Raw genomic sequence first — 56,389 nt, 5'->3', positions numbered from 1 at the left:
TACAGACTTTCCAGAGCCAGTTGTGCCTGCTATTAATAAATGAGGCATAGATGCCAAATCACCAACAATAGGTATTCCAGAAATATTTTTTCCAAGCGCTATTGGTAGTCTTACGTCTTTTTTATTAAAGTCAGCATGTGAGAGAATTTCACTAAGAAAAACATTTTCTCTAGTAGAGTTGGGCAATTCTATACCAATAGTACTTCTTCCAGGTATAGTTGCTATTCTTGCAGATTCGGAGCTAGTATTTCTAGCGATATCATCTGAGAGGTTAATAATTTTTGAAACCTTAACACCTGCTGCTGGTTCAAATTCATTAAGAGTTACAACAGGCCCATGACTAACTTTTTTAATATTACCGCTAACTCCAAAGTCTAAAAGGATTTTTTCCAAGAATTCACTATCAATGTAATCTTCATCTTGGAGCTTAGCTTTTTCTTTTTCAGTTGGGATTTTTAATAAATCTACAGAAGGTAATTTAAATCTTACCTTTTTGGTGAAATCTTTATTTTCACTTTTAATAAATGGAAGATCATCTTGAATTAAGCTTTTTATCTCATCTTGTGGTATATACTCACTAATAATTTCATTTTCATTAGTGTAATTCTTTTCTTTTTTAGAAAACAGAAATTTGAATAATTTTTTTATAGTATTATAAAAAAAATTAATTCTAAATTGAATACTTATTAAAAAAATAGTCAAAATTAAAAAAATTAATAAATAATAAGATATTTGTGAATTGATATTGATCATTGATGCCAGAAAAGTTGTTTCAAGGTACTTACCAATAAAACCTCCATTACCATTAATATAAAGATTAAATGCCGTAGGATAAAAAAAAGAAAAAAACAAAGATCCAATTAAAGAATAAATTAAAGTGTAGAAAATATTTTCTATTATTAATAAAATTTTCTTATTTAAAACAATATTAATTCCACAAATTATAAGACTGAAAGGAATTAATAAAGATATAAAACCAAAAGACTGAAAAAAAAGATCAGAAGTAAAGCTTCCTCGGAAACCAAGTAGATTTTGGATTACGGTGTTATCCGGAAAAATAAAATTTGGATCATCAGGTGAAAAACTAACCAATGAAATTAACAATAAAACACCTGCAATTATGATACCCAAACCCAAAATCTCAATTATTCTATTTATTCCAAAGTTAATTGTATTGTTTGCTAGTTTTTTAAATTCCATAAATTAATTAATCAGATTAATCACTTTGTATCATCTAATTTTTATTGTTAAAATTAAAAAATATTATGAATGTATGCATTATAGGAGAAGGATTAACCAGTCTAGCTTTAGCTAAAAATCTTATAAATAAAAAAATAAATGTTCATATTTATTATAAAACTAAAATTCAAAAAAAAATAACTAGTAGAACTATTGGTATATCAAAAAATAACTTAGAATTTTTTAAAAAAGAAATTTTTGAAATGACCAAAATAAATTATTGGAAAATAAAAAAAATAGAAATTTATTCACAAAAAATTAAAAATGAAAATATCTTTAATTTTAATAATGAAAAAGATGATTTATTTTATATGGTTAAAAATGAGCGACTTTATGAATTGTTAAAAAAAGAAGTTTTAAAAAGTAAGTTTATTAAAAGAATAGCAATCAATAAAAAATTAAACGAAAAAAATCTTAATAAAAAAAATTATGATTTGATAATAAATAGTGACCCAAATAATTTTATTGCAAAGAAATATTTTACAAAAAAGATAGAAAAAAATTATTTTAATGTAGCCTACACTGCAATTTTTAAACATAAAAAAATAGAAAATAATACTGCAGTTCAGGTATTTACGGAGTTTGGTCCTATTGCATTTTTACCTATTTCAAGTAATGAAACTTCAGTTGTATGTTCGTTGGATACAAAAAGTAAAAGATTCTCAAACTCTGAAATAATAGAATTGATTAATAAAAATAATCCCAAATATTTAATAAATAAAATTTTTGACATTAATAGTTTTAAATTAAGTTCATCAATTTTAAGAAATTATTATCAAAAAAATATTTTAGCTTTTGGAGATTTATTACACAGAATTCATCCCTTGGCTGGACAGGGTTTCAATATGACTATTAGAGATATAAAAATTTTATCTAAAATAATTCAAAATAAAATTGATTTAGGTTTACAACTAGATATTTCAATTTTAAGAGATTTTGAAAATCAAGCCAAAAATAAAAATTTTATGTTTTCAAATGGTATTGATTTTATTTATGAATTTTTTAGTTTAGAAAAAAAATTAAAGATTAAAAACTTAACTAAAATTCTTAAAGTAGTTGGTAAAAATAATAATTTTAATAATTTATTGATTAAAATTGCAGATAGGGGAATAAATCTGTAATTTATTGAATGGTTGAATTATCAAAGTTATCATAATTATAAGTATTTAAAATTTCAGCAATTTTATTTTTTCTAATTTCTAAATCTTGGCTTTCCAGCAATATTTGTTTTTCTTCTAATGAAAAAGGAGAGGCCATTGCAAGAGCATTAATTGTTTCATTTAAATCTTGTTTTTCAAGTGATTTCCAATTGATTATATATCCTTTTTTTTCAAATAATGTTTTTAAGTCTTTAAAAATTAATTCAAGATCAGAAAATCTTAATTCTTTTTTTGAAATTTGTAAATCATCAGAAAAATCATCAAAAGTGACTTCACATTGACGATAAGTCTTATCTGTTTTAATTTCTTTAATTATTTTAAATCGAGTTAGTCCATTTAGATCAATTAAATATCTGCCATCAACCTTTTCAAAATTGGAAATTTTTCCTAAACAACCAACCTCATATAAATCGAACTTATCAGTATTTTTTTTTTGTTTTGGTTGGATTAAACCAATTAATTTATTAGTTTCAATACTATCGTTGACCATATCTAAGTACCTTGGTTCAAATATATTTAAAGGAACAGACGTTTTCGGAAAAAGTATAAAGTTTGATAAGGGAAAAACAGGAATAATATTTGGTAGTTTAATCATTTTTTTATTTATGTTTAATAGTATTTAAATAAGGTGTTTGCAACAATGAATAATCAAGATGTTAAAATAAAAAAAGCTTTTGGACTGTTTAATAATAAAAAATTTGAAGAGTCTAAACTTATATTTTTAGATCTTATTAAAAATAAGCAATTCGATAAAAAAATATATTATATGCTTTATGAAATATATTTACAATTAAATGATAACAAAAATGCTAAAAAATACATAATAAGTTTTTTAGAATTTGATAATAAAAATTATGTTGCATTAAATCAATTAGCAAATTTATACTTAAAAGAGGGTGCCATTAAATTAGCAGAAGAAAATTATATAAAAGCTATAAATCTAAAAAAGGATTATTTAATAGCAATTACAAATCTAGCAGTTCTTTATCAAGGAATAGGAGATAAAGATAATGCAGAGAAGTATTATTTAGAAGGGATTAATCTATCACCTTACGATTTATCTATTTATTACAATTTAAGTAGAGTTAGCCCAAATTTAATAAATGATAAAAAAATTGAATTTATATCTAAAGTTCTTAAAAAAAAAAAATTAGAACCCTTTAATATGTCAGCTGGTTTTTTTTTATTAGCAGAACATAATAAAAGAAAAAAAAATATTGATGAAGAAATTAAAAACTTAAAGTTAGCACACAAATATGCTTTTGAGGACAAAATAAATATTAACCAACAATCAAAAAATTATTGGTTAAACATTATACCCAAAAATTATAAAAATATTAACTTTCAATTTGAGAAAGATATTAATGAAAATTTAAAAAATTTAGAACCTATTTTTATTGTCGGACTTCCAAGATCAGGGTCAACAGTTGTAGAGGCAATCCTATCTTCAGGAAAAAAAAAAATTTTAAATCTTGGTGAAACCAATTTGATTAATTGGTCAGTTATTACCACACCAAATAAAACAATGTCATTACTGAATGCTAAATTAATTTGTAATAAACTTGAAATGACATTGGATAATTTAGGAGTGTCTAATTTAAAAGATAATATTTTTATAGAAAAATCATTAGAAAATTTTTTTTATATTGAGTTAATTTTAAAAATTTTTCCTAAAGCAAAATTTATTAACACATATAGAAATGTATCAGATAATGTTTTTGCTATTTTTCAGCAGTTTTTATCAAAAATATCTTGGTCTCATTCTTTAGAAGATATTTTAGAGTATACAAACAATTATTTAACAGTAATCAATTTCTTTAAAAAAAAATATCCAAATAAAATACTTTCAGTAAAGCTTGAAGATTTGACTAGCAATAGAGAAGAATTAGCAAAAAATATTTATAAATTTTGTGAATTAGAATGGGATAAAAAAGCTCTAGACTTTTATAAAAGAAAAGATCTATTTACCTCTACTGCAAGCAATCTTCAAATTAGAAACGGACTACATGATTACGATAGGAATAAATACAAGTCATATCGGTACCTACTAAAAAGTTTTTTGGTTAAATATGACTGGCTAAATTAATAATTTAACTATTGCTTGAATTAAAAAAAACATCTAATTATAATCTTTTTTATGCGGGTCTAGCTCATTGGTAGAGCGAATCGTTGCCAACGATTAGGTAGAGGGTTCGATTCCCTTGACCCGCTCCATTAAATTATAAAGTTTTAAATTAAATGAGTGATCTTGTAAGTAAAAAATGTGTACCCTGTGAAGGAGGAGTATTACCATTTGATATAAGTGAAATTCACAAATATCAGAAAAAAGTTGATGGTTGGGAATTAAAAAAGAATGAGAAAGATGTATTTTTCTTAGAAAAAAATTTTATATTTAAGAATTTTATTAGCAGTCAAAATTTCGTTAATAAAATTGGAGAAATTTCTGAAAAAGAAAATCACCATCCAGACATTTCTTTTGGGTGGGGCTATGCAAAAATTATAATTACTACGCATGCAATAGAAGGTCTCTCTGAGAATGATTTTATTTTAGCAGCTAAAATTGATCAAGTTGCTAATGTCTAAAATGTCTAGTTTTAGAAAAAACTAATATCGTATTAGTTTGATTTGCGAATTTTATTATTTCCTTATCTCTAATAGAACCAGAAGGTTGTATAACAGCACAAACTCCAGCTTGAATTAATTTTTCTATTCCATCTACAAATGGAAAAAATGCATCTGAAGCTGCAACTACGTCTTCTCTAAAATTTTCAAATTTATGCATTTTATCAATTGCAATTTGGCAACTATCTAGTCTACTTGGTTGACCTGAACCAATACCTACTGTTGCTTCATTAGCAGCCAAAACTATTGCATTTGATTTGACATATCTACAAACATTAAAAGAAAAAATTAAATTTTTTAATTGTGATTTAGTAGGTTTTTTTTTTGAAACTATCTTAAAATCTTTAATGTTAAATTTATTTATATCTTCAGACTGAGTTAAAATTGCTTCATTAGCAGAATTAAATCTTACTAAATCTTTTATTTTAAAATTTGAAGAGTCTATTAGACGTAAATTTTTTTTATTTTTTAATATATTAAGGGCCTCTCTATCAAATCCATTAGCGATAATAACCTCTAAAAAAATATTTTTTAATTCTTTTGCTAAAGTTTTATTTATTTTATAGTTGCATGCAATTATTCCACCAAAAGCACTAATAGGGTCACAAGCCAGTGCTAATTTATAACTTTCTAGAGCATTTTTATGAATAGATACACCACAAGGGTTAGCGTGTTTTATAATAACCGTTCCAGTATTGGAGGGCAGTGATTTTGAAATAGTTAAAGCCGAAAATATATCATTATAATTGTTATAGCTTAATTGCTTTCCATGAATTTGATCCAAATTTAAACTATTAGTTTTTGAATAAACAGCAGCTTGCTGATGTGGATTTTCTCCATATCTTAAATTCTCTACTAAATTTCCATAAATAATTTTTTTTTTAGGAAATTTATTATCTTTAATGTTGTTAAAGTAATTTGAAATTACCGCATCGTAATAAGCCGTTTCAGAAAAAGCTTCTAAAGACATTTTTTCTCTAAATTCCAAAGATGTTGAACCTTTATTTAATTGCAGTTCATTAATAAGCTCAGAGTATTGATTTGAGGAGGTAATAACAGTTACATCCTTATAATTTTTTGCTGCAGCTCTAACCATTGTTGGTCCACCAACATCAATATTTTCTATTATTTTTAAATGATTATTTGTTTGTTCTAAAGTTTTCTCAAATGGATAGAAATTAACTATAACAAGGTCTATTTCATGAAAATTATTATTTTTTAAATCATTTTTATGTTTTTTATTTTGTCTTTTGCTTAATATCCCAGCATGTATTTTTGGATGCAGTGTTTTAACTCTTCCACCAAGTATTTCAGGAGATCCTGTGTATTCTGAGACCTCTAAGCATTTAAATTTTAGTTTCCTAATTTCTTTGTAAGTGCCACCTGAGCTTATGAATTCAACTTTATATTTAGTTAAAATTTTTAAAAGGTCTTTTAAATTACTTTTATCAGATACAGAAATTAATGCTTTTTTGATTTTATTCATTATAATTTAGTAATTTCCCATTTTATAGTTTGATTTTCATCATTAGTCATTCCTGAAATAAATATATTTTGATTATCAGAAAAAGAATTTTTCTTACCAAAATATAGTCCGTTATCAATATTGATAGTATTATTTTCTGAGTTAAATTTCCATCCTTCACCATCAAGATCAATGAGTATTGAGTTGTTATCCTGTGTTTTCATTACCTTAATATTTGGCTCTAAATGAAATCTAATTTCAAATTTTAGATTTTTAATACCATTTTTTGAAATCATTTTATCATGACCCACAAATTTTATTTGTTCTGGATAAAATTCAACTTCTCTTTCATGAATAATACCGTATCGCTTTAGGTAGCCATCATGTGAGGCATGAACTTTCCAATAATTTTTTTCAAGAATAATATTTCTTTTTAATATTTTTAAACCCTGTAAAAGTTTGGAACCCTTATTTTTAGTTTTAGTAAATTTACATGAAGATCTGTCATCTATAATTAATGTGCTATGGACTGCACTTGATTTAGATAAATCATTTAATTTATGTTTGTAGTTTTGAAAATATCCAGAGTTACAAATTAATTTTTTACCATTTGTTAATATCTCTAAAGATAAAGCACCTGCCTGATAATCAGATGAAAATTTCTTATCAGGACTATCTCCAATATCCATTATTAGAGAGTATTTCTTATTATTAAGAATTACATATCCTCCTATTTCTTTGTTTTGAGATTTAAAGTTATAATCAAACTTTTTCAGATAATGATCAAAACCACCGTTATTTGTTTCATGATTACCGTTGAATAATAAGTCCACACTATTATTTTTCCAAGTAAAGGCATATCCTTGTCCTAAATAATAAATATATTCATTGATATAATCTGGTATTTCATTTTGAGATTCTTTGATCCACTCTCGAATTAGAATAAAATATTTTAAGTAAAAATTTAATTGTCTTATGTTTCTAGATTTTGGAAAACCATCATTATCTAAAGAAAATTTAGCAAATTTTTTAAGTAAATTAAGCCCTTTATCTAAGTATTTATCTTCATCTTGGTAGCACAATCCGACTAAAATAATAGCAGCACAACCTATCATTTTATCATCAACTTTTTCAGACCGTTCAATTTGATCAATTAAATAGTTAATTTGTTTTTTAATAACACCGTTGAAATTATCTTTATAGGGAGTAGTGCCATCTTCATAAGTTAATCTAGCATTTGAAATCCAAGCTATTATTCTTTTTGCCAATATATCTATTTCCCAGCTTTTATGATTATAACGATAATTTTTGCTTATCCATTGTTGTATTATTTCTTGAATATCTTTTTTTGAGGATCTTAAATCTAAACTAAATAACCAAAAAAAACTGTTTAAATTTTTATAATCTTTATCTTTTAAATTTTTATCATTCCAGATGTTACCTAATGAGTAGTTTTCAATGTTAATTTTTTTTTTTTCAAATTTAATAAGAGAGTCTAAAAGATTAGGACTTGGTTGATATTCTAAAGAACTGATGATGGTAGGATTAATTTTTTTATTATAAATACTTGAATTTAAATAAAGTGAAAGAATTTTTTTTTTAAAAAAAATAAATGAGTTATTAAAAATCATTATTTAACTTGATTTTAGAAGCTCTATATTTTTTTTTATATTTCCATTGTTATTTTTAAATATAGTTGTGCCTGAGACCAAAATATTAGCACCAGCTTCAATAGCCAATTTATTATTATCAAAGTTAATTCCCCCATCAATTTCAATATCAAATTTCAAATTTTTTTGATCTTTTATTTTTTTTAACTCTTTAATTTTTTGTAATACTTCTGGCATAAATTTTTGACCACCAAATCCAGGATTGACACTCATGATTAAGATTAAATCTATCTCTTCTAGAAAATTTGTTACTAAATTAATTTCACTTTTAGGGTTTAGTGATACACCCACTTTTTTATCTAAACTTTTAATGTGTGCTATTGAACTTTTTAAATCTTCAGTTGCCTCAGGATGTATAGTTATAATATCTGCTCCAGCATCTGCATAATCTTGAATGTATTTATGTACTGGTGAAATCATTAAATGAACATCAAATGGCAGTTTTGTATATTTCCTTAAAGTCTTAATAATTGGAGGCCCCATAGTTAAATTTGGCACAAAATGACCATCCATCACATCTACATGGATCATATCAGCCCCACCTTCTTCTAGTCGTTTAATTTCATTTCCTAATTGACTAAAATCAGCTGATAAAATTGATGGTGATATTTGTATTTTTTTCATTGATTGCCAGCTTTACTAGTATCAATTTTTAAAATTTAATTGAATTAAATAATTGATAAATTTGTTTAGAAATTTCACTTTCTAGAGGAAATGATAACATTCCCATTACAGAATAACCTAAGACCCAGGGCATAAAGTAAAATCTTATCATAAAAAAGAACCATGCTACATATAATGGAACTAGAGGTCCTATGATGAAAGATGGGGTTATTGGTTTAAAAATTTTTATTAGTGGATTGGTAGATTTTACAAAAATCTTCATAAAAAAGAATTCAGAATCTTCTTTTTGAAAAATATTCATCGCAACTCGTCCTATTAAAGTCCACATAATCATACCAAATAAGTAATCTATAAAATAAACTAATGGATGGAAATTTGCTGACATTTAATGATTTATATTAGAAATGAGATTAAATTAAAAGGGGCGAAATTAATCGCCCCTTAGAATTAAAGTTTATTAGTTCTACTTACCAGTAACAGTTCTACCGCTTGGTATACGAACTTCATCAACCATTTTTTGAATCGCAGCCTCAGGTGCAGAAGTCATTAAACTTACTACCACCATTGCTACAAAACTAACAGCTGCTCCGAAGATACCAAATGTTAATTGAGTAAGTCCTAAGAACCCACTTCCACCACTTCGCACCCAAACTAGGTACCAAATAGCAGAACCAAGACCTAAAACCATACCAGCAATAGCACCTTCTCTGTTGGCTCTCTTCCACCATACACCAAGTACAAGTGGGAAGAACAATCCAGACATCGCAAAGTCGAAAGCCCAGATAACTGAACCTAAGATACCTTGGATTTCCATTGCCGCAATAGTTGCTCCAGCAAAACCAATTATTACAAGTAATACCCTTGCAACAAGAAGTCTTTTTGCAGTTTCTGCTTTTGGATCAATCATTTTGTAATAAACGTCATGAGAGATCGCGTTCGCAATTGCTAGGATCAAACCATCAGCTGTTGACATGGCAGCAGCCATACCTCCAGCAGCAACCAGTCCTGAGATTACATATGGTAATCCAGCTATTTCTGGTGTTGCTAACACAACTGCTTTACCGCCCATGAAAAACTCGTTTAACTCAAGAGTTCCATTGCCGTTAAAGTCACTGATGAACATCAAGTTTGCTTGATTCCAGTTTTGGAACCAATCTATTGACTGAACTTCAGCAAATGATTTACCAATAATACCAGTTGGTAATGTTGGATCGATCAACGATAGTTTAGATAGCGTTGCTAACATTGGCGCTGAAGAATACAGAAGGAAGATAAAGAATAATGACCAACCAACTGATTTTCTAGCTGCTTTTACACTTGGAGTAGTAAAGTATCTCATCATCACGTGTGGTAATGATGCTGTTCCCATCATCATCGCCAATGCTAATGAAATAAACGCCCAAGGTGTTGCATTTACTGCAGAGTGTGCTTTAGTTATTCCAGCTAACCCTTTAGGTACCGTTGCTAGATCAGCAGCAGAGTTTTTAACAAAACCAAACTGTTGTTCTAACTCACCAATTCTAGCTACTTCATCAGCTAACATAAAGTGAGGGAAGAAACCCGCACCCATTTTGTTACTGATCCAAAAAATTGGAAGTAAGTAAGCTATAATTAGCACGATATATTGTGCAACCTGTGTCCAAGTTACCGCTCTCATACCCCCTAACATTGAACAAAGTAAAATACTTATTAGTCCAATATATACAGCGTATTTAAAGTCGATATCTAGAGCAACAGATGCAATAGTACCAGTAGCGTTAATCTGAGCAGTCACATAAGTGAATGAAGCAACAGTTAAAACTATTACCGCACATAGTCTCGCTAAATTACCACCGTATCTTGTACCTACAAAATCTGGAACCGTGTAACAGCCAAATTTTCTTAAGTATGGTGCTAATAAAGTTGCAACTAATATGTAACCACCAGTCCAACCGACAAGTAGAGCCATATATCCATAGCCTTTGAAGTAAATACCACCTGCCATTGCAACGAATGAAGCACCAGACATCCAGTCTGCCGCCGTCGCCATTCCATTGAATACAGTTGGAACTTGCCTTCCAGCTACGTAATATGCGTCTGCTTGAGCTGTTCTTGATAGATAACCGATCAATGCATAGATGAATATTGTAAAGGCTACAAAAGCAACACCTATTGCTTTAGCAGTCATACCCATCTGCTCACCAATTGCCATTAAGATTATAAAACCTATAAAACCTCCTGTATAGATTCCGTAAACTTTTGGCAAATTGTCTATAAATTTACCTTTTATCATTATTGATCTCCTTTTTCGTTGAAGCCAAATTCTTCATCGATTTTCTCTTGCCTATTAGCAAACCAGAAACATAAAATTACAAAAATTCCAAGAGATCCTTGACATGTAAACCAGTATGTCCATGGATAACCGAAAGGTCCTGTAACCTCATTCATTTCAGCTGCAAAAAGGAAGATGCCGATAGAGAAAACAAACCAAATAGCCAATGTTACGAATAACAATGTCCTAGTTTTTTCCCAGTGTTTTGTTGCGTTTGACATTTATACCTCTCTGTTTTTAGTTATAACTAACCGAAAACATACCCATTCTGATGGTTTTTAAAAGGCTAAAATTTTTCAAATTAAGTCCTTATTTGCTTAATTTTTAGGCTATGATGGCGCACAATTTAACATTTATGCAAAAATATAAGCTTTCCTGGAGAGATATATCACTCAATGATTTTAAAGTTTACTTGTTTGCGATGTTTAAGGCTTTTATCCCAAAGAAAAAAATTAAGAATTTAAATGACCTTGAACACTTTATTCAAACAAAATCTGCCTGGGTAACGCAAGTTACTTTATATAATTATTTAAAAACTAGAATGGGCACAAGGTACGTTCTTCATTTTGACAATGACGTGTTCATGGCATCTCTTGATATTGCCAGATGGAATATTTATTCTGTTGCTTTACAGGATCTGACATTATTTACTTTCTCATATTTAAAAGTTAATTTTAATTATCAAAACATCAACCAGTCTAAAGAAATTTTTTTTAAAATTTTAGATAGTGAATCTTCTAATAAGATGCCAGTTGATATTATTGAGGGAGCAAAAAAAACTTTTAATGAGCGACATCAAAATATAAACTGGGAAACTTATTATAAAGATCTGCCATTTAATCCTAGCGCATTATCATTATATAAATGGGCCCCAATAGCTGAAGAATTAAAAACTTTAGATAGAAAAATTGTATTAAACTCTATGATTTTAAAATGGGATAATGTTGAAAAAGAGTTTAAAGAGTTAATAAATTTTTAAATATTTTTTCTATTATCAACTAAACTTTGTACAACACTTGGATCAGCTAAAGTTGTCGTATCTCCTAATTGGTCATGCTCATTAGCAGCAATTTTTCTTAAAATTCTTCTCATAATTTTTCCTGATCTCGTTTTAGGTAGCCCAGGTGAGAAATGAATGATGTCTGGTGTTGCAAGAGCACCTATCTGCTTACGAACCCAAAGTTTTAAATCTCTCTCTAGGTCAAGGTCAGCTACCTCATCAACATTTAAAGTAACATAGCAGTAAAGTCCGTTACCCTTGATATCATGAGGATAACCAACTACTGCAGCTTCAGCAACTTTTGGATGGGCAACAAATGCACTTTCTATTTCGGCAGTTCCAAGGTTATGACCAGAGACAATAATTACATCATCAACACGTCCTGTTATCCAATAGTAACCGTCTTCATCTCTTCTAGCACCATCCCCCGTAAAGTATTTACCATCAAACTGAGAAAAATAAGTATCAATAAATCTTTGATGATCACCATACACTGTCCTCATTTGTCCAGGCCAAGATTGGGAAATACACAACCTTCCTTCGCCAGCTCCCTTAATTTCATTTCCTTCTTTATCAACAATTGCTGGCTTAATACCATAAAATGGTTTTGTGGCCGAACCTGGTTTTAAATTTATAGCTCCTGTTTGAGGACTAATTAATATTCCACCTGTCTCAGTTTGCCACCAAGTATCAACTATAGGACAATTTGAATTTCCTACAGCTTTGTAATACCACATCCATGCCTCTGGATTTATTGGCTCACCTACCGTACCTAGTAATTTTAAAGATTTTCTTGAAGTTTTTTTCAAAGGACCATCACCTTCACGCATCAAAGCTCTAATGGCTGTTGGAGCAGTATAAAAAATATTTACTTTGTACTTGTCAATGATTTCCCACCATCTCGAACTGTCAGGATATGTTGGAATTCCTTCAAACATTATAGTTGTGGCACCATTAGCGAGTGGACCATAAATTATATAACTATGACCCGTAACCCACCCAATGTCAGCAGTACACCAATAGATATCTTTAGGTTTATAATTAAAAATATATTGATGAGTCATTGAGGCATAAACCATATATCCACCAGTTGTATGAAGAACTCCTTTAGGTTTGCCAGTTGAACCAGAGGTATAAAGAATGAACAATGGATCTTCAGCATTCATCTCTTCAGGTTCACAGTGATTGGGAACACCTTCAATTAAATCATGGTACCAAATATCTCTATCATTATTCCAGCTAATTTGACCTCCCGTTCTCTTGACTACAATACATTTTTTAACATTAGCACAGCTTCTTAAAGCTTCATCTGTAATTTGTTTTAATGGAATAGTTTTTCCACCTCTAACTCCTTCATCAGCTGTTATGATATATTCTGATTCACAATCATTAACTCTTCCAGAAATAGAGTCTGCTGAAAATCCTCCAAAAATAATAGAATGAACTGCACCAATTCTAGCACAAGCAAGCATTGTAATCGCAAGCTCTGGTATCATTGTTAAATAAATTGTAACTCGGTCACCTTTTTTAATTCCTAATCTTTTCAAACCATTTGCAGTTTTTGATACTTCTCTGTGTAATTGATTGTATGAAATTTTTTTTGTATCTTTTGGATTATCTCCAACCCAGATAATTGCAGTTTTATCTTTTTTATTTTTTAGATGACGATCTATACAATTAGCAGAAGCATTTAATGTTCCATCTTCATACCATTTAATTCTAACTTCTTTCTTACTATATTTAACATTTTTAATTTTTTTGTACGGCTTAATCCAAGTTATTCTTTTTCCCTCATTTTTCCAAAATTCATTATTATTTTTAATTGAGTCAGAATATTTTTTTTGATACTTGGTCTTATTAATTAAAGCACTTTTGACCCATTCTGGTCTAGTTTTAAAAACTAGCTCTTTTTCTTTTTGTATTTTTACTTTTTTTTTTGAAACTTTTTTTTTAATTTTGGATTTTACAGAACTCTTTTTTTTAGCTTTTGTTTTTTTTTTAAGCTTAGGCTTTTTAGAGCTTCTTTTTTTAGCTTTAGATTTTGTTTTTTTTCGTTTTGGCATGATTTAATTTTTTAAATACTACCCATCTTATATAAAATTTTCCAGCTTTTAGAGTCAATTGGCATAACGGAAAGTCTGCTTTGTCTAATAAGCGATAAATGGCCAAGTTCTTTGTTTTTTTTAATATCTTCAAGAGTTACACTTTTCTCTAATTTTTCGTTAAACTTAACTTGGACAGCTACAAATCGACCTTTTTTATCCGTTTTATCTAAGAAGGCTTCTTTGATAACCTCAACAATACCAACGATTTCTTTGCCAATATTTGAATGATAAAAAAAACATAAATCTCCTTTTTTCATTCCCTTTAAATTTTTTGCTGCTTGATAATTTCTAACTCCATCCCAAGGAGCCCCTTTTGCACCAGCTTTTTTTTGCTGATCAATTGACCAAACATCAGGTTCTGATTTCATTAACCAGTAATGCATTATAATCTCACTCCAGCACCTTTTAAAAAAATAGCATCTGCATCTAATGGCCATCTAGGTTTTGCAGGACTGTCCAAATCACTAAATTGTTTTAATTTAAATTTTTCTAATCCAACCATTGCAATCATTGCTGCATTATCACCACACAAGTCAATGGGTGGAAAAATTGCCTCAAAACCTTCTTCCACACAAAGGTTGGTTAGAATTTCTCTAATTTTTTTATTTGCTGCAACACCCCCTGCTACTACAAATTTATTTTTATTATCTGGGTTCATTTTTTTAAATTCTTCAAAAGCAATCATACTTTTTTTATATAGTATTTCTTCAATTGTTTTTTGAAAAGACGCTGCAAGATCATATTTTTCTTGGTCAGTTTTTATTTGTTTTGAAATTTTTAAAACAGCAGTTTTTAAGCCCGCAAATGATAAGTTACATCCTCCTTTATAAAAAATTGGTTTAGGTAACTCATATTTATTGGGATTACCTTTTTTGGCATACACTTCTATTTGGGGCCCACCTGGAAATTCTATACCTAATAATTTTGCTGTTTTATCAAAAGCTTCACCAACAGCATCATCAATAGTTGTTCCTAATCTTTTATAATCTCCTAATCCTTGCACGCTTAAAAATTGAGTATGGCCCCCAGAAATTAAAAGCAATAAGTATGGATAGTTTAATTCAGAATTTAATTTTGGACTTAATGCATGTCCTTCTAAATGATTAACGGCTATAAACGGTTTATTGAGTGATGAAGCTACAGCTTTGCCAAAACTTAAACCCACTGATAGGCAAACTATAAGACCAGGCCCTGCCGTTGCTGCTATTGCATCTAGGTGTTCCATTTTTAGTCCACTTTCATCTAGAGCTTTTTTTGTAATTAAGTCTATCTTTTCTATATGAGATCTTGCAGCAAGTTCAGGCACAACACCGCCAAATTCTTTATGAACATCTACCTGGCTTGAGACAATACTTGATAAAATTGTTGGCATACCTTGCTCATTTTCTGTTACAATAGAAGCAGCAGTTTCATCACAGCTCGATTCAATTCCTAAAATTATAGGTTTTTTAATCATTAAATTAGTTTTTATTAATAATACATTCTCAATATAAGTATGAAGTATAAAGCAAATAAATGAAAAATAGAAAAATTATTATAGGTTCAAGAGGAAGCAAATTAGCACTGATCTATGCTGAAAAAGCTAGAGAAAATATTCTTAAACATGCAAAAGATTTTGGAATTGAGGATGTGGATATTAAAGAAATTGTAACCAAAGGTGATCAAGTTCAAGATAAACGATTGTCAGAAGTAGGTGGTAAGGGTTTATTTTCAAAATCAATAGAAATAGAATTATTGAATAATAAAATTGATATAGCTGTACATGCTTTAAAAGACATGCCTTCAGAAGAAACTGAGGGGCTGTTAACTAATTGTTTTTTAAAAAGAAATGATCCACGTGAGATTTTGATTAGTAAAAATAATAAAAATTTAAAAGATCTAAAATTAAACTCTGTTATTGGAACTTCATCATTTAGAAGAGAATTCCAAATTAAAAAAATAAGAAGTGATTTTCAATGTAAATTAATTAGAGGAAACATAGACACTAGATTAAGAAAGCTCGATGAAAATTTATATGATGCAATTATCTTATCCTATGCTGGAATTGACTCACTAGGTTTAAATAAAAGCATAACTCAAACTTTTTCAACTTCAGAAATTATTCCTTGTGCAGGACAAGGAGTTATAGCTTTACAATGTCGAGACAACGATAATGAATTGATTAGATTATTAGAATTAGTAAATCATAAAAAAACATACGATTGTATAAAAGCAGAAAGAAGTGTTTTAAAGATTTTAGAAGGTGATTGTGAAACAGCCGTAGGTGCTTTTGCAAGCATTGAAGAAGGAAAAATCACTTTAGAAGTAGAGCTTTTTTCCTTAGATGGAAAAAATAGATTTTATTTAAAATCCTCTAAAGGAATAGAGGAGGCTGAGGAATTAGGTATAGAGATAGGTAGTGCTCTTAAAAAACAGTCAAACAATTCTTATAAAAAATAATATGCATATTTTATTTACAAGACCATTGGAAGATTGTCATGAAATGATGATAAGATTTAAATCATTAGGAAATGAAATATCTCATTTACCATTAATTAGTATTCAAGGTATTAATTACAAATCTGTTGATTATTCAGAATTTAAGGGAATTATTTTTACAAGCTCTAACGCTATCAAATTTTTGGACATAAAAAATATTAATAAAAAGTTAAAATGTTTTTGTGTAGGAAGTGCCACTGAAAAAAAAGCAAGAAATGCTGGTTTTCAAAATGTATTTGCTGCAGAAGGAAATGTAAATAATCTCAAAGAATTGATTTTGCAAAATTTTAATCCCACTGAAGGAAAATTGATTTATATTAGTGGAGAGGTTGTCTCTAGTAATTTAGATCAAGAATTAATTTTAGACGGCTATAGTGTAGATAGAATAGTTAACTATAGAGCTAATGAGATAAAGAAATATGACGAAAATTTTATCGAAAAATTAAAGCTAAATATGCCAGACATTACCTACATATACTCAAAAAATAGTGCGATTAATTTTTTAAAGGTAATTAAAAATTATCAGCTAGAAACGTTGTGGATGAATACTAATTTGATGTGTGTGGGTGAGAAAACCTCTGCGGTGCTTAATGAAATAAAATGGAAAAAAATTTTTCTTTTTAACCCTGGAGAAGAAGAATTTTTGCTATATAAAATTTGATTATGGACATATTTAATAATTTCAGTGAATTATTTTTTTCAGTTTGGTCAAGGGGAATTTATGGAATTGATATTTTTCAAATTTTAATTGGAATTGGAATTTTTTTTATATTTTTAGTTTTTAGAGGTTTAATTAGTAAACTTATTATAAAAAAATTAGAAATAATTTCTAAAAGAACTACAAATAAACTAGATGATACATTTGTTCATGCAATGGTGGGGCCTGCAAGATTTTTACCAATCGTTTTAGGTTTTTTTATTGCAAGTTATTACATGTCTTTTGGAGAAGAGGGCAAGTTAGCCATAGATACAATAAATAGAACACTGATTACTATTTTTATTTTTTGGTTGATCCATCAGGTTGTTGAACCCATTTCTTATATTTTAAGTGGTTTAGACAAGATGCTAACTAAAGAGTTGATTGGTTGGATTATTAAATCGTTAAAAATCTTAATTTTTATATTAGGTTTAGCTGCTGTCCTTGAACTTTGGGGAATAAAAATTGGACCAATTATTGCTGGACTTGGTTTATTTGGTGTTGCGGTTGCTTTGGGTGCTCAAGATTTATTTAAAAATTTAATATCTGGGATTTTAGTTTTAGTTGAAAAAAGATTTAAGATTGGCGATTGGATTTTAGTTGAAGGAACAATCGAAGGTATTGTTGAAAAAATTGGCTTTAGATCTACTGTGATTAGAAAGTTTGATAAATCTTTAGCAATAATTCCAAATTTTCAATTTGCAGAAAATTCAGTAGTTAATATTAGTGAGACTACTAACTGGAGAATAAGATGGTCGATTACTCTTCAGTACGACACAACTGTTGAACAATTAAAAAAAATTAGAGAAGAAATTGAAAACTATATAAATAAAAGTGAAGACTTTAATCAAAGTGTAGGTGTTGCTGTTAGAATTGAAAAATTTTCAGATAGCTCAATAGATCTACTTGTTAGATGTTTTACAGCCAGTAATAGTTGGACTGACTCACTTTTAGTTAAAGAGAGATTAGCAATTGCAATAAAGGAAATAGTAGAAGGTAATAAAGCTTCTTTTGCTTTCCCAAGTCAGTCAATTTATATCGAGAAAAAATGATAGCAATTTTTTATTTGGTTCTTCAAATATTAAAACTCTATTCTTATGTGGTAATTGCAAATGTAGTTACAAGCTGGCTTGTTGCATTTAATGTTTTAAATACTCAAAATAGATTTGTTTATTCTATTTTAGAGGTGACTTATCGATTAACAAGTCCTGCGCTTAATAAAATTAGAAGTTTTTTACCCAATTTAGGCTCAATAGATATTTCACCAGTTATATTACTTTTATTGATTTGGTTTATAGAAATGTGTATGAAGTTGTACATTGCGCCAATGATTTTTTGAGGAAATACATGATTTTAATTGATGGAAAAAAAATAGCAGCTGAACTTAGAGAAGAACTAAGAAAAGAAGTTGTAGAATTAAAAGCTAAACATAATAAAGTTCCAGGTCTTACAGTAATTTTAATTGGTGATATGGCTCCTAGTCAAATTTATGTTCGTAATAAAGAAAAATCAGCGAATGAAGTAGGGTTAAAATCAGAAGTAATTAGATACCCAGAGGCTGTTGAAGAAAAAACAGTATTAGATAAAATTAAAGAACTTAATAAAGATGAAAATATTTCAGGAATTTTAGTACAATTACCTTTACCAAAGCATATTGATAAGCAAAAAGTAATTGAAAGTATTTTACCAGGAAAAGATGTTGATGGGTTTCATCCAATGAATGTTGGAAATCTTTCTTCAGGCTATGAAAGTTCAGTTCCTTGCACTCCTTTAGGGTGTTATCTAATGATTAAAAAAATTGAACCAAACTTGAGTGGAAAAAAAGCAGTTATGATTGGCAGATCAAATCTAAATGGTAAGCCAATGGCACAGTTACTTTTAAAAGAAAATTGTACAGTAACAATTACTCATTCAAAAACTAAAGATTTAAAAGCAGAATGCTTGGAGGCAGATATTATTGTTGCGGCAGTCGGCATTCCTGAACTTGTAAAAGCGGACTGGGTTAAAAAAGATGCAATTGTAATAGATGTTGGGATCAATAAAACTGAAAATGGTATTGTTGGTGATGTTGCATTTGAAGAAGTCTCAAAAGTTGCAAAAGCTTTAACACCTGTTCCAGGTGGAGTAGGACCAATGACTATTGCCTGTTTATTAAAAAATACTATTGAGTGCTTTAAAAGATCCCAAAGATAAGTGTTAAAAAAGATTTTCAGAAAACTTCATATACTTCACAGTATTTACATTAAGCATAAATTTTTTATTAAAAAAAAATCTTATGCAATGAATAATGAAGATATTGTTATTTTAAACTACTTTAAAGACAGAAAAAATGGTTTTTATGTAGATGTTGGCTGCTATCACCCTATACATAGAAATAATACTCACCTATTACATATGCAGAATTGGAGTGGAGTTAACATAGATACAAGTAAATTTTCTATTGACCTTTTTAACTTTATGAGACCAAAAGATCTTAACTATAATTGTGCGATTTCAGATAAAAATGAAAATATAAAACTATTTTATCAAAAAGAACTTAGTCAGTTAAGCACAATAGAAAAGGGTCAGGCAGAAAGTGTGTTCCAAGGCGAGATTAAAGAAAAAGAAATAGAAGCTTTTACATTGGATGAAATACTGAGCAGAGATAAATATAAAGATTCTAAAATTGATCTTTTGGATATTGATGTAGAAGGGGCTGACCTAAAAGTTCTAAGGGGACTATCTTTTGATAAGTTTAAACCAGAATTAGTGTGTGTTGAAATTCATGCAAAAGAAATAGAAAAAAGTGATATCTATAATTTTTTAACTGATAAAAACTATGAATTATTATGGTCAGGAGTTTTTAGTCATATTTTTAAAAGATTATACAATTAAGAAAAGATAGATGAAAAAATTTTTAACTTTTATAATTATGATTTTTATTTATAACTCATCATCATTTGCTATGGATAAAAAACCTTACCATCATTTACCAGATGGAACTTTTAGAAACCCAGAAGGATCGCCCGTTAGAACTAGTAAAGCCAAGTTTTCTTACACACAATTTATTAAATTGAAAAAGAAAATAGACATGACCGTTCCTAAAGAACACGTTGTTGATAAAGAAAAAGTTTTATCTGATTTAGAAAAGTATAAAAATGAAGATTATATTGCTTGGATTGGTCATGCTACTTACTTAATTAAACTTGGAGACACAACGATTATAACAGATCCTGTATTCTCTAAAAATGCGGGACCTTTAATTTTTGGTCCAGATAGATTCACTGAGCCTGCCTTAAATTTAGACGAAATTCCAAAGACTGATTTATTATTATTAACACATAATCATTATGATCATCAAGATATGGGAACTATTAAGAAATACCCATTTAAAGATACAAAAGTTTTGGCACCACTAAATCTTGGAAAATACTTTACAAAAAATAAATTTAAAGATGTAAATGAAATGGATTGGTATGAAGAAATTAAAGTTAATGAGGATTTAAAAGTAACATTACTCCCAGCTGTTCATTGGTCTAAAAGAAGTCTAACGGATATGAATAAAACACTCTGGGGTAATTTTTTAATTGAATATAAGGGTAAAAAAATTTTATTTGCTTGTGATACTGGCTATGGAAATATTTACAAAGAATTAGGTGAAAAATATGGTCCAATTGATTTAACAATGATTAATATTGGAGCTTATGACTTTAAGCCGATGTTTGATAAATCAATTTATCACACAACGCCAGAAGAAGCCTTAAATGTAGCAAAAGATTTAAGAAGTAAAAAGGTTATGGGAACACACTGGGGAACTTTTGTTTTATCACTAGAACCTATTATGGAACCACCAGTAAGATTTAAAGCTAGTGCAGAAAAGTATGGTTTTAAAAAAGATGATGCTATTATCTTTAAAATTGGAGAGATAAATTCATTAAAAAATATATTATCTAATTAAGATTATTTTTTTTCCATTAACCATAAAGCATTTTCACTTAAGAAAAATATTTTACCATTAGACGGATGAACTTGAATATCTCTTATTCTTCCAACATTATTTTTAAATATAAGATCTTCTTTCACATTCGTTAGATCATTAAATATTAATTTTCTTAAAGATTTATCTTTTAAAGAAGTAACTAGTGCATGCCCATTCCACTCTTTAAACTCATTTCCTCTGTAAATTGTAATAGCACTAGTAGCAATGGAAGGTACCCAATATTGAATTGCTTTAGTAAAACCTGGTTTCCATTTAGGGCCAATAGGAATTCCAGAATAATTTTTTCCACCCCAGCCTAAAATTTTCCATCCATAATTTTCTCCTTTTTTAGCCTCTCCAAACCAATCACCACCTCTTGCTCCATGATTACTTAAATAAATTTTTCCATCATAATCAGAGAGTGTTAAACCTTGTGGATTACGAACACCTATTTGATAAATTTCAGGCAACCAATCTGGTTTACCAGTAAATTTTGGATTATCTTTAGGAATACGACCATCAGTATGAATTCTAATAATACTACCAGGATGTTTTGTGGGATCTTGAGCAATCATACCTTGGCCTCTTTCACCAGTTGATGCATAAATATAATCATCTTTAATCGCTAATCTTGAACCAAAATGATAACCAGAATCTATAGGAGGGTTTGCTTGAAAAATATTTTTAAAATTTAATTCTTGTTTGTTTAATTGTGCTTTTGCAATTGATGTACTTGTTTTCGAATCCCCTCTATTTTCTGAATAAGAAATCCACAGAGTATTATCTTGATGAATAATATCTAATAACCCACCTTGTCCGACTTCTAAAAAATTAAGATTATGTTTAATCTCTGTAACTTCTTTTGAAATAATATTAACAATTTTAATTTTTCCACTTTTTTCAGTAATAATGATTTCATCATTGTTAATAAAGGATGATCCCCAAGGTTCATCTAGCTCTATAATTTTAGTGAATGTATAATTATTAGAATAGCTTTTTGAAGTAAATAAAAGAAAAAATATTATTAATAAAAGATATTTTTTCACTTTAAGAAAGTTTTGATCTACCACCATCAACAGCTATTATCTGTCCAGTAATCCAAGAACTCTCTTCAGTAATTAAAAATTTAGCAAGCGCCGCAGAATCTTTTCCTTCACCCAATCTTTTCAGAGGATGTGCTTTAGCAATTCCTTCTGCAATTGTAGGATTTTTTAACATTGGTTCTGCGATTTTAGATTTCGATAAGCTAGGCGCAATACAATTTACTCTAATATTTGGAGCAAACTCAGCAGCCAGTGTAACAGTTAATCCCTCAACAGCAGCCTTAGCAGAAGCAATAATTGTGTGATTAGTAAAACCTCTTTGAGCAGCAACGGTTGAAAATAAAACGACTGAACCCTTGTTTTTTTTTAAACTTTCTTGAAATCCTTTTATAACTTCAATGGCTGAATAAAGGTTTAGTTTCATACATTTATTCATATCTGCTTCTGTAACCATCCTTAATGGTTTTAAATCAATAGATCCCACACAGTAAGCGATACCCTTAATTTCACTAATGTCTGATTTTACTTTTTCTATAAATCCTTCTTCTAAAACGTCAGCAACCGTATAAGTGCAGCCTAATTTTTCTGCGATTGCTTTAACTTCATTTTCATTTCTTGCTATTAGATGAATATCATTTCCTGAATTTTTCAATTGTTCAGCTAAGCTGGAACCCACAGAACCTGTCGCACCAAAAATAAGATATTTTTCTGACATATAATTTTTATTTAGTTATATTTAACTATGAAATTGTTTTTTATACTTGGCAATCAATTATTTCCATTAAAATACGTAGACCGCTTCAAAAAGGACCACTCTTTTTACATGGCAGAAGACTATGAACTATGTACTTATGAAAAGCATCATAAGCAAAAGATACTGCTATTTCTCTCTTCTATGAGGTCTTATGCAGATAAGCTTAAAGCAAATAAATACAAAGTCGAATATTCTAAAATTGAGGACAAAGATTTTAAAGATACTTATTTTAAAAAATTAAAAATTATCATTAATCAAAAAAAAATTACTGAAATTTCAAGTTTTGAGGTTGAGGATAAATTTTTTGAAAAGAAAATTTCTCAATTTTTAAAAAAAGAAAAAATAAATTGGAAAATTATTCAAACCCCAATGTTTTTAAACTCAAGAGATGAGTTTAAAAATTATTTAGCAAAATCAAAAAAACCTTTTATGGCAACATTTTACAAAGAGGTTCGTAAAAAATCTGGAATATTAATGGGAGCAGATGGAAACCCTATTGGAGGCAAATGGAGTTTTGATGAAGATAACAGAAATAAATTACCAAAAGATGTGTTAATACCAAAACTTCCAAAAATTAACGAAACTAATCATACTAAAAAATTAAAACCAATTATTGAAAAATTATTTAAAGATCATCCTGGTAGCACAAATGATTTTTGGCTTGCAACTGAATATGCAGATGTTGTTAAGCTTTTAGATTTTTTTATTAAAGAGAAATCAAATTTATTTGGTGACTATGAAGATGCTGTTAATCAAAAAGATCATATTTTATTTCATAGCGCATTAAGTCCGTACATTAATTTAGGATTGATAACTCCTGAGATTATCATTCAAAAAATTTTAGAATTTCATAAAAAACATAAAATTAAAATGAACTCGCTTGAAGGTTATATTCGTCAGATAATAGGATGGAGAGAGTTTATGCGTGGAATTTATCAAGGTTACTCTAATGAAATGGAAACAAAAAATTTTTTCAAACATGAAAGAAAAATGAAAAAGTCTTGGTATGAAGGCACAACTGGTTTACCTCCATTGGATTATGCAATTAAAAATGCCGTTAATCATGGCTGGTCTCATCATATTGAAAGATTGATGATTTTATCAAATATAATGAACCTTTGTGAGGTTAAACCAACAATTGTTTATAAATGGTTTATGGAAATGTTTGTCGATTCATCTGACTGGGTGATGGTTCCCAATGTTTATGGAATGGGCCTATTTAGTGATGGAGGTATTTTTGCAACTAAACCATACATTTGCGGATCAAGTTATTTTATGAAAATGATGGATTTTAAAAAAGGGGAATGGTGTAATACGATGGATGGTCTTTATTGGAGGTTTATAGATAAAAATAGAAAATTTTTTTTAAAGAACCCTAGATTGTCTATGATGGTTTATGTTTTTGATAAAATGAAAGATGAAAGAAAGAAAATGATTTTATCTGAAGCTGACAAGTTTATTAAATTAAATACAAATTAAAAATGTTAAAAAGTTTATTTATTATCTTTTTTTATCAACTTCTAGGTGAAGCTATTCAAAAATTTTTTGCAATAAATATTCCAGGGCCTGTTATTGGTTTAATTTTATTATTATTATCGTTCATTTTATTTTCTAAAAATATTAAACAATCCAAGAGAATAATTAAAGAAATTTCTTTAACTAGTCATCAGATTATAAGCCACTTATCATTATTATTTGTTCCAATAGGTGTTGGGGTTGTGATGCATATAAATTATCTAGGAGATAACTTATTCAAAATTTTTAGTATTATAATTATTGGTACACTCACTACTTTAGTATTCACAGCATTTGTTATGGAAAAAATAATTAACCTAGAAAAGAAAAATGGCAAGAGAAGATAAACTATATAAAATTTGGGTATATTTGCAGGCAGAACCTCTTTTCTGGATCACCCTAACATTAGGAGCATATTTAGTAGGTGATTATTTATATAAAAAATCTAAGTTAAATCCATTGGTAAACCCTGTTGCAATAAGTATCTTAATTGTTTCCTCAGTTTTATTATTCTTAGATGTCTCCTATGATAGATATTTTGAGGGTGCAAAATTTATTCACTTCATGTTAGGTCCAGCAACAGTTGCTTTGGCTATACCAATTTATGAAAAAAGAAATTTGATTACAAAAGAAGTTAAACCAATTATTTTTTCAATTTGTCTTGGAATACCTTTTGCAATTTTAATTACTTTTTATTTGGGAAAATTTTTTGGATTAAGTAATGAGATGATTTTAACAATGATACCTAGAAATGTGACAGCTCCTATTGCAATGGGTATCTCAGAGCTTATTGGAGGAATACCGTCTTTAACTGCAATAATTACAATAATTACTGGTATAATTGGTGCTTCATTAGGAACTTTTTTATTAAATGTTTTCAAATTAAAAGACATGAGTGCTAGAGGTTTTGCGTTTGGTTTAGCAAGTCATGGTATTGGAACAGCAAGAGCAATGAGTAAAAATAAAACAGCGGGCGTATTTGCTGCTCTAGCGATGGGCCTAAGTGGCATTGCAACTTCACTTTTTGTTTTAATTATAATTAAGTTTCTTATTTAATTTGTGAAAAAAGAAAATTTACCTTCAAAAATTTGTCTTACTTGTAAAAGACCTTTTACATGGCGTAAGAAATGGAAGTTAAATTGGGATAAAGTAAAGTATTGTTCTAAGAAGTGCTCTAAGTGATTTACTTATCCTTATTTACTATATCTTTTTTAGCTGCAACCATTTTACCATTTTCATCTGAGCTCACATTGGCAGGATTAATTGCAACATCAAATTTTGATAATTTATTATTGTTAATTGTTGCTAGCTTTGGGAATATTTTGGGATCAGTTGTTAACTGGGTCTTGGGATTTTATTCAAGAAATCTTACTACAAAAAAGTGGTTTCCGTTTAAAGACAAACAAATAGAAAACTCTTCAAAATGGTTTAGTAAATTTGGTAAATGGTCATTATTATTTGCTTGGGTTCCAATAATAGGTGATCCACTGACTTTAGTTGCAGGTTTATTAAGAGTTAGATTTTTAGATTTTATTATTTTAGTGGCAATTGGAAAAGTAAGTAGGTACGTCTTAATTTACTATTTGTTTTAATATTTGCTGAATTTATCCAGGTAACTATGCTAGAAAAGTGAATGCTTGAAATATTTATTCAAACTTTCTTTTTATATTTTATTGTTATTGATCCACTAGGAAATACACCATTATTCTTAGCAGTAACTCAAAATATGAGTAGCCAACAAAGAGTTAAAACTGCATTGAGTGCAACAATAATTGCATCAATCATATTGCTATTCTTTGCATTTCTTGGAAGCACTTTATTAAGTTATTTGAATATATCTTTTCCAGCATTTACAATTGGTGGAGGCATCATTTTATTAATAATTTCGATGGAAATGTTGTTTGATAAAAGACAACAACGAAAAGAAGATGACATTGATTTCAATTCTGAAAATGTAAGTGTGTTTCCTTTAGCAACACCGATTATAGCAGGACCGGCTGCAATTACATCTGTTATTGTTTCTGTTTCAGATATGGGAAGTAATTTTACAAACCAATCTGTTGGAATGATTGCTTTAGCTTCAGTTTTGCTTTTAACTTTTATATTTTTTTTTACTGCTTCAAAATTTTCTCAGATAATAAACAAAAAAGTTATTAGTGTAATTTCAAGAGTAATAGCAATTATTCTAGTTGGATTAAGTGTTCAGTATATTTTAGATGGAATAAAAACCTTTCTAGCTTAAAATATTGTTCAGTAGACTATTTAAAATACTATAAATATAGAAATGAATAATAAATTTTTTGAATGGACAGGGGTTTTTACAGCAATTCTTTATTCTATGTTTGTAGCCTTAAACATTGGAATAGAGTTTTTAGGATTTTGTTTGTTACTGTTGTCTGCCATTTTAATTGGTATCTGGGCATATAGAGGAGGTCACAAGGGAATACTTGTGTTGCAATTTTTTTATGCAACAGCAGGTATAATTGGAATGATACGTTGGTTTTAATTAAAATTAGCAATAATTTTTGGAATATAATTTTTAAAATTAAAAAAACCCTTATTACAATATTGCCAAGAAAACTGATCCAACTTTCTATATAAAAATTTTATACTTTTTAATTGATTATTTTGAATAAAATTTAAATTTTCACCAACGGTTGGATAAAGCGCATAAACTTCTTCGGTAATATTTTTTAAATCATTAATGTTAATAGTTTCACAATTTATTGATTTTTGTTTCAATCTTATTTTATGATCCTCTAAAAGATTTGCTTTAAATTTCAACACCTTTTCACTTAATTTGATAGTTCTATCTGTATTATTTGAGACTAACAAAATTTTTTTAAACTTATGTTCTTTAAAATCAGACAATTCAAATGTCATATTATTTTCAAATATTAATAAAGTTTTATCTTCCAAAATCTCAGAATTTTTAAAGCTTTTGTTAATAACAGAATATATCTTATCATTGGATATAGGTTTGGCATTTTCATTTAGTTTTATGTTTTTAAATCTATTATTTGTAAATTTATTTATATTCCATTCACTTACGAGGTAATGCTTGCCTTGAGTTTGAATGCCAGCAACCCATCTCCAACCAAGGGTATTTGATGCAGCATCCCCATCATATAGATGTTGCATAAAAAACTCAGCCCCCAACTGCCATGGTAATTCTAGTGTAAAAATCCAAATGCTAGCAAACCACATTCTTGTGTGGTTATGAAGATAATTGCTTTCTTTAAGTTCAATTACCCATTGATTAAAACAATCTACATTTGTTTTTCCTTCAATTGCATCCAAATAACTTTGATTGTTTTTAAATTCTTTTTTAATTTTATCTAATTCTATTAAGTAATCTGACCAAACATCAGGTCTTAATTCTAGCCAACCTTTCCAATAAACACGCCAAAGAACTTCCTGAATAAATTTTTCATTTTTCGCAAATGAAAACTTTTTAAGAGATTTATCAATTACTTCTAATTCATTTATTATTCCGTGTGTTATATAGGGGGATAAACAAGAAATATTAGATCTATTACTAGGTCCAAAATCAAAATTTCTTAGTTTTGAATAATCTGTAAGATTTTGTTCAATAAAATTATTTAATTGATCAACGGCTTTAGCCCTTGAAGCTTCAAAAATCATTTTAAACTATTTAGATTTTCTTTTTTTAAGGCCCAATTTATCACTATGTCTTAATCTAAGAATAACTATTGCAGATGCAATCAGAACTATAGCTATAGCTTCATAAACTAATGCTGATGGATCCATCTCTTTTCCTTGTAATATAATAAATCGAGCTAGGGCAGTTATCGCAATTAAAAGAGGTAAAGTTATGCTTATTGATTGCTGGTTCCAAAAAACACGAACCATTGCTAAGACTTCTAAATAAAGAAACATCAAAAGTAAATCTGCTAGCATTACAGATTGATTTAGAAACATATTTTTAATTTCCATACCAACAGCAATTACAGTGCTTACTAAAATAATGCACATTAATATTAGTTGTAAATTTTTTGCTATTTTATCCATTACTTATCTTTACTAAATGGTAGCCACTTTTCAAACACTGATTTTGATGGACCATCATATGGAATTGAGTAAGAGCTAGGGTTTGGACTGGTTAAAACTTCTATTCCTTTAGAGAATACGAAGATGAATACAATAACAAAAACAATAACCATAATTTTAAATGGATCAAAGTTTTTAGTTTTGAATACACTGCTAGATTGTGCTTCTGCTTTATGAAAATGCTTGAATGTCATATAGACTGCAAATATCAATCCAATATGAGCAACATATAAACCGGCCCAACCAAATGCAAAAGTTGTATAAGAAAATATATATAAACTAAAAACAGTTGTCCAAACGAAGCTAAGAACTAATAAAATTTGTAATCTAACAGACCTTGGTAAAGACCTTAGATCATTTTTACTATCATCAAATAAAATGTTAGCAGCATCTTTCATCCAATTTTTTAATGATTCCATGAAGATAGATTAGATTTTTATTAGATAAAAACAAAGGTTAAATTGTCCTTTAATTTTTAGCTTAAATTGGACTTTATTACACTTTCTAAATTTGTGGAGCTTTGGGCGCCTGAAATAAAATCTTTTCCTATTTCAAAGAAGGGCACTCCATGAATTTCTTTCTCTCTAGCAACCGAAATATATGAATTAACTTCTTCAATATTTTTTAAGTTAAAAAAATCATTAATTGCTTCTCCATTAATATTAAATCCTTTTCCAATATTAATTAAGATTTCTTTATCTCCAATATCAAGACCTTCAATAAAGTATGATTGATATATTTTTTCTTTAATTTCGTTGTGTACATTAGATTGTTCAGCTAATTTGATTAATAAGTGAGAAAATACAGTATTGGGTGTTTTCTTTATCTTATCTAGATTAAAATTAAGATTTTCTTTATTGGCCTCTTCTGTCATTCGATCATACATTGGTTGAGCAAACTCTTTTCCCCCAAACTTTATTTCTAAGTACTTGTTTCTTTCAATTCCTTCTTTAGGCATGTCGGTATTTAGTTGAAATGGAACATGCTCTATCTCAAACTTAGTTTCAGGAAAGGCGTTTAAAGCTTTATTTAATCTTGTCTGACCAATAAAACACCACCCACAAATTGTGTCAGCAAATACTTTTATTTTCATTAATTTATGAATGAAGTTTTTGTTTATGAAGGTTAATAAATCTTTCTACGTTTGATTTATTAAAGGTTTTATTTTCTTCAAAAGAAACTTTTTTCATTGAGTAAGCATTACTTTTTGTCTGTCTAGACATTATGGTGATATTACCTTTGTATAATTTAAGTTTAACAGCGCCATTAACTTTTTGCTTTTTAAGGTCGACAATTTTTTGAAGTTTAAATCTTGCTTTTGAGTACCAATAACCATTGTAAATAAGTTCTGCATATTTAGGCATAATCTCATCTTTTTTATGCATAGTTTCTTTATCTAAAGTAACAGACTCAATTGCTCTATGTGCTAACATTAATAGTGTTCCACCAGGCGTTTCATAAACACCTCTAGATTTAATCCCAATAAATCTGTTCTCAACTAAATCAACTCTACCCACTGCATTTTTGCCAGCAACATCGTTAAGTTTTTTTAACAAATTTCCAGGCGATAATTTTTTACCATTAATTGTTACAGGGTCTCCATTTTTAAATCCTATAGTTACAAAAGAAGGTTTATTAGGTGCTTTTTCAGGGGACACTGTTCTTTGAAAAAGAAATTCAGGAGCTGAATTTTTTGGGTTTTCTAAAACCTTACCTTCAGTTGATGTGTGATATAAATTATCATCAATAGAAAAAGGAGGAGCACCTTTTTTATCTGTTGGAATTGGAATATTATTTTTTTTTGCATATTTAATTAAATCTGTTCTAGAATTTAATTTCCAAATTCTCCACGGTGCAATAATTTTAACTTTTGGACCAAAGTAATGGTAACCCAATTCAAATCTTACTTGGTCATTTCCTTTACCAGTTGATCCATGTGAAACAGCATAAGCTCTAAATTTTTTAGCAGCAGCAATTTGACGTTTTGCAATTAAAGGTCGAGCAATTGATGTACCCAACAAATAAACACCTTCATAAATTGCATGTCCTCTTATCATTGGAAAAACATAATCTTTTACAAAAATATCTTTTAAATCTTCAATAATGATATTTCTAACACCTAGTCTTTTGGCATTTTTTATAATTTTTTTTCTATCAATTTCTTGCCCAATATCTGCGGTATAACAAATAACCTCTGCGTCATAGTTTTCTTGAAGCCATTTTAATATAATAGATGTGTCTAGCCCACCAGAATATGCGAGTACAATTTTTTTTTTAGGTTTCATCTACTTAGCTGCAATTTGCTATAGTAGCATTGTATGCCTTAGTGAAACCCAATAGTGAATAATGATCAATAGTTGAAGATCCATTCTGAGTATAACCTTTAATCATTATCCTAGATCCTCTTTTCATTGTTTTGATCATTTTTTTTTCTAATTTATTATCTTGGTCTGACATCCAAGCAAATCCTTCTTGAATAAGATCAAATTTATATATGTTTTTTCCTGAAGTTGCTGTTACCGTATTTTTATTATTAAATTCATAGCCACCAGTAACACTTATCTCATTGGTTATTTTTTCTCCGGGTCTAAAGCTAATAAATAATCGTGCTTCTCTAGGGTTCGCCTTAGGTGATTGGAGAACCGGCTTAGATTGAGCAAAACACACTTTACCTGTGTCCGAGTTTATTACATATGTTTCCCAATCTTTATGTGTACCCATTTTTTTTACTTCTTCAGCATTAACTTGACTGATAAAAGTAGCAACAAAGATTATGATTATAAAATTTTTAATTATGGACATGGGTTAGGGTAAATAGTTTGTATTTCATTTATTTCTTTAATTACTTCATCAGTTAAATTTATATTTACACTTTCTATATCAGTTTTCAACTGCTCCATGGTTGTTGCCCCAATAATTACACTTGTCATAAAAGGTTGTATTTCACAAAATTTAAGTGACATTTGAGTTAAGTTTAGGTTATGTTTTTTTGAAATTTCATAGTACGCATCAACTGCTTTTTTTGTATTTGGTTTTTCATATCGAGTCCAAAAATTACCATCTCTTTCAATTCTAGAGTTTTTTGGCAATTGGTTGTTTCTGTACTTTCCAGTTAAGTATCCACTTGCTAGTGGAGAATAAGCTAATAGACCAATCTCATCTCTTATTGAAATCTCAGCAAGTCCAATCTCATAAGTTCTATTTAATAAATTGTAAGGGTTTTGAACAGACATCATTCTTGGAAGACCTTTTTCTTTTGCTAGCTCTAAAAATTTTGTTACACCCCATGGTGTTTCATTAGATAAACCAATTTCTCTAATTTTCCCCGCATCTACAAACTTTTGTAAATTGCCCAAGACATCTTCAAATTTATTCCATTCACCATTATCTTTGTGTTCATAGCCCAATCTTCCAAACATATTGGTATTTCTTTCAGGCCAATGTAGCTGATAGAGATCAATATAATCAGTTTGCAATCTTTTTAAGCTATCGTTAACAGCTTCAGTCATTTTTTTTATTCCATAATTATTACCACCTCCTCTTAAGTAGGCTCGCATAGGACCAGCAACTTTAGTTGCTAAAATGACTTTGTCTCTTTTGTTTGTTTTTTTAAACCAGTTACCAATTATAATTTCTGTATGACCGTAGGTTTCTTCTTTTGGTGGAACCGAATAAAGCTCCGCCGTATCCCAAAAATTTACTCCTTGATCTAATGCATAATCCATCTGCTCAAAACCTTCTTCCTGAGTATTTTGCTCTCCCCAAGTCATTGTCCCTAGACAAATTGTGCTAACCTTTAAATCAGTATTTCCTAGTTTTTTGTAGTTCATATTAATTTAATCCTTAATAAGGTATCTTGAAATAATAGTAAAAGCCTTTATATATATGGAATGGAATTCAATAAACAAAATATACTAAATAAAGTTAAAGAAGCTCAACAATCAACAGTAGTGATGGATGAGGGCCTAAGAGCCTACATGTTAAAAGTCTATAACTACATGGCATCTGGTATTTTATTAACTGGATTAGTTTCTTTAATATTTTTTAAACTTTCAGTAGTAACAGACGCGAATGGATCAATTGTTGCTTTAACAAGCTTGGGAAATACAATTTTTTTATCAGGTTTTAAATGGGTTGTAATGTTAGCTCCTCTTGGAGTTGTTTTTTACATGAGTGCTAGAATCAACAAAATGTCGGCAGCAAGTGCCCAAACAACTTTTTGGGTTTTTGCCTCATTGATGGGTCTTTCTTTATCTTCAATATTTCTAGTTTATACAGGAGCGAGTATTACTAGAGTTTTCTTTATTACTTCAATTACTTTTGGAGCAATGAGTATTTACGGCTACACAACTAAAAGAGACCTTACAAAATTAGGATCATTTTTAATGATGGGATTAATAGGTATTATTGTGGCATCAGTTGTTAATATGTTTATGAAATCTTCCATGATGGATTTTGTTATTTCAATCTTAGGTGTTTTAATTTTTGTGGGACTTACTGCTTATGATACCCAAAAAATTAAAAACATGTTTGTTTCAAGTGATACAGGAGAGTTAATGGGTAAAAAAGCTGTGATGGGCGCCTTAACTCTATACTTAGACTTTATAAATTTATTTATAATGTTACTGAGATTATTTGGACAAAGAAGATAGTTTTTACTTTTTAAGATTTTTCCAATTAGTATTTTTAAGTAATATTTCTAGATCAAAGGAATTTTTTAAAATTTTCCCATTAGAGTCAGTGATTAAATATTTCAGATTTTTACTGTTAGGTTTAAAATTTTTACAAATTTTGTATAAAGCATTTTCGGTAGCATTTTTAAAAACACTGAAACTTACCTGTCTGCTTGAAATGCTTAAACCATAATCTTTCCAAGTTCCTTCCGAGACCATTTTGGCATATAAATCTAAAATAACTTTAAGCTCATTCTTTTCAAAAAATTGGCTCTCTGTTATCTGATTATGAGGATTATTGATGACTAATTTTAAGTTTCTATTCATCAAGCTTATACTTATTAATTATAGATATTTGAAAGGCCGTAAAAATAATAGTTATTGGTAGCATTCCCCAAACCTTAAAATTAACCCAAAACTCTTCAGTTTGTGTTCTCCAAATATATTCATTTAACAATGCAAGACCAAAGAAAAAATACATCCATCTTCTATTTAAAATTTCCCAACCAATATCAGTTAAAGAAATAGACTTACCCATAATTTTCTTAAGAACAGGTTCTTTTGTAAAGTATTTTCCAAAAAACAAACCAAGAGCAAATAAAATATTTATAATTGTTGGTTTTATGTAAACAAAAATTGGATCATTAAAATAAATGGTAAGACCACCAAAGAGTGTAATTAAAATACCACTCAACAAAGGCATCATGGGTATTTTTTTTTCAAAAACCCAAACAACTGCTAATGCAACTAGAGTTGCAACTATAAGTGGTGGTATGGCAACTGATAAATTCTTATCATTATTATAATAATAGAAAAAAAATATAGCTAAAGGCCCAAAGTCTGTTGCAAATTTAAGAAAAGATTTATTCACTTGAGACATATTAACATAATAAAAAAACAATTATATTTTTTTTATTGATTTTTGTTTTTAAACCCCCATATTAATAATAATGGCAATTCAAAAAGCAAAATTTTCAATAGGTGATATTGTTAAACACAAACACTTTGAGTTTAGGGGTGTGATATATGATGTTGATTTTGAGTTTAATAATTCTGAAGAATGGTATCAGTCAATTCCTAAAAATGTACGTCCAAGAAAAGATCAGCCTTTTTATCATTTACTAGCTGAAAATGATGAGATTACCTACGAAGCATATGTATCAGAACAAAATCTACTTATGGATGATTCAGAGGATCCAATTAAACATCCATTAATTGAAGAGATATTTTCTGGAAAAAAGGGTTCTAGTTACTTTAAGCCATCTAATTAAATCTTTTTTTTAACACATTTTACTCAAACCTCAGACACAGATTGAGCCTATATTAAACTATATTCTGGTCAAGAGTGTTATACTAATACCTCTTAGTAATCATTATCTCCCTCATCACTCTTGATCAGATTAACTTTTCCAAATAAGAATTAATTTAACTTCTTTTAATATATAATTTTAAAATGTTTAGATATTTTGAACCTAATAAGATTTTTGCAATAACTTCGAAGGCACCAAAATATGTTCTATTTCTATTTATCGTTGTTTTAACAATTGGCTTAATAGAAGCACTCATTCTTTCACCCGAAGATTATAAACAAAGTGACTCTGTAAGAATTATGTATGTACATGTCCCTGCAGCATGGATATCACTTGGAATATTTTCAAGTTTAACTTTATTATCTATTGGAAGCTTTATTTTTAAAAATAAGAATTTTGCATTAATTGCAAAAAGCTTGGCACCATCAGGCTTTGTTTTTAATATTGTAGCATTAGTTACTGGTTCTATTTGGGGCAAACCAACATGGGGAACTTGGTGGGCATGGGATGCAAGAATAACATCTATGCTAGTGTTAGCTTTATTTTATGGAATGTATTTATTGGCATGGAGGATATATGAGGACAAAGAAGAAGTAGTTAAAATAACTTCTATAATTGCAATCATAGGAGTAGTTAATGTTCCAGTTATTAAATATTCAGTTGATTGGTGGAATACACTCCATCAACCGGCATCAATAAATATCATAACAACTAACACAGCAATTCACTCATCAATGCTAATACCTTTAGGCTTAATGACTGCGGCATTTGCTCTTTTTTCATTACTCATTTTTTTGATGAAATATAATACGGAACTGATAAAACTTAAAAATAAAGGATTAGATAGATTATGATAATAGAAATAATTTCAATGAATGGGTACGGAGCTTATGTATGGTCAGCATTTGCATTTACATTGACTAGTTTTACAACTTTATATTTTGTGATCAAATTGCAACTTTCAAAAGAACAAAAAAGATTTGCAAAAAAGTTTGGTTCCCTAAGTATTGAAAAAGCTAAAGCTGCTAAACAACAAACTATCAATAACGAAATATTATCCAATATATCAAATATTTAACTAATAAACCATGTATGGTAAAAAGGTTAAATTACGATTTTTATTCTTAGTATTGCTTCTAGCAACTGTAATTTTAACTGTTTTTCTAATTCTACAATCATTAAAAGAGAACGTTATATATTTTCAATCTCCATCTGAAATAAATTCTCTAATAGAAATAGAGAGCAAAAAGATAAGAGTAGGGGGTATGGTTAAAGAAAAATCTGTAGTTATCAATTCTAATGAAGTTAATTTTATCATTACTGATTTTAAAAATGAAATTAACGTCACTTATTCTGGTGCCGTACCAAATTTATTTGCTGAAGGAAAAGGAGTAGTTGCTGAGGGTTTTTTAAAAGACAAAAATTATTTTTCTGCAACAAAAATTTTGGCAAAACATGATGAGAATTATATGCCACCAGAAGTCAAAGAAGCTTTAGGAGTTAAATAAATTGCTTGCTAATCAAATAGGTTATTATTCGTTAATACTTGGATTGTTATTTTCATTTTCACTCTGCACAATAGCCATCCAAGACTTTAATAAAGTAAATAAAAAACTTAATGCAAACATAATAATCTTAACTTTCCTTCAGTTAACTTTTGTGATTATAAGTTTTTTTAGTTTAATTTTATCTTTTATAAATTCAGATTTTAGCAATGAGACAGTTTTTAATAACTCACATACAACCAAACCATTATTTTATAAAATTTCTGGAACCTGGGGTAATCATGAAGGTAGTTTGTTATTATGGTTATTAGTTCTAACTTTATTTATTTTTCTATTTTTATTAAAATCAAATTCACAACCAAAAAAATATAGAATTTTAACTTTACTATTTCAACAAATTATAATTATTGGATTTTTTTTATTTGTATTAACTACCTCAAATCCGTTTAATTATTTATTTCCAATTCCTAAAGAAGGCCTTGGTCTTAATCCAATATTGCAAGATCCGGCATTAGCAATACATCCTCCAATTTTATACTTAGGATATGTTGGTGCCTCTATAATATTTTCAGCCTCACTGGCAGCAGTTGCTCAAAATTATATTTCTAAAGAATGGGCACAGCACATAAAAAAATGGGTTTTAATATCTTGGATTTTTTTATCATTAGGAATTATGTTGGGTTCAATTTGGGCCTATTATGAATTAGGCTGGGGAGGTTTTTGGTTTTGGGACCCTGTTGAGAATGTTTCTTTAATGCCCTGGTTATCGTTAACAGCTCTTCTACATTGTATTGCGGTATTAGAAAGAAGAGCCACATTAACATCATGGGTAGTTGTGTTATCTATTACAACATTCACCTTAAGTATGTGTGGAACATTTTTAGTCAGATCTGGCTTACTAAATTCTGTGCATACTTTTGCAAACGACCCAGCAAGGGGAATTTTTATATTAATCTTCTTGTTTGTTTTAATAATCTTATCTTTGGGTGTATTTTTTATTTTTCATAAAGATAATAATGGTAATCAAAATAATTTTTTTTGGCTTAGTAGAGAAACATCTATTTTAATAAATAATTGGTTTATGATGTACTTTTTGTCTGTTGTTTTAATAGGTACAGTTTATCCAATTTTTTTAGATGTTATTTCATCAGAAAAAATTTCTGTAGGACCTCCATTTTATCACAAACTCATAGCTCCATTTTTAATACCCTTTTTATTATTTATGGCCTTGGGCCCAAGACTTAAATGGATCAAGTCAAAAATAGAAAAAAAATATTCAATAATTATAATATTTATAATTTCAATAATTTTAACATTTTTTATAATCAAAAATCTAACAACAAATATTCTTTTCTATACTCTTTTGTTATCAGCTGCTTTTTTTCTTTTCTTCACAACTCTTAAAGAACTTTTGACTAAAAAATTAAATAATAGTTCACAAACAATTGCCCACTTTGGTTTTAGTTTATTGATATTGAGTATTTTATTTAATGGCATCTTATCATCAGAGGTGATTACCAATATGAAGATAGGTGAAAAATTTAAATTTGGAAAAGAAGAAATTTTTTTTAAAAAGATTGAAGAAAGAAGAGAGAGTAATTTTAATTCAATTGTTGCTTTTTTTGAAATTAAAGATCTGGAGGGAAACGTTGTTGAATTAGAACCAGAGATAAGAGTTTATAATCAACCTTTAATGGTTACTAGTGAGGCAGATATAAAAACAACATTATTGGAAGATAAATTTATAGTAATGAATCTTGTTAAAGGTAATGAATATTTTAATGTTAGATATCAATCAAAACCATTTATGGTATGGATTTGGATTTCTGTTTTTTTATTAGGTCTTGGTGGAACGATAGGTTTATTTAAAACTAGGATATGAAAAAAAATATAACTATATTAATTACAGGCGTAGTTTTAAGTTTTTGTTTTATAATTTTATATAAAGGATTGAATAATCCAAATACTTATGTACCCAAAACTAGCATTAAAAAAGATATTCCAATTTTTAATGCAGTAGATTTCTTTTCAAGAAAAACTGTTAGTTCAGATGAAATTTTTAGAGATAATACTTATTATATTGTAAATATTTGGGCATCTTGGTGTGTGCCTTGTAGAGTAGAGCACCCTCTGTTAATGCAATTAAATGGAAATCATTCAGTTAAACTAATTGGTTTAAATTATAGGGATAGTTTTAATAATGCAAAAAAATTTATTGATGAATTTGGCAATCCCTATTCAAGAATTTTAATTGATAAAGATGGTACTTTAGGTGTTGAATTTGGTGCTTTCGGTGTCCCGGAAACCTTTTTAATAGATAAAAATAAAAAAATAATAAAGAAATTTATTGGCCCAATTGACCAGGAAGCTGTAAATAAAATTAAGTTAATGATTAAATGAAAATTTTTAGGATATTTATAATACTTTTATTAATTACAAATTTTTCAGATTTAAAATCTGATGAAAAAAGCGATATCTTAAAAAATAAAATATTAAAAAATATCCGTTGTTTGATTTGTCAGGGTCAGTCTGTATACGACTCTGAGTCAGAATTTGCATCTAGTATAAAATTAATTGTTGATAAAAAGATTAATGAAGGGGCAAAAGAAGACTCTATTTACAGTTTTTTAATAGAAAAGTATGGCGATTGGATAGTTTATGAGCCACAATTAAATAAAAATACTTATATATTGTGGTTATTACCCTTGTTGTTATTTTTATTAGGTGGTGCGATAATAGTTAAAAAAATTCAAAAAAAAAATGAATAAAAATATATACATAAAAATTTTTCCAGCAGTAATTTTTGTACTATTTTCTTTTTCTATAAATGCAGAAGAAAATGTTAGTGAACATCAATATAATTTTTATACTGGTAATTTTGATTTCAGTGATAATAAGCAAAAAGCTATACTCTTTGGATTCCAACATCAAAATGAAAATTTAGAGAGAAATACTTTTCTTGGGAATGCATCTCCTATAACTGGAGGGTTCATAACTGAAAATTCAGCAGCTTATGTATATACAGGTGTAGAGTGGAACTATGCAATTGGTAACAAAATTAAATTTACACCAAGTTTTGCCCCAGGAATTTATCATGAAGGTGATGGAAAAGACTTAGGACATGCTTTAGAGTTTAAAACTGAAATACAACTATCTTACACGCTTTCAGATAGTACTAATTTAGGAATGTCATATAATCATATATCAAATGCAAGTTTAGGAGATAAAAATCCTGGCGCAAATAGCTATATGCTTAATCTTCTAAAAAATTTTTAAATTTCCATTTATGAATTTAAAAAATTGTCATAATTTTAGTGACTTTAGAAAATTAGCAAAAAAAAGATTACCTTCACCAATTTTTCACTATATCGATGGTGGAGCAGATGATGAACAAACTTTACGAAGAAACACTGAGTCATTTAATGATTGTGATTTAATTCCTAACATACTTGCAAGCGTCGGAAAGCCCGATCTTTCGGTTACAGTTTTTGGTAAAAAAATTAATATGCCTATCTTTCTTTCTCCAACTGCAATGCAAAGACTTTATCATCATGATGGAGACAAAGCATCTGCTAGAGCTGCTGAAAAATTTGGTACTTTTTATAGTATGTCCACCATGGCCAATAATACAATTGAAGAAATTGCAGAAATCTCAAATGGTCCAAAATTGTTCCAACTTTATGTTCATAAGGATCAATCAATAACGAATGATTTAATTGATAGATGTAAAACCTCTGGCTTTGACGGCATGTGTTTAACAGTAGATACTTTAGTGGCTGGAAATAGAGAAAAAGATCATAGAACTGGATTTACCACTCCTCCAAAACTTACCCTTCAAAGTTTAATTAGTTTTGCAATGAGGCCTGAGTGGGTATTTAATTATTTTACTCATAAAAAATTTGAATTATCTAATGTTAAAAACAAAACAGACAAAGGTACCAATATTTCAAAGTCTGTAATTGAATATATTAATGAACAATATGATCCAGCTATGAATTGGAAAGACGCTGAATATTGTGTGAAAAAATGGAATGGTCCATTTGCACTTAAGGGCGTGATGTCAGTCGAGGATGCAAAAAAAGCTATAGATATAGGATGCTCAGCAATTATGATTTCAAACCATGGCGGTAGACAACTAGATGGTTCAAGGTCACCTTTTGACCAAGTTAGTGCAATTCGAGAGGCTGTTGGAGATAAATTAGAGATCATATTAGATGGTGGAGTAAGACGTGGAACTCATGTTTTAAAAGCTTTAGCAGCTGGTGCAACAGCTTGTAGTTTTGGAAAAATGTTTTTATTTGCATTAAGTGCAGGAGGTCAAGCAGGTGTTGAACGTCTATTGCAAAACATGCATGATGAAATTAATAGGAATATGGTATTAATGGGCTGTAAGACCCTGAAAGAATTAGATGCGTCAAAATTAATCTATAGAAAATAGTTATTACTTATCATAAGTATATATAAAAAAAATAAATTAAATTATAAAATATTAATATTAGAATTAAATTATTATGAAATTAGCAAAAAATTTAGAGAGATTAGGAACTGAGTCTGCATTTAGTGTTTTGGCTGAAGCTAAGGCTTTAGAGGCTAAAGGAAATCCAATGATTCATTTAGGGTTAGGTCAGCCTGATTTTAAAACACCCCAACACGTAGTAGATGCTGCAAAAAAAGCTTTAGATGATGGTCACCACGGATATGTAATGTCCAACGGTATTCCAGAATGTAGACAAGCTGTAACAAGATGGATTAAAAAACGTTATAGTGTTGATGTAGATTTTGAAAGAATTTTAATCATGCCAGGTGGAAAACCTACGATGAGTTATGCCATTCAATGTTTTGGAGAACCAGGTGCTGAAATAATTCACCCTACACCTGCCTTTCCAATATATGAGTCGATGATTAATTATACTGGATCAACATCTGTACCTTATGATTTAACTGAAGATAAGGATCTTAAATTTAATCCAGAAAAAATTTTATCACTAATCACTGATAAAACTAGATTGTTAGTATTAATTAACCCAAACAATCCAACGGGTAGCTTTGTGGAAAAAGCGGATATTGATGTATTGGCTGAAGGTCTTAAAAAACATCCACACGTAACTATATTAAGTGATGAAATTTACAGTAGACAGATTTTTGATAATAAAGAAATGCCTTCATTTTTTAATTATCCAGAGTTAAGAGAAAGACTGATTGTATTAGAAGGTTGGAGTAAAGCATATTCGATGACGGGATGGAGACTAGGATGGAGTTTTTGGCCCAAGGAATTAATTCCACATGTTAATAAGCTTTTAATTAATAGTGTATCGTGTGTAAATGCAGCAGCTCAATTTGCAGGAATTGCAGCATTGGATGGTCCAGATGATTCAATTAATGAAATGATGGTAAAGTTTACACAGAGAAGAAAACTAATTCATGAAGGTTTAAATAGTTTGCCAGGTATAGAATGTAGCCTTCCAGGAGGAGCTTTTTATGCATTTCCAAAGGTAATTGGAACGGGAATGAATGGTTCAGAATTTGCAAAAAAATGTATGCATGAAGCAGGAGTAGCAATAGTTCCAGGAACAGCTTTTGGTAAAACTTGCCAAGATTACGTAAGATTTAGCTTTGCAGCCTCACAAGATAACATATCTAACGCATTGGAAAATATCAAAAAAATGCTAGGCTAAGACTAATGAGTGAATTAGTTCTGCCAAAGATAGATAAAGCAACGATAAATAAAAAAGAATATATCTTTAAAAATCTTGCAAAAATTATAAATCCAGAAAATGTTTTAAGTCATGCTGATGACGTTAAGCCATATGAAACTGATGCATTAGCGGCTTATACGCAGACACCACTTGCTGTTGTGATGCCAGAAAATACTGAAGAAGTAAGTAACATTTTAAAGTTTTGTTACAAAGAAAATATTAAAGTTGTACCAAGGGGAGCTGGCACTGGCCTTTCAGGTGGTGCACTACCTTTAAATGATGCAATTTTATTAAGTCTTGGGAAATTTAATAAAATTATAGAAATTGATTTTGAAAATAAATGTGTAGTAACCCAACCTGGTGTAACAAATCTAGGAATTACTCATGCTGTCCAACATAAAAATTTTTACTATGCACCAGATCCATCAAGTCAGCTTGCATGTTCAATAGGTGGTAATGTTGCTGAAAATTCAGGAGGTGTTCACTCTTTAAAATATGGAACAACAACTAATAATATTTTAGGTGTTGAAATGGTAATGATGGATGGAACGGTTTGTAGAGTTGGTGGAAAAACTCTTGATCAAGAAGGATATGATTTGATGGGATTAATTTGTGGTTCAGAAGGATTATTAGGAGTGATTACTGAAGTGACAGTTAAAATTTTAAAAAATCCTCAAGTAGTTAAAGCAGCGTTAATAGGATTTCCAACAATTGAAGAAGGTGGAAATGCAGCATCAGAAATAATTTCAAGTGGAATTGTTCCGGCAGGCATGGAAATAATGGATAAAGCTTTAATAGAGGCAACAGATAATTTTAGTAAAGCAGGTTACCCAAGAGATGCAGAGCTTTTATTAATTGTAGAATTAGATGGAACTGAGTCTGAAGTAGATGAATTATTAAAACAAGTAAGAACTATTTGCGAAAAAAATAATTGCTCAAGTTTAAAATTTAGCAAAAATGAAAAAGAAAGACTATCATTTTGGGCAGGTAGAAAAGCAGCATTTCCAGCATGTGGAGCTATGGCACCAGATTATTACTGTATGGACGGATCCATACCAAGAGGAAAACTAGCAGAAGCTTTACTTGAAATAAAAAAACTTTCTGAAAAATATGAGTTGCCAGTAGCAAATTGTTTTCATGCGGGAGACGGAAATTTACACCCGTTAATAATGTTTGATGGGGGTGATAAAGAACAATTAAGAAAAACTGAAGAATTTGGAGCTGAAATACTAAAAGCCTGTGTAAGGTTAGGAGGAGTTATAACTGGAGAACATGGGGTCGGAATTGAAAAAAGAGAACTAATGTGTGAGATGTTTAATAATACAGATATTCAACAACAATTAGATATTAAAAAATCGTTAGATGAAAAAAATTTGTTAAATCCTGGAAAGGTTTATCCAATATTAAGAAAATGTGCAGAGGAAGGAAGGGTACATGTCCACAGAAATGAAGAAAAATTCCCAGATCTTCCAAGATTCTAACAACATCTATTATCCAGAAGATGAGCTGCAAGTTTCAAATCTAGTTCAGGAGCTTTATAAAAAAAACCAACCAACAGAAATAATTGGCACAGGCTCAAAAAATTTTATTGGTAACAGAATACAATCTGCAAAAAAACTATCTATGTCTAAATTGTCAGGTGTAATTGAGTATTTGCCTGAAGAACTTTATATTAAAGTTAAAGCTAACACGACATTAGAGTCAGTTGAAAAGGAGTTAGAAAAAAATAATCAAGAATTGGCTTTTGAGCCTATTGATTTTGGATTTATTGAAAATGGAAAATCAAACAAGGGCACTATAGCAGGTCATTTAGCTTGTAATTTTGCTGGCTCTCGAAGATTTAAAGTCGGAAGTTTAAGAGATCATATATTAGGTTTTAGAGGTGTAAATGGTAAGGGAGATATAATTAAATCAGGCGGAACAGTTGTAAAAAATGTTACTGGTTATGATTTATCAAAGCTAGTTACAGGATCTTTTGGAACTTTAGTAGCATTAACTGAAATAACATTAAAGGTTTTACCTAAAAAAAAATTATCAAATACAATTACAATTTATACTGATGATAAAAAATTAGTTAAAGATTTATTCGAAAAAATTTCTGGCTCAAGTAGCGAAGTCTCAGGAGCTGTTTATATTCCTGAAGAACCCAAAGACGAAAATTATGACCAAAATAAAGAAATGGTTTTTAAATTTAATGATTTAAAATATAAAGGATCATTTTTAGCGTTAAGAATAGAAGGAGATAAAATCTCAATAGAAGAAAAATTAAAAGCTTTAACAATTGAACTTGAGCTTAGTAATTTGAATACAATAATTTTGGATGTTCATCAATCAATACCATTTTGGAAAAAAATAAACAATCTTGAGATATTTAAACAAACAAAAAATAACCTCTTAAGAGTAGTAGTGCCCCCTTCAAAAGGCCCTAAGTTGATGCAATTCCTAGGCAATAAGTATAAATATTACATTGATTGGTGTGGCTCATTATATTGGATAGAGGTTCAATCAAAGAAGAACTCTAAGGTAAGTGATATTAAAAAATTAACCAAGGAATTAGGTGGTTATTTAACTATCATAAAAACATCGGAAGAATATGATTACGAAGAAACAATTTTTACAGTAGATGATACAAGACTTTTAATATCAGAAAAGATCAAAAAAAGTTTTGATCCTAAAAGAATTTTTAATCCGGGAAAAATGTACAGAGGAATTTAATGCAAACAAACTTTACTGAAAAACAATTAAAAGACAGTGATAATACGGCAACAGAAAAAATTTTTAAAAAGTGTGTTCACTGTGGTTTTTGTAATGCAACTTGTCCAACTCATCAAATATTTGGTGATGAATTAGATGGGCCTCGGGGAAGAATTTATTTAATTAAGGATATGTTGGAAAATCAAAAAAAACCAACAGCAAAAACGGTAAAACACATAGATAGATGTTTGTCTTGCTATAGCTGCATGACCACTTGTCCCGCTGGAGTAAATTATATGCACATCATTGATCATGGTAAAAAATATATTGAAAAAAACTATGAAAGATCTTTTTTTGATAGAACAATTAGGAACTTTTTATCAGTAGTGTTACCGAATACTGGATACTTTAGATTAGCAAGTTATATGGTTAAATTAGCTAAACCTTTTCAATTTTTAATGCCATTAAAAATAAAAGATATGATGAACTTGATGCCAACAAGTTTTCCTAAAAAAACCTTAAAACAAAAAGAAATTTATCCCGTTGCTAAAAATAAGAAAGTTGCAAGAGTTGCGCTTTTAACTGGTTGTGTGCAGAAAGAAATTTCTCCTCAAATTAATGAGGCCACGATTAGACTCTTAAATAGACATGGAGTTGAAGTAATTGTTCCTAAAAAAATTAGATGTTGTGGTTCTTTAAATCACCACTTAGGAAAAGAAGATGATGCTCACCAGGATTTTATAAATAATATCAATACTTGGTTTGACGAACATCAAAAAGGAAATTTAGACGCTATTTTATCTAATACTTCTGGATGTGGAACTACCATGAAAGACTATGGTTTCATTTTTAGAGATGATGAAAATATGAAAAAGAAAGCTAAAGTAATTTCTGATTTAACCAAAGATGTCACTGAATATTTAAATACAAATTTAAAATTAAATTTTAACTCTAAAGAAAAGAAGTATAAAATTGCCTATCATTCAGCTTGTTCAATGCAACATGGACAAAAAGTACACAGTCAACCCATGTCATTACTTTCAAAAACAAATAATGAAATTATGGAAATTCCAGAAGGACACATCTGTTGCGGATCTGCTGGTACTTATAATATTTTGCAGACTGAAATTGCAAAAGAATTATTAAGTAAAAAAGTAAAAAATATTGAAAGTTTAAAACCTGATTTTATATCAACTGGAAATATTGGTTGTATTACTCAAATTTCTAATGGAACGAAAACTCCAATTTTACATACCATTGAGATATTAGATTGGTATACTGGCGGTCCAAAACCAAAAATATTACAAAAAAATTAACTATGAAAAAAATTATAATTACAAGAAGGTTATTAAAAGAGTCTGAAGATAAAGCATCAAAAATATTTGATGCAAAATTTAATAGCAATGATGAATTATACTCTCAATCAAAACTAATTGAATTGAGTAAAGGACAAGATGCAATCCTAACTTCTTTAACTGATAAGATGGATGAAGAAACTATAAACAAACTGCCAGATAGTATTAAGATAATTTCTAATTTTGCAGTTGGTTTTGGAAATATTGATTTAGAAGCAGCCAAAAAAAGAGGAATAGCTGTAACTAATACACCAGAGGTTTTATCTGATGCCACAGCTGAGATTGGAATTTTATTAATACTTGGAGCATGTAGAAGAGTTCCAGAGGGCATTCAGGCTGCAAAAGAAAGTAGCTGGAAATGGTCTGCAGATTATTTGATAGGAAAACAGTTAACTGGTACGAGGCTTGGAATTTTAGGAATGGGGAGAATAGGTCAAAAGATTGCAAAAATTGCAAAATCTTTAGGAATGATTATTCATTATCACAACAGATCAAAACTAAGTGACGAAAAAGAACAGGGTGCGATTTATCATGATAGCATTAAAAGTCTTTTTGGAGTTTCAGATGTATTGTCAATTTGTTGTCCCGCAACAAAAGAAACAGAAAATTTAATTAATAAAGAAACATTAGAATATTTTCCAACAGGTGCAGTTATAACAAATGTAGCTCGTGGAGATATTGTTGAAGATGAAGCTTTAATAGATGCATTAAATAGAAGAAAAATTTATGCAGCAGGACTTGATGTTTATAAGGGTGAACCAAATTTAAATCCAGGCTATCTGAAGATTAAAAGTGTTTTTATTTTGCCTCACCTTGGTAGTGCCACTAAGCACACAAGAATTGCTATGGCCAATCTAGCAATAGATAATATTGATGAGTTTTTCATAACAGGAAACTGTAAAAATAAAGTAAATTAATTTTTTGTTATCAAGTTAATTTAATACAATTTTAAGTTGTACTGTTATTGTCGCAAGAAGATTTTTTTATCATAAAACATAATTTTATAGAGCCGTTCAAAGTATACTATTCTTTAGACTCTGATCACGAATGTGATTAAGATATCGCCAGTTAATTAACAAATAATCAAAGGAGAAATAATGAGTAAAGAAAAAAAATCATTGAAGAGCTCAAATTCTTCAAGACGTAAGTTCTTTAAGACTGCTGCTAAAGCAGGTGCTGTAGCCGCAACAGCTGTTGCAATGCCTAATATAGCAACTGCAGACGGACACGTTACATTAAAGATGCAAGCAGCTTGGCCTTCAGGCGCAAACATTTTTTTTGAAATGGCGCAAGACTACTGTAACATGGTTAGCGATATGTCAGGTGGATCACTTAAAATTGATCTTCAGCCTGTAAACGCAATTGTTAAAACTTCAGAAATCGGAGCAGCGGTAAGCGATGGAATCGTTGATATGGGTCACTGGGTGACTGCATATTGGTATGGTAAAAACGCTGCAGCTTCACTTTTTGGAACTGGTCCTTCATACGGAATGTCATCTCAAGAAGTTATGGGATGGATGGAGTATGGTGGAGGAAGAAAATTATATGAAGAAGCAGTAGCTAGTGTTGGATATAACTACACTGGATTCTTTCATATGCCTATGCCAGCACAACCTTTTGGTTGGTTCAAAAAGAACGTAACTAAAGTATCTGATGTTAAAGGTATGAAGTATAGAACAGTTGGTCTAGCGACTAACGTTTTAACTGCTATGGGAATGGTCGTAAGACAATTACCAGGTGGTGAGATCCAACCAGCAATGAAAACTGGTTTGATTGATGCTGCTGAGTTTAACAACCCAACATCAGACTCACAGTTTGGAATGCAAGATGTCTCTAAACACTATCACTTAGGAAGTTTCCATCAATCTCAAGAGATGTTTGAAATTCCTATGAACACTAAGAGACTGAAAAGCCTTTCACCTGCTCATCAAGCTATCTTGAAGAACGCTGCTTATGCTGCTAACTCAGATAACTACTTCAAAGCACTTGTTAGATACTCTGACAGTTTAGCTGATTTGATGAACACACATAAGGTTAACGTTTACCAAACATCTGATGCCATTTTAGCTGAACAGTTAAAAGGTTGGGATAAAGTTGTTGGAGAATTCTCTGGAAAAGATGCATTCTTCAAAAAAGTGGTAGACTCTCAAAAAGCATACGCTAAGAAAGTAATGAAGTACTTGCTGATGAATCAGCCTAATTACAAACTAGCTTATGAAAATGAGTTTGGACCAATTGGAAAAGTTAAAATCTAATTAACTTTTTAATAATTTAAGAAGGGGGTTTCGGCCCCCTTTTTTTATAGTACAGTTTTTAACAAAATTAGAGTATCCTATTCAAATCATGATGAGAGCCTACATAAAATTAGCTGACACGTTAAGCACCTCAATAGGTAAGGCTTTTTCTTGGTGTATAGTTATTTTGATGGGTGGAACTTGCTATGAAGTTATGATGGCCTATGTATTTAATAAGCCAACACTTTGGAATTTTGACTTTAGCATGCAGATGTATGGTGCAATATTAATGATGTCAGGTGCTTATTGTTTAGCAACTGAATCTCATGTTAGAGGAGACGTAATTTACAGATTATTTAAACCAAGAACACAAGGCTATATTGATTTAGTACTTTATTTTATTTTCTTTTTTCCTGGTGTCGTATCTTTAGCATTTTATGGTTATGAATATGCTGCACTTGCTTGGAAGATAAAAGAGACTAGTTGGAGTAGCCCGGCGCAAATTAATATTTATATGGTAAAATCTTTAATACCTGCCGCGGGAGTATTTTTGGTTATTCAGGGAATAGCTGAAGTATTTAGAGCAATTATTTGTATTAAAACTGGACATTGGCCAGCAAGAATGGTTGTTGCTGAAGAGACAGAGCAAATTTTAATGAGAACAGCACAAGACGAGGATCAAAAAGATGTTATTTAGTTTAACAAATCCAGAAGTTGCCATCTTCATGATGGGGTTATTTTTATTTGCGGTGCTATTAGGTTTTCCAATTGCCTTCACTTTAATGGCTATGGGAATAGGTTTTGGATATTATGCTTATTACGATCCCGCTTTAATGGATCATGTATTTGATAATAGGATATTTTCTTTATTTGTAAAAAACACATACACCGTTATGGATAATAACGTGCTCACCGCTGTACCACTGTTTTTATTCATGGGATATTTAGTTGAAAGAGCTGGCATTGTAGCAAAATTATTTTTTGCAATAAGACTTGCGGCTCATAGAATACCAGCTTCAATGGCAGTAGCTGCTCTAATAACATGTACTTTGTTTTCTACAGCAACAGGAATTATTGGTGCAGTTGTAACCTTAATGGGTCTACTTGCTTGGCCTGCGATGGTTAAAGCAGGATATGATAAAAAATTTGCTTCAGGAGTAATTTGTGCGGGTGGATGTTTGGGTATTTTAATACCACCTAGTATTATGTTAATTGTTTATTCAGTAATAGCCCAGTTATCTCCTTTGAGATTATTTGCGGCAGCAATTTTTCCAGGACTTTTACTTGCGGGACTTTATATAGCTTACGCAGTGGGTAGAGCTTGGCTCCAACCATCAATTGCACCTAAGCCAAGAGCAGAAGATATTCCACCACGAGCTGAAATTTTAAAAGAAGTATTAGTTTCTTTCGTCCCTCTTTTTGGATTAATTATGTTGGTTCTTGGAACAATCTTAGCAGGTATAGCAACTCCAGCAGAGGCCGCAGCAGCAGGAGCATTTGGTGCTATATTGTTATCTTGGTTTTACAAAACACTTAAATGGCAAAGTTTTAAAGAGTCTGTTTTTCTAACTGCAAAAACTACAGCTATGATTATGTGGTTATTTATTGGTTCTTGGACTTTTTCTTCTGTATTTTCTTATCTAGGTGGTCATGAAATTTTTGAACATTTCTTTACATCAATAAATATAAATACATGGCAATTTTTAATTATTACACAAATTATTATTTTTCTTTTAGGATGGCCGTTAGAATGGACTGAAATCTTAATTATATTTGTTCCAATATTTTTACCGCTTCTAGAAGTATTTGATGTTAATCCATATTTCTTTGCAATGTTAATTGCTCTTAATTTACAAACATCTTTCTTAACTCCTCCAATGGCAATGTCAGCTTATTATTTAAAGGGTGTTCAAAAGAAAAATGTTGAATTGATGGAAATATTTGCAGGCATTATGCCATTCTTGGGCATAGTAATATTTGCTATGTTTCTTATGTATATGTTTCCAGGTATTGCCTTATGGTTGCCAGAAACGTTATTTGCAAATTAGACAAACCAAATGTTAAATATTTTTACACTCACAGCCAACAAATTGGCTGAACATTTAAAATCAGGCCAATTATCTTCAGTTGAAGTTTGTACACAATATATTGAGAGAATTGAAAAATTTGAAAAAGATGTAAAGGCATGGCAATATTTTGATAAAAAAAAGCTTTTAGAAAAAGCTGTAGAGGCAGATGAGTATAGAAAATCAGGTAAACCACTAGGCTCATTACATGGCTTACCAATTGCGGTTAAAGATATAATTGGTACATTTGAAATGCCTACTGAATGTGGTTCTCCCTTAAGAAAAAAAATGCCTAGCTCACAAGATTCAGAGGTAGTTAATTTACTTAAGATTGAAGGAGCGATAGTGATGGGTAAAACTGTAACTACAGAACTTGCATATTTCCATCCTGGAAAAACTACCAATCCACACGACAACACAAGAACGCCAGGGGGATCATCAAGTGGTTCAGCAGCTGTCATTGCAGCACATATGGCGCCCCTATCAATTGGAACCCAAACTAACGGCTCAGTTATTAGGCCCGCTTCTTACTGTGGGGTTGTAGGCTATAAGCCTTCTTATGGATTAATTTCAAGAAGTGGAGTTATGAGGCAGTCTGATAAATTAGATCACATCGGAGTTTTTGGAAAAACGGTTGAAGATGTTGCTTTGTTTGCAAAATCATTAATTAAAAAAGATTTATATGATCCATCAACTATTCATTATGCTGCAGATGAAATGTTAAATGTTTGTAAAAAGGGTCCAATATATGAGCCAAAGTTTATTTTTTACAAAACTAAAAATTGGAAAAATATTGATAAAGAGTCCCAAAAATCTTTTGATTTCTTTATAAAAACTTTTAGTAAAAATATTGAGGTTTTTGATACCCCATCTTATTTTGATGACATTCCAAAATATCATAAAATAATTCATGAAACTGATATGGCAAATAATTTTCAAGGTTATTATAAAAAATCTAAAAAATTTCTTTCTAAAGAGATGGTTAGTGCAATTGAAAGAGGACTAAAATACTCAGCAAAAGAATATGCTGAAGCAATAGACTTTATGAAAAGAAGCTACGAGTCCTATAAAGAGGTTTTTGAAGATTTTCATGGAGTATTAACTCCGTCATCGTCTGGGGTTGCTCCAAAGGGTTTAAAGAGCACAGGTAGCCCAGAATTCTCAACTATTTGGACATATATGGGTTTGCCGTCTATCTCATTACCTTTACTTATCGGTGCAAATAATTTACCATTAGGAATTCAATTAGTTGGAGACAAGTTAGATGACCTAAGGTTTCTTGGTGTAGCTAATTGGTTAGAAAAAAATTGTAAAAAATATGCTAAATAAAATATCAACATTTTTAGGATCGTGTCTTGCAACAATATTTCTTATTGGACTTGCAACAACCTTAACTAGATCTTCTATGATTGGTTTTTGGGACGTGTTACCCGTATATATCTTAATGGCTTTAGCAATTGGAATGATGATTTACGAAGCTTATTTCGATAAAAAATAAATCAAATTTTTAGTGAATAATTTAAAGAATAATTATTTACCTTTTTTATTACTTTTCATTCAACCTATTTTTATGGCAAGCAATCTAATCGTTGCAAGAGGTGGAGTTGAATATGTGCCTCCAATTTCTCTAGCATTTTGGCGGTGGACTGCTGTATTTTTAATATTATTACCTTTTACCTATAGTTCTCTTAAAAAAAACTTTAAATTTGTAAAACAAGAATACAAAAGAATATTCTTTATTGGGTCAATGGGGTGTGGTGTTTGTGGTGCCTTTCCATTTTTAGCAGGCCAAACAACAACAGTTACAAACATGGGAATTATATATTCCTCATCACCAATATTTATAATTTTAATTTCAAGCATTTTTTTTAAAGAGAAAATAAATTTTTTAAGAATTGTAGGTCTAGTTTCTTGTTTAGTTGGGGTTTTTGCTATTATTATTAAAGGTGACTTATCTTTATTAATTAGCTTAAAATTTACAATTGGTGACCTCTGGATGTTAGCTTCTGCAATAGGCTGGGCCCTTTATTCAATTTATTTATTTTATTGGAAAACAAATTTAAAAATTTTTGATCGATTTACATTGATCGCATTTTTTGGTGTAGTTAGTTTATTTCCATTTTATTTGATTGAAGAAATTTTTTTTGTTAAAACAATTTTTAATGAAGACTTTTTCATTTGGGTTTTATTTGCTGCTATTTCCCCAGGAATAATAGCTTTTACATTATATACCATGGCACAAAAAAAACTTGGGGCCTCCATAACAGGTTTTACACTTTATATCTTTACAGTTTATAGTGCCATTTATGGAGTTTTATTTTTTAATGAACAGCTTGAATATTATCACTATCTAGGAACAGCCTTAGTTTTTGGTGGTGTTTATTTAGTTAAAAAAAAAATAAATATGAAAAAAAAACTTAAAGAGTATTTATTGAAGTTAATTTTAATTATACCAATAGCTTACTTTTCTTTACTTTTTATTATATTTATATTTCAACGAAATTTATTATATCATCCAAAAGAAAATAACTATTCTGGCGATGAATTAAAAGTTAAAATAGAAAAAGTAAAGGTTGAGACAGGTGATAATATTGAATTACTTGGATGGTTTCATGAAAAAGATCTTATAAATTTTAAAACTCTGGTTTTCTTTCATGGCAATGCAGGAACATTAGAAAATAGAATACATAAAATTAATCATTTCAAAGAAATGAATATAAACTTTCTAATCATTTCCTGGAGAGGATTTAGTGGCAACTTAGGCAAACCATCAGAAAAAGGATTATATGAAGATGGTGAGAGTGCAATTAATTGGTTAAAAAAAAAAGGACTTAAAGATAGTGACATTGTTCTGTATGGTGAGTCATTAGGTACTGGAATTGTAACTCATGTTGCTCAAAACCGTAAATTTGCAGGTATTATACTAGAATCTCCATTTACATCTATGGTTGATGCAGCAAAAAATGTGTATCCATATTTTCCAATCAGATTTTTACTTAAAGATAAATACGAAAGTGACAAAAAAATTGAAAATTTTAAGTCTCCAATTTTGATTATGCATGGAGAAGCAGATAAAATAGTGCCATTTTGGATGGGTAAAAAAATGTATGAATTAGCAAATGAACCAAAGTATTCTTACTTTTCCGAAAAAGATAATCACATGATGGAATACAACAAAAAAATGATAGTAGTTTTGAAGGAATATTTAAAGAGTTTAAATTAAGCCACAATCTGACCAAATAATTTACAGATTTTATTTTTAAATATTAAGAGTGCTAAGATTTATTATATCTTTATTATTTATAATTTCTTTCAGTAATTTTACATACTCCGATGAGACAAATTATAATACAGATAATCTTTTTCATGTAGGTCAAATGAATTCTTATGATAAAAATTTTAGTCTTTATTTTAAAACTAGAGAAAAATCTATTTTAGCAAGAGGAGAAAATTTTAATTATGTTACTGATTTTCCCCAGGATCTTTATATTTATGACTATAAAACAAAAACTTCATCCCCTTTAATCTCTTATGAATGGTTTCCATCACAAGCTAAATTTTTTTTAGAAGAGTATGATTTTCCAGTTTTTCCAGAGGATTTTGCGTATTACCTACTAAGGGATAACAATACATTAATTATGATTAGTGCAATTAAAAATATCAAAACAAATTTTCAATTTGATATTGCGAATAAGAAATTAAATCAATATTCCTCTACTGGAAAACTAGAATTTATAATTTCATCAGTTGCAAAAAATTGTGGACATTCACATCTACAAGAAAATTATAAATGTAATTATTATAAACCTTTAATTTCTAACAACTTGATTAATTAATATTGATAAAAGCTTCTGCAAACTTTTCTGCATTAAAGATTTGTAAATCATCTTCTTTTTCTCCAAGTCCCAAAGCAATTATTGGTAGCTGATATTTTTTAGCAAGAGCTAATAAAATACCCCCCTTTGCTGTTCCATCTAATTTTGTCATTATTAGACCAGTAACAGGGATAATTTTATTAAATTCTTCTACTTGGTTAATTACATTTTGTCCTGACGTAGCATCTAAAACCAAAATTACATCATGTGGTGCATTAGGATCTATTTTTTTAGTTACATTAGCAATTTTTTTATATTCTTCCATTAAGTTTTTTTTATTTTGTAATCGTCCAGCTGTATCAATTAACACATGATTAAAACCTTCTTTTAATGCTTCTTCTATAGCCTTGTATGCAACAGAGGCTGGATCAGATCCTTGTGATGATTTAGTGATTTGTATATCAATTTTATTCGCCCAGCTTTCTAACTGCTCGATAGCCGCCGCTCTAAATGTGTCACACGCAGAAAACATAACTTTATTTCCATTAGATTTTAAAATTTTGCCTATTTTACCTATGGTTGTAGTTTTACCAACTCCATTAACTCCTGATATTAATACTGCATTGAGTGTTTCTTTCTTATCAAAAAAATTTTGGTTTTCTAATGGTTTCATTAATGTGATTATATAATTTTTAAGAATTAAATTAACCTCATTCATAATATCTTTTTTAGGATTAATTTTTTCTTCAGAAATAATCTTTTTAATTTCTTCGGCTGCAACAAGACCAACATCTGACTGAATTAAGTATTCCTCTATTTGATCTAATGTTTTGTCATTAATTTCTTTTTTGATAATTATATCTCTTAAACCAGAGGTGAAAGTAGATGCACTTTTTTTAAAACCAATTTTAAATTTATCAAAAATTCCCATTATAATTTAATATCTATATCTTGAATATCAGAGACTGGTCCCTTCATAAAAACACTATTTCTTTCGTCAATAAAAATTGTTAGTTTTCCTAGAGCAAACTCAATGTCTAAAGTTTTATCAGCTAGTTGATTTATATTTGCTGCAACAGCCGTTGCACAAGCTGCGGTGCCACATGCCTTAGTAAGTCCAGCACCTCTTTCCCAAACTTTAACTTTTATTAGATTTTTATTTATAACTTTTGCAAGAGTAACATTGCATTTTTCTGGAAAAAATTCATGATGTTCAATTTTTGGACCAAGGTTTTTCAAATCAAATTTTTCTATTTCTTCTACAAAAAATATTATATGTGGATTGCCAACATTAACGGCTGTACCCCCAATAAATTTAATATTATTGTCATCTATAATCTCAATTTTCAAATTTTTTGTATTCATTTCTCTAATTAAAGGAATTTCTTGCCAATCTGTTTTTGCTATTCCTATCTCAGTTTCTACCAATTTATTTTCAATGATATTAGATTTTAGCGAACCCGACTCTGTCAAAACTGTTATTTCCTTTTGCCCATTTTCTCTTGATAGGAACTCCGCAACACATCGAGTACCGTTTCCGCAGGCTCCAGATATACTGCCATCTGAATTATAAAAAACTAGTTCTGCGTCAGCATCATTTGTTTTATTTTTTTTAATCAAAATTAGCTGATCACATCCAATGAAATTACGATCACATACTTTGATTATTTGATCTTTGCTTAAATTTAAGTCCTTTTTTCTTAAATCAATGATAACGAAATCATTGCCTAAACCATCCATTTTAAATGCTTTAATATCCATATATAGATATTTAACTTATTTATTGACTTTTTGTACCTCTATTATAGGTTGTTGCCGTTCCCACAAAAACGTTAAATTTGTGGTGTCTTTGGTAACAAAGAGATCAACACTAGTCAGCGAGGATTCGCCCACTAGTGCAGTACTGCTATGTGTAAAAAAAATGTTTGAAAACTTAACGAATAAATTCGAAGAAATCTTTTCTTCTTTAAAAAAAGCACCATCACTTGATGAAAATCAAGTTGATGAAGGTTTAAGAGCCATTAGACAAGCTCTCTTGGAAGCCGATGTATCGCTTGATGTAGCTAAAGATTTTATAACAAGAGTTAAGCCAAAAGTTTTAGGACAAGAAATAATTAGATCAACCTCTCCGGGTGATATGGTTGTTAAAATTGTTCACGATGAGTTGGTAAGTTTTTTAGGTGAAAGCAACACAGATATTAATTTAAATGCTGTTCCACCAGTTTCGATGATGCTAGTGGGCTTGCAAGGTTCGGGTAAAACTACAACTACTGCAAAATTAGCAAAATACTTAGAAAAAAATAAAAAAAAGAAATTAATGATGGTCAGC

The 56,389-nt window shown here is 29.5% G+C and carries 65 protein-coding genes and 1 tRNA gene (2 of these 66 running past the window's edge); 42 read left to right on the top strand and 24 right to left on the bottom strand.

The genetic code is table 11. From position 1 onward, the window contains the following. Window positions 1–1,200, bottom strand: partial view of a DNA translocase FtsK gene (locus AC5SLO_RS06250; protein ID WP_494573102.1) — the 5' portion only. The gene continues 891 nt to the left of window position 1, outside the view; only the first 1,200 of its 2,091 coding nucleotides appear in the window; the start codon lies at window positions 1,198–1,200; the stop codon falls past the left edge of the window. Between the two features lie 65 nt (window positions 1,201–1,265). On the opposite strand from AC5SLO_RS06250, the gene AC5SLO_RS06245 reads away from it, so the two are divergent. Beyond that, window positions 1,266–2,360 carry an FAD-dependent monooxygenase gene (locus tag AC5SLO_RS06245; RefSeq protein WP_494573101.1) on the top strand — a complete coding sequence of 365 codons (1,095 nt, stop codon included), beginning with the start codon at window positions 1,266–1,268 and terminating at the stop codon, window positions 2,358–2,360. Between the two features lies 1 nt (window position 2,361). Here the strand turns inward: AC5SLO_RS06245 and AC5SLO_RS06240 are convergent, their stop codons facing one another. Beyond that, window positions 2,362–2,994 carry an LON peptidase substrate-binding domain-containing protein gene (locus AC5SLO_RS06240; RefSeq protein ID WP_494573100.1) on the bottom strand — a complete coding sequence of 211 codons (633 nt, stop codon included), beginning with the start codon at window positions 2,992–2,994 and terminating at the stop codon, window positions 2,362–2,364. Window positions 2,995–3,039: 45 nt separating this feature from the next. Between AC5SLO_RS06240 and AC5SLO_RS06235 the strand changes: the two genes are divergently transcribed. The 3 genes from AC5SLO_RS06235 (at window position 3,040) to AC5SLO_RS06225 (ending at window position 4,982) form a co-directional block, all read left to right on the top strand. After that, window positions 3,040–4,485 carry a tetratricopeptide repeat-containing sulfotransferase family protein gene (locus AC5SLO_RS06235; protein WP_494573099.1) on the top strand — a complete coding sequence of 482 codons (1,446 nt, stop codon included), beginning with the start codon at window positions 3,040–3,042 and terminating at the stop codon, window positions 4,483–4,485. Window positions 4,486–4,538: 53 nt separating this feature from the next. Continuing rightward, window positions 4,539–4,613: transfer RNA gene (locus AC5SLO_RS06230), tRNA-Gly, on the top strand. A gap of 24 nt (window positions 4,614–4,637) precedes the next feature. Next, entirely contained in the window at window positions 4,638–4,982 is a 345-nt protein-coding gene (locus tag AC5SLO_RS06225) for a 4a-hydroxytetrahydrobiopterin dehydratase (protein WP_494573098.1), read from the top strand. Here AC5SLO_RS06225 and purH read toward each other — a convergent pair. The 6 genes from purH to AC5SLO_RS06195 form a co-directional block, all read right to left on the bottom strand. Next, entirely contained in the window at window positions 4,972–6,507 is a 1,536-nt protein-coding gene (purH, locus tag AC5SLO_RS06220; protein WP_494573097.1) for a bifunctional phosphoribosylaminoimidazolecarboxamide formyltransferase/IMP cyclohydrolase, read from the bottom strand. The two genes, AC5SLO_RS06225 and purH, sit on opposite strands and share 11 nt — an antisense overlap. Beyond that, the gene (locus tag AC5SLO_RS06215) at window positions 6,507–8,117 is read right to left on the bottom strand and encodes a heparinase II/III family protein (RefSeq protein ID WP_494573096.1); all 1,611 of its coding nucleotides are present in this window, start codon (window positions 8,115–8,117) and stop codon (window positions 6,507–6,509) included. Before AC5SLO_RS06215 ends, purH begins: the two co-directional genes overlap by 1 nt. A gap of 3 nt (window positions 8,118–8,120) precedes the next feature. Beyond that, window positions 8,121–8,780, bottom strand: coding sequence for a ribulose-phosphate 3-epimerase (gene rpe / locus AC5SLO_RS06210; RefSeq protein WP_494573095.1), 660 nt, complete (start codon window positions 8,778–8,780; stop codon window positions 8,121–8,123). 28 nt (window positions 8,781–8,808) lie between these two features. Next, on the bottom strand, window positions 8,809–9,165 hold the full coding sequence (locus AC5SLO_RS06205) for a hypothetical protein (RefSeq protein WP_271516410.1): 357 nt from the start codon (window positions 9,163–9,165) through the stop codon (window positions 8,809–8,811). Window positions 9,166–9,243: 78 nt separating this feature from the next. Then, complete coding sequence (locus tag AC5SLO_RS06200) at window positions 9,244–11,052, bottom strand: sodium:solute symporter family protein (RefSeq protein ID WP_494573094.1); 1,809 nt, start codon at window positions 11,050–11,052, stop codon at window positions 9,244–9,246. Next, window positions 11,052–11,312: a DUF4212 domain-containing protein gene (locus tag AC5SLO_RS06195; RefSeq protein WP_494573093.1), complete on the bottom strand. Its 261-nt coding sequence runs from the start codon at window positions 11,310–11,312 to the stop codon at window positions 11,052–11,054. Before AC5SLO_RS06195 ends, AC5SLO_RS06200 begins: the two co-directional genes overlap by 1 nt. A 134-nt stretch (window positions 11,313–11,446) precedes the next feature. Between AC5SLO_RS06195 and AC5SLO_RS06190 the strand changes: the two genes are divergently transcribed. Then, window positions 11,447–12,070: an esterase gene (locus tag AC5SLO_RS06190; protein WP_494573092.1), complete on the top strand. Its 624-nt coding sequence runs from the start codon at window positions 11,447–11,449 to the stop codon at window positions 12,068–12,070. On the opposite strand, the gene acs is transcribed toward AC5SLO_RS06190, so the two are convergent. The 3 genes from acs to tsaD are packed head-to-tail and all read right to left on the bottom strand — an operon-like array spanning window position 12,067 to window position 15,652. Next, window positions 12,067–14,154 carry an acetate--CoA ligase gene (acs, locus tag AC5SLO_RS06185; protein WP_494573091.1) on the bottom strand — a complete coding sequence of 696 codons (2,088 nt, stop codon included), beginning with the start codon at window positions 14,152–14,154 and terminating at the stop codon, window positions 12,067–12,069. The two genes, AC5SLO_RS06190 and acs, sit on opposite strands and share 4 nt — an antisense overlap. 11 nt (window positions 14,155–14,165) lie before the next feature. Further along, entirely contained in the window at window positions 14,166–14,579 is a 414-nt protein-coding gene (locus AC5SLO_RS06180; protein WP_494573090.1) for an EVE domain-containing protein, read from the bottom strand. After that, window positions 14,579–15,652: a tRNA (adenosine(37)-N6)-threonylcarbamoyltransferase complex transferase subunit TsaD gene (gene tsaD / locus AC5SLO_RS06175; RefSeq protein WP_494573089.1), complete on the bottom strand. Its 1,074-nt coding sequence runs from the start codon at window positions 15,650–15,652 to the stop codon at window positions 14,579–14,581. Before tsaD ends, AC5SLO_RS06180 begins: the two co-directional genes overlap by 1 nt. Window positions 15,653–15,711: 59 nt before the next feature. Here tsaD and hemC point away from each other — a divergent pair, with 59 nt between their 5' ends. Genes hemC through AC5SLO_RS06140 form a run of 7 tightly spaced genes read left to right on the top strand, consistent with a single transcriptional unit; the run spans window position 15,712 to window position 21,308 of the window. Further along, the gene (gene hemC / locus AC5SLO_RS06170) at window positions 15,712–16,635 is read left to right on the top strand and encodes a hydroxymethylbilane synthase (RefSeq protein ID WP_494573088.1); all 924 of its coding nucleotides are present in this window, start codon (window positions 15,712–15,714) and stop codon (window positions 16,633–16,635) included. A 1-nt stretch (window position 16,636) separates the two neighbouring features. After that, entirely contained in the window at window positions 16,637–17,335 is a 699-nt protein-coding gene (locus AC5SLO_RS06165) for a uroporphyrinogen-III synthase (protein ID WP_494573087.1), read from the top strand. A gap of 2 nt (window positions 17,336–17,337) precedes the next feature. After that, window positions 17,338–18,423, top strand: coding sequence for a mechanosensitive ion channel family protein (locus AC5SLO_RS06160; RefSeq protein ID WP_271516419.1), 1,086 nt, complete (start codon window positions 17,338–17,340; stop codon window positions 18,421–18,423). After that, a complete protein-coding gene (locus AC5SLO_RS06155) occupies window positions 18,420–18,710 on the top strand; it encodes a YggT family protein (RefSeq protein WP_271516422.1) in 291 nt (96 codons plus the stop codon). Before AC5SLO_RS06160 ends, AC5SLO_RS06155 begins: the two co-directional genes overlap by 4 nt. Before the next feature lie 8 nt (window positions 18,711–18,718). Next, window positions 18,719–19,564, top strand: a complete 846-nt coding sequence (locus tag AC5SLO_RS06150) for a bifunctional 5,10-methylenetetrahydrofolate dehydrogenase/5,10-methenyltetrahydrofolate cyclohydrolase (RefSeq protein ID WP_494573086.1) — start codon at window positions 18,719–18,721, stop codon at window positions 19,562–19,564. After that, window positions 19,565–20,245: an FkbM family methyltransferase gene (locus AC5SLO_RS06145; protein ID WP_494573085.1), complete on the top strand. Its 681-nt coding sequence runs from the start codon at window positions 19,565–19,567 to the stop codon at window positions 20,243–20,245. It begins immediately after the preceding gene. 10 nt (window positions 20,246–20,255) lie between these two features. Next, entirely contained in the window at window positions 20,256–21,308 is a 1,053-nt protein-coding gene (locus tag AC5SLO_RS06140) for an MBL fold metallo-hydrolase (RefSeq protein WP_494573084.1), read from the top strand. A gap of 2 nt (window positions 21,309–21,310) precedes the next feature. Here the strand turns inward: AC5SLO_RS06140 and AC5SLO_RS06135 are convergent, their stop codons facing one another. Continuing rightward, the gene (locus AC5SLO_RS06135; protein WP_494573083.1) at window positions 21,311–22,402 is read right to left on the bottom strand and encodes a PQQ-dependent sugar dehydrogenase; all 1,092 of its coding nucleotides are present in this window, start codon (window positions 22,400–22,402) and stop codon (window positions 21,311–21,313) included. Next, window positions 22,377–23,087, bottom strand: a complete 711-nt coding sequence (locus tag AC5SLO_RS06130) for an SDR family NAD(P)-dependent oxidoreductase (RefSeq protein ID WP_494573082.1) — start codon at window positions 23,085–23,087, stop codon at window positions 22,377–22,379. The genes AC5SLO_RS06135 and AC5SLO_RS06130 overlap by 26 nt, the downstream gene beginning before the upstream one ends. 27 nt (window positions 23,088–23,114) lie before the next feature. Here AC5SLO_RS06130 and AC5SLO_RS06125 point away from each other — a divergent pair, with 27 nt between their 5' ends. From AC5SLO_RS06125 to AC5SLO_RS06095, 7 genes are read left to right on the top strand one after another with little or no spacing between them, the layout of a single operon-like run. After that, window positions 23,115–24,605, top strand: a complete 1,491-nt coding sequence (locus AC5SLO_RS06125) for a cryptochrome/photolyase family protein (RefSeq protein WP_494573081.1) — start codon at window positions 23,115–23,117, stop codon at window positions 24,603–24,605. Window positions 24,606–24,607: 2 nt separating this feature from the next. Next, the gene (locus AC5SLO_RS06120; RefSeq protein WP_494573080.1) at window positions 24,608–24,988 is read left to right on the top strand and encodes a CidA/LrgA family protein; all 381 of its coding nucleotides are present in this window, start codon (window positions 24,608–24,610) and stop codon (window positions 24,986–24,988) included. Continuing rightward, entirely contained in the window at window positions 24,972–25,697 is a 726-nt protein-coding gene (locus AC5SLO_RS06115; protein ID WP_494573079.1) for an LrgB family protein, read from the top strand. Before AC5SLO_RS06120 ends, AC5SLO_RS06115 begins: the two co-directional genes overlap by 17 nt. 3 nt (window positions 25,698–25,700) lie before the next feature. Further along, entirely contained in the window at window positions 25,701–25,823 is a 123-nt protein-coding gene (locus AC5SLO_RS06110; RefSeq protein ID WP_415323288.1) for a DUF2256 domain-containing protein, read from the top strand. Further along, window positions 25,820–26,233: a YqaA family protein gene (locus AC5SLO_RS06105; RefSeq protein ID WP_494573078.1), complete on the top strand. Its 414-nt coding sequence runs from the start codon at window positions 25,820–25,822 to the stop codon at window positions 26,231–26,233. The genes AC5SLO_RS06110 and AC5SLO_RS06105 overlap by 4 nt, the downstream gene beginning before the upstream one ends. A gap of 41 nt (window positions 26,234–26,274) precedes the next feature. Next, window positions 26,275–26,883: a MarC family protein gene (locus AC5SLO_RS06100; RefSeq protein WP_018413652.1), complete on the top strand. Its 609-nt coding sequence runs from the start codon at window positions 26,275–26,277 to the stop codon at window positions 26,881–26,883. Between the two features lie 42 nt (window positions 26,884–26,925). Then, on the top strand, window positions 26,926–27,147 hold the full coding sequence (locus AC5SLO_RS06095; protein WP_494573077.1) for a hypothetical protein: 222 nt from the start codon (window positions 26,926–26,928) through the stop codon (window positions 27,145–27,147). Here the strand turns inward: AC5SLO_RS06095 and AC5SLO_RS06090 are convergent. The 7 genes from AC5SLO_RS06090 to AC5SLO_RS06060 are packed head-to-tail and all read right to left on the bottom strand — an operon-like array spanning window position 27,144 to window position 32,542. Further along, entirely contained in the window at window positions 27,144–28,286 is a 1,143-nt protein-coding gene (locus AC5SLO_RS06090) for an FAD-binding domain-containing protein (RefSeq protein ID WP_494573076.1), read from the bottom strand. The two genes, AC5SLO_RS06095 and AC5SLO_RS06090, sit on opposite strands and share 4 nt — an antisense overlap. Before the next feature lie 6 nt (window positions 28,287–28,292). Further along, on the bottom strand, window positions 28,293–28,673 hold the full coding sequence (locus tag AC5SLO_RS06085) for a phosphate-starvation-inducible PsiE family protein (RefSeq protein WP_494573075.1): 381 nt from the start codon (window positions 28,671–28,673) through the stop codon (window positions 28,293–28,295). Next, on the bottom strand, window positions 28,673–29,131 hold the full coding sequence (locus AC5SLO_RS06080) for a hypothetical protein (protein WP_271516453.1): 459 nt from the start codon (window positions 29,129–29,131) through the stop codon (window positions 28,673–28,675). Before AC5SLO_RS06080 ends, AC5SLO_RS06085 begins: the two co-directional genes overlap by 1 nt. 56 nt (window positions 29,132–29,187) lie before the next feature. Continuing rightward, window positions 29,188–29,805: a DsbA family oxidoreductase gene (locus AC5SLO_RS06075; RefSeq protein ID WP_494573074.1), complete on the bottom strand. Its 618-nt coding sequence runs from the start codon at window positions 29,803–29,805 to the stop codon at window positions 29,188–29,190. A 4-nt stretch (window positions 29,806–29,809) separates the two neighbouring features. After that, window positions 29,810–30,997, bottom strand: coding sequence for an argininosuccinate synthase (locus tag AC5SLO_RS06070; RefSeq protein ID WP_494573073.1), 1,188 nt, complete (start codon window positions 30,995–30,997; stop codon window positions 29,810–29,812). Window positions 30,998–31,001: 4 nt separating this feature from the next. Next, window positions 31,002–31,514: an invasion associated locus B family protein gene (locus tag AC5SLO_RS06065; RefSeq protein ID WP_494573072.1), complete on the bottom strand. Its 513-nt coding sequence runs from the start codon at window positions 31,512–31,514 to the stop codon at window positions 31,002–31,004. Then, a complete protein-coding gene (locus AC5SLO_RS06060) occupies window positions 31,505–32,542 on the bottom strand; it encodes an aldo/keto reductase (protein ID WP_494573071.1) in 1,038 nt (345 codons plus the stop codon). The genes AC5SLO_RS06065 and AC5SLO_RS06060 overlap by 10 nt, the downstream gene beginning before the upstream one ends. A 60-nt stretch (window positions 32,543–32,602) precedes the next feature. Between AC5SLO_RS06060 and AC5SLO_RS06055 the strand changes: the two genes are divergently transcribed. After that, window positions 32,603–33,364, top strand: coding sequence for a Bax inhibitor-1/YccA family protein (locus tag AC5SLO_RS06055; protein ID WP_271516464.1), 762 nt, complete (start codon window positions 32,603–32,605; stop codon window positions 33,362–33,364). Between the two features lie 3 nt (window positions 33,365–33,367). Here AC5SLO_RS06055 and AC5SLO_RS06050 read toward each other — a convergent pair whose 3' ends face one another. Together AC5SLO_RS06050 and AC5SLO_RS06045 are read right to left on the bottom strand one after the other, a co-directional pair. Further along, window positions 33,368–33,712 (bottom strand): DUF2794 domain-containing protein, encoded by a 345-nt coding sequence (locus tag AC5SLO_RS06050; protein ID WP_494573070.1) that lies wholly within the window; start codon window positions 33,710–33,712, stop codon window positions 33,368–33,370. Further along, a complete protein-coding gene (locus AC5SLO_RS06045) occupies window positions 33,705–34,256 on the bottom strand; it encodes a septation protein A (RefSeq protein WP_494573069.1) in 552 nt (183 codons plus the stop codon). Before AC5SLO_RS06045 ends, AC5SLO_RS06050 begins: the two co-directional genes overlap by 8 nt. A gap of 79 nt (window positions 34,257–34,335) precedes the next feature. Here AC5SLO_RS06045 and hspQ point away from each other — a divergent pair, with 79 nt between their 5' ends. The 21 genes from hspQ (at window position 34,336) to AC5SLO_RS05940 (ending at window position 54,081) form a co-directional block, all read left to right on the top strand. Beyond that, window positions 34,336–34,656 (top strand): heat shock protein HspQ, encoded by a 321-nt coding sequence (gene hspQ / locus AC5SLO_RS06040; RefSeq protein ID WP_271516469.1) that lies wholly within the window; start codon window positions 34,336–34,338, stop codon window positions 34,654–34,656. A gap of 182 nt (window positions 34,657–34,838) precedes the next feature. Continuing rightward, on the top strand, window positions 34,839–35,549 hold the full coding sequence (ccmC, locus tag AC5SLO_RS06035) for a heme ABC transporter permease CcmC (protein ID WP_271516470.1): 711 nt from the start codon (window positions 34,839–34,841) through the stop codon (window positions 35,547–35,549). Next, window positions 35,546–35,773 carry a heme exporter protein CcmD gene (locus AC5SLO_RS06030; RefSeq protein WP_494573068.1) on the top strand — a complete coding sequence of 76 codons (228 nt, stop codon included), beginning with the start codon at window positions 35,546–35,548 and terminating at the stop codon, window positions 35,771–35,773. Before ccmC ends, AC5SLO_RS06030 begins: the two co-directional genes overlap by 4 nt. A 10-nt stretch (window positions 35,774–35,783) precedes the next feature. Further along, window positions 35,784–36,203 (top strand): cytochrome c maturation protein CcmE, encoded by a 420-nt coding sequence (gene ccmE / locus AC5SLO_RS06025; RefSeq protein ID WP_494573067.1) that lies wholly within the window; start codon window positions 35,784–35,786, stop codon window positions 36,201–36,203. Window position 36,204: 1 nt separating this feature from the next. Continuing rightward, on the top strand, window positions 36,205–38,082 hold the full coding sequence (locus AC5SLO_RS06020; protein ID WP_494573066.1) for a heme lyase CcmF/NrfE family subunit: 1,878 nt from the start codon (window positions 36,205–36,207) through the stop codon (window positions 38,080–38,082). Beyond that, the gene (locus AC5SLO_RS06015; protein WP_494573065.1) at window positions 38,079–38,600 is read left to right on the top strand and encodes a DsbE family thiol:disulfide interchange protein; all 522 of its coding nucleotides are present in this window, start codon (window positions 38,079–38,081) and stop codon (window positions 38,598–38,600) included. Before AC5SLO_RS06020 ends, AC5SLO_RS06015 begins: the two co-directional genes overlap by 4 nt. Then, complete coding sequence (locus AC5SLO_RS06010) at window positions 38,597–38,968, top strand: cytochrome c-type biogenesis protein (RefSeq protein ID WP_494573064.1); 372 nt, start codon at window positions 38,597–38,599, stop codon at window positions 38,966–38,968. The genes AC5SLO_RS06015 and AC5SLO_RS06010 overlap by 4 nt, the downstream gene beginning before the upstream one ends. Next, a complete protein-coding gene (locus AC5SLO_RS06005; protein WP_494573063.1) occupies window positions 38,961–39,476 on the top strand; it encodes an acyloxyacyl hydrolase in 516 nt (171 codons plus the stop codon). The genes AC5SLO_RS06010 and AC5SLO_RS06005 overlap by 8 nt, the downstream gene beginning before the upstream one ends. Window positions 39,477–39,486: 10 nt before the next feature. Beyond that, window positions 39,487–40,638 (top strand): alpha-hydroxy acid oxidase, encoded by a 1,152-nt coding sequence (locus AC5SLO_RS06000; protein WP_494573062.1) that lies wholly within the window; start codon window positions 39,487–39,489, stop codon window positions 40,636–40,638. A gap of 73 nt (window positions 40,639–40,711) precedes the next feature. Continuing rightward, a complete protein-coding gene (locus AC5SLO_RS05995; protein ID WP_494573061.1) occupies window positions 40,712–41,875 on the top strand; it encodes a pyridoxal phosphate-dependent aminotransferase in 1,164 nt (387 codons plus the stop codon). A 5-nt stretch (window positions 41,876–41,880) separates the two neighbouring features. Further along, the gene (locus tag AC5SLO_RS05990) at window positions 41,881–43,377 is read left to right on the top strand and encodes an FAD-linked oxidase C-terminal domain-containing protein (RefSeq protein ID WP_494573060.1); all 1,497 of its coding nucleotides are present in this window, start codon (window positions 41,881–41,883) and stop codon (window positions 43,375–43,377) included. Beyond that, window positions 43,343–44,611 (top strand): FAD-binding protein, encoded by a 1,269-nt coding sequence (locus AC5SLO_RS05985; protein ID WP_494573059.1) that lies wholly within the window; start codon window positions 43,343–43,345, stop codon window positions 44,609–44,611. Before AC5SLO_RS05990 ends, AC5SLO_RS05985 begins: the two co-directional genes overlap by 35 nt. Beyond that, window positions 44,611–45,906 carry a glycolate oxidase subunit GlcF gene (gene glcF, locus AC5SLO_RS05980; protein WP_494573058.1) on the top strand — a complete coding sequence of 432 codons (1,296 nt, stop codon included), beginning with the start codon at window positions 44,611–44,613 and terminating at the stop codon, window positions 45,904–45,906. Before AC5SLO_RS05985 ends, glcF begins: the two co-directional genes overlap by 1 nt. A 2-nt stretch (window positions 45,907–45,908) precedes the next feature. Continuing rightward, window positions 45,909–46,862 (top strand): 2-hydroxyacid dehydrogenase, encoded by a 954-nt coding sequence (locus tag AC5SLO_RS05975; protein ID WP_494573057.1) that lies wholly within the window; start codon window positions 45,909–45,911, stop codon window positions 46,860–46,862. Window positions 46,863–47,042: 180 nt separating this feature from the next. Continuing rightward, complete coding sequence (locus AC5SLO_RS05970; RefSeq protein WP_494573056.1) at window positions 47,043–48,200, top strand: TRAP transporter substrate-binding protein; 1,158 nt, start codon at window positions 47,043–47,045, stop codon at window positions 48,198–48,200. A 91-nt stretch (window positions 48,201–48,291) separates the two neighbouring features. After that, complete coding sequence (locus AC5SLO_RS05965) at window positions 48,292–48,876, top strand: TRAP transporter small permease subunit (RefSeq protein ID WP_011281580.1); 585 nt, start codon at window positions 48,292–48,294, stop codon at window positions 48,874–48,876. Then, entirely contained in the window at window positions 48,866–50,227 is a 1,362-nt protein-coding gene (locus AC5SLO_RS05960; protein WP_494573055.1) for a TRAP transporter large permease, read from the top strand. The genes AC5SLO_RS05965 and AC5SLO_RS05960 overlap by 11 nt, the downstream gene beginning before the upstream one ends. A gap of 9 nt (window positions 50,228–50,236) precedes the next feature. Further along, window positions 50,237–51,574 carry an amidase gene (locus AC5SLO_RS05955; protein ID WP_494573054.1) on the top strand — a complete coding sequence of 446 codons (1,338 nt, stop codon included), beginning with the start codon at window positions 50,237–50,239 and terminating at the stop codon, window positions 51,572–51,574. Then, window positions 51,564–51,743, top strand: a complete 180-nt coding sequence (locus tag AC5SLO_RS05950) for a hypothetical protein (RefSeq protein WP_494573053.1) — start codon at window positions 51,564–51,566, stop codon at window positions 51,741–51,743. Before AC5SLO_RS05955 ends, AC5SLO_RS05950 begins: the two co-directional genes overlap by 11 nt. A gap of 12 nt (window positions 51,744–51,755) precedes the next feature. Then, entirely contained in the window at window positions 51,756–53,468 is a 1,713-nt protein-coding gene (locus AC5SLO_RS05945) for an alpha/beta fold hydrolase (RefSeq protein WP_494573052.1), read from the top strand. Between the two features lie 49 nt (window positions 53,469–53,517). Further along, a complete protein-coding gene (locus tag AC5SLO_RS05940; RefSeq protein ID WP_494573051.1) occupies window positions 53,518–54,081 on the top strand; it encodes a hypothetical protein in 564 nt (187 codons plus the stop codon). Here the strand turns inward: AC5SLO_RS05940 and ftsY are convergent. Beyond that, on the bottom strand, window positions 54,074–54,991 hold the full coding sequence (gene ftsY / locus AC5SLO_RS05935) for a signal recognition particle-docking protein FtsY (protein WP_494573050.1): 918 nt from the start codon (window positions 54,989–54,991) through the stop codon (window positions 54,074–54,076). The two genes, AC5SLO_RS05940 and ftsY, sit on opposite strands and share 8 nt — an antisense overlap. After that, entirely contained in the window at window positions 54,991–55,821 is an 831-nt protein-coding gene (gene dapF, locus AC5SLO_RS05930; RefSeq protein ID WP_494573049.1) for a diaminopimelate epimerase, read from the bottom strand. Before dapF ends, ftsY begins: the two co-directional genes overlap by 1 nt. Before the next feature lie 160 nt (window positions 55,822–55,981). Between dapF and ffh the strand changes: the two genes are divergently transcribed. Then, a protein-coding gene (ffh, locus tag AC5SLO_RS05925; RefSeq protein WP_494573048.1) for a signal recognition particle protein crosses the window boundary here: on the top strand, window positions 55,982–56,389 show its 5' end (the start). The gene runs 951 nt beyond the window's last position; 408 of the gene's 1,359 nt are visible here — the first part of the coding sequence; its start codon is at window positions 55,982–55,984; its stop codon lies beyond the right edge, outside the window.

This window comes from Candidatus Pelagibacter sp. PS_44 (assembly GCF_059417735.1).
The sequence above is the reverse complement of the archived record's forward strand: the minus strand, read 5'-3'. Positions and strand labels throughout refer to the sequence as shown.

Excerpts from the sequence above, each read along its gene's own strand:
- AC5SLO_RS06120 (WP_494573080.1), top strand. The coding sequence starts at position 24,608 with ATGTTAAAAAGTTTATTTATTATCTTTTTTTATCAACTTCTAGGTGAA.
- AC5SLO_RS06015 (WP_494573065.1), top strand. The coding sequence starts at position 38,079 with ATGAAAAAAAATATAACTATATTAATTACAGGCGTAGTTTTAAGTTTT.
- glcF (WP_494573058.1), top strand. The coding sequence starts at position 44,611 with ATGCAAACAAACTTTACTGAAAAACAATTAAAAGACAGTGATAATACG.
- AC5SLO_RS05970 (WP_494573056.1), top strand. The coding sequence starts at position 47,043 with ATGAGTAAAGAAAAAAAATCATTGAAGAGCTCAAATTCTTCAAGACGT.
- AC5SLO_RS06125 (WP_494573081.1), top strand. The coding sequence starts at position 23,115 with ATGAAATTGTTTTTTATACTTGGCAATCAATTATTTCCATTAAAATAC.
- AC5SLO_RS06050 (WP_494573070.1), bottom strand. The coding sequence starts at position 33,712 with ATGAATAGAAACTTAAAATTAGTCATCAATAATCCTCATAATCAGATA.
- AC5SLO_RS06060 (WP_494573071.1), bottom strand. The coding sequence starts at position 32,542 with ATGAACTACAAAAAACTAGGAAATACTGATTTAAAGGTTAGCACAATT.
- AC5SLO_RS06155 (WP_271516422.1), top strand. The coding sequence starts at position 18,420 with ATGATAGCAATTTTTTATTTGGTTCTTCAAATATTAAAACTCTATTCT.
- AC5SLO_RS06065 (WP_494573072.1), bottom strand. The coding sequence starts at position 31,514 with ATGTCCATAATTAAAAATTTTATAATCATAATCTTTGTTGCTACTTTT.
- hemC (WP_494573088.1), top strand. The coding sequence starts at position 15,712 with ATGAAAAATAGAAAAATTATTATAGGTTCAAGAGGAAGCAAATTAGCA.
- AC5SLO_RS06180 (WP_494573090.1), bottom strand. The coding sequence starts at position 14,579 with ATGCATTACTGGTTAATGAAATCAGAACCTGATGTTTGGTCAATTGAT.
- AC5SLO_RS06075 (WP_494573074.1), bottom strand. The coding sequence starts at position 29,805 with ATGAAAATAAAAGTATTTGCTGACACAATTTGTGGGTGGTGTTTTATT.
- ccmE (WP_494573067.1), top strand. The coding sequence starts at position 35,784 with ATGTATGGTAAAAAGGTTAAATTACGATTTTTATTCTTAGTATTGCTT.
- AC5SLO_RS06115 (WP_494573079.1), top strand. The coding sequence starts at position 24,972 with ATGGCAAGAGAAGATAAACTATATAAAATTTGGGTATATTTGCAGGCA.
- AC5SLO_RS06150 (WP_494573086.1), top strand. The coding sequence starts at position 18,719 with ATGATTTTAATTGATGGAAAAAAAATAGCAGCTGAACTTAGAGAAGAA.
- AC5SLO_RS06005 (WP_494573063.1), top strand. The coding sequence starts at position 38,961 with ATGAATAAAAATATATACATAAAAATTTTTCCAGCAGTAATTTTTGTA.
- AC5SLO_RS06000 (WP_494573062.1), top strand. The coding sequence starts at position 39,487 with ATGAATTTAAAAAATTGTCATAATTTTAGTGACTTTAGAAAATTAGCA.
- dapF (WP_494573049.1), bottom strand. The coding sequence starts at position 55,821 with ATGGATATTAAAGCATTTAAAATGGATGGTTTAGGCAATGATTTCGTT.
- AC5SLO_RS06165 (WP_494573087.1), top strand. The coding sequence starts at position 16,637 with ATGCATATTTTATTTACAAGACCATTGGAAGATTGTCATGAAATGATG.
- AC5SLO_RS05965 (WP_011281580.1), top strand. The coding sequence starts at position 48,292 with ATGAGAGCCTACATAAAATTAGCTGACACGTTAAGCACCTCAATAGGT.
- AC5SLO_RS06135 (WP_494573083.1), bottom strand. The coding sequence starts at position 22,402 with ATGGTGGTAGATCAAAACTTTCTTAAAGTGAAAAAATATCTTTTATTA.
- AC5SLO_RS06085 (WP_494573075.1), bottom strand. The coding sequence starts at position 28,673 with ATGGATAAAATAGCAAAAAATTTACAACTAATATTAATGTGCATTATT.
- AC5SLO_RS06240 (WP_494573100.1), bottom strand. The coding sequence starts at position 2,994 with ATGATTAAACTACCAAATATTATTCCTGTTTTTCCCTTATCAAACTTT.
- AC5SLO_RS06200 (WP_494573094.1), bottom strand. The coding sequence starts at position 11,052 with ATGATAAAAGGTAAATTTATAGACAATTTGCCAAAAGTTTACGGAATC.
- AC5SLO_RS06235 (WP_494573099.1), top strand. The coding sequence starts at position 3,040 with ATGAATAATCAAGATGTTAAAATAAAAAAAGCTTTTGGACTGTTTAAT.
- purH (WP_494573097.1), bottom strand. The coding sequence starts at position 6,507 with ATGAATAAAATCAAAAAAGCATTAATTTCTGTATCTGATAAAAGTAAT.
- AC5SLO_RS06215 (WP_494573096.1), bottom strand. The coding sequence starts at position 8,117 with ATGATTTTTAATAACTCATTTATTTTTTTTAAAAAAAAAATTCTTTCA.
- AC5SLO_RS06245 (WP_494573101.1), top strand. The coding sequence starts at position 1,266 with ATGAATGTATGCATTATAGGAGAAGGATTAACCAGTCTAGCTTTAGCT.
- ftsY (WP_494573050.1), bottom strand. The coding sequence starts at position 54,991 with ATGGGAATTTTTGATAAATTTAAAATTGGTTTTAAAAAAAGTGCATCT.
- AC5SLO_RS05995 (WP_494573061.1), top strand. The coding sequence starts at position 40,712 with ATGAAATTAGCAAAAAATTTAGAGAGATTAGGAACTGAGTCTGCATTT.
- AC5SLO_RS06030 (WP_494573068.1), top strand. The coding sequence starts at position 35,546 with ATGATAATAGAAATAATTTCAATGAATGGGTACGGAGCTTATGTATGG.
- AC5SLO_RS05960 (WP_494573055.1), top strand. The coding sequence starts at position 48,866 with ATGTTATTTAGTTTAACAAATCCAGAAGTTGCCATCTTCATGATGGGG.
- hspQ (WP_271516469.1), top strand. The coding sequence starts at position 34,336 with ATGGCAATTCAAAAAGCAAAATTTTCAATAGGTGATATTGTTAAACAC.
- AC5SLO_RS06010 (WP_494573064.1), top strand. The coding sequence starts at position 38,597 with ATGAAAATTTTTAGGATATTTATAATACTTTTATTAATTACAAATTTT.
- rpe (WP_494573095.1), bottom strand. The coding sequence starts at position 8,780 with ATGAAAAAAATACAAATATCACCATCAATTTTATCAGCTGATTTTAGT.
- AC5SLO_RS06195 (WP_494573093.1), bottom strand. The coding sequence starts at position 11,312 with ATGTCAAACGCAACAAAACACTGGGAAAAAACTAGGACATTGTTATTC.
- AC5SLO_RS06205 (WP_271516410.1), bottom strand. The coding sequence starts at position 9,165 with ATGTCAGCAAATTTCCATCCATTAGTTTATTTTATAGATTACTTATTT.
- AC5SLO_RS06140 (WP_494573084.1), top strand. The coding sequence starts at position 20,256 with ATGAAAAAATTTTTAACTTTTATAATTATGATTTTTATTTATAACTCA.
- AC5SLO_RS06090 (WP_494573076.1), bottom strand. The coding sequence starts at position 28,286 with ATGATTTTTGAAGCTTCAAGGGCTAAAGCCGTTGATCAATTAAATAAT.
- AC5SLO_RS05975 (WP_494573057.1), top strand. The coding sequence starts at position 45,909 with ATGAAAAAAATTATAATTACAAGAAGGTTATTAAAAGAGTCTGAAGAT.
- acs (WP_494573091.1), bottom strand. The coding sequence starts at position 14,154 with ATGCCAAAACGAAAAAAAACAAAATCTAAAGCTAAAAAAAGAAGCTCT.
- AC5SLO_RS05955 (WP_494573054.1), top strand. The coding sequence starts at position 50,237 with ATGTTAAATATTTTTACACTCACAGCCAACAAATTGGCTGAACATTTA.
- AC5SLO_RS06225 (WP_494573098.1), top strand. The coding sequence starts at position 4,638 with ATGAGTGATCTTGTAAGTAAAAAATGTGTACCCTGTGAAGGAGGAGTA.
- AC5SLO_RS06160 (WP_271516419.1), top strand. The coding sequence starts at position 17,338 with ATGGACATATTTAATAATTTCAGTGAATTATTTTTTTCAGTTTGGTCA.
- AC5SLO_RS05990 (WP_494573060.1), top strand. The coding sequence starts at position 41,881 with ATGAGTGAATTAGTTCTGCCAAAGATAGATAAAGCAACGATAAATAAA.
- AC5SLO_RS05985 (WP_494573059.1), top strand. The coding sequence starts at position 43,343 with ATGAAGAAAAATTCCCAGATCTTCCAAGATTCTAACAACATCTATTAT.
- AC5SLO_RS06130 (WP_494573082.1), bottom strand. The coding sequence starts at position 23,087 with ATGTCAGAAAAATATCTTATTTTTGGTGCGACAGGTTCTGTGGGTTCC.
- AC5SLO_RS05950 (WP_494573053.1), top strand. The coding sequence starts at position 51,564 with ATGCTAAATAAAATATCAACATTTTTAGGATCGTGTCTTGCAACAATA.
- AC5SLO_RS06080 (WP_271516453.1), bottom strand. The coding sequence starts at position 29,131 with ATGGAATCATTAAAAAATTGGATGAAAGATGCTGCTAACATTTTATTT.
- AC5SLO_RS06055 (WP_271516464.1), top strand. The coding sequence starts at position 32,603 with ATGGAATTCAATAAACAAAATATACTAAATAAAGTTAAAGAAGCTCAA.
- tsaD (WP_494573089.1), bottom strand. The coding sequence starts at position 15,652 with ATGATTAAAAAACCTATAATTTTAGGAATTGAATCGAGCTGTGATGAA.
- AC5SLO_RS06070 (WP_494573073.1), bottom strand. The coding sequence starts at position 30,997 with ATGAAACCTAAAAAAAAAATTGTACTCGCATATTCTGGTGGGCTAGAC.
- AC5SLO_RS06100 (WP_018413652.1), top strand. The coding sequence starts at position 26,275 with ATGCTTGAAATATTTATTCAAACTTTCTTTTTATATTTTATTGTTATT.
- AC5SLO_RS06190 (WP_494573092.1), top strand. The coding sequence starts at position 11,447 with ATGCAAAAATATAAGCTTTCCTGGAGAGATATATCACTCAATGATTTT.
- AC5SLO_RS06095 (WP_494573077.1), top strand. The coding sequence starts at position 26,926 with ATGAATAATAAATTTTTTGAATGGACAGGGGTTTTTACAGCAATTCTT.
- ccmC (WP_271516470.1), top strand. The coding sequence starts at position 34,839 with ATGTTTAGATATTTTGAACCTAATAAGATTTTTGCAATAACTTCGAAG.